This window comes from Sphingopyxis terrae subsp. terrae NBRC 15098, assembly GCF_001598815.1.
Classification (GTDB): Bacteria; Pseudomonadota; Alphaproteobacteria; order Sphingomonadales; family Sphingomonadaceae; genus Sphingopyxis; species Sphingopyxis terrae.
The window spans coordinates 1-57,671 of the sequence record NZ_BCZQ01000004.1 but is presented as its reverse complement, the minus strand read 5'-3'; the positions used below and the strand labels follow the sequence as shown (position 1 = coordinate 57,671).

General features: G+C 64.2%; 46 protein-coding genes and 1 tRNA gene (1 of these 47 running past the window's edge). 16 read left to right on the top strand and 31 right to left on the bottom strand.

Annotated features, from left to right (window positions below; all coding sequences use genetic code 11):
* Positions 1 to 504: the 3' portion of a helix-turn-helix domain-containing protein gene (locus tag STE01S_RS03005; RefSeq protein WP_062764729.1), read on the top strand. 282 nt of this gene lie to the left of the window's left edge; 504 of the gene's 786 nt are visible here — the last part of the coding sequence; its start codon lies off the left edge, out of view; its stop codon occupies positions 502 to 504.
* Positions 505 to 620: 116 nt separating this feature from the next.
* On the opposite strand, the gene STE01S_RS03000 is transcribed toward STE01S_RS03005, so the two are convergent.
* The 5 genes from STE01S_RS03000 to STE01S_RS02980 form a co-directional block, all read right to left on the bottom strand.
* Complete coding sequence (locus STE01S_RS03000) at positions 621 to 2,930, bottom strand: ribonuclease R family protein (protein WP_062764728.1); 2,310 nt, start codon at positions 2,928 to 2,930, stop codon at positions 621 to 623.
* Positions 2,931 to 4,457 carry a proline--tRNA ligase gene (proS, locus tag STE01S_RS02995; protein WP_062764727.1) on the bottom strand — a complete coding sequence of 509 codons (1,527 nt, stop codon included), beginning with the start codon at positions 4,455 to 4,457 and terminating at the stop codon, positions 2,931 to 2,933.
* Positions 4,458 to 4,500: 43 nt separating this feature from the next.
* Positions 4,501 to 5,040 (bottom strand): polyhydroxyalkanoate synthesis repressor PhaR, encoded by a 540-nt coding sequence (gene phaR, locus STE01S_RS02990; protein WP_003051252.1) that lies wholly within the window; start codon positions 5,038 to 5,040, stop codon positions 4,501 to 4,503.
* A 182-nt stretch (positions 5,041 to 5,222) separates the two neighbouring features.
* A complete protein-coding gene (gene alr / locus STE01S_RS02985) occupies positions 5,223 to 6,269 on the bottom strand; it encodes an alanine racemase (protein ID WP_062764725.1) in 1,047 nt (348 codons plus the stop codon).
* 42 nt (positions 6,270 to 6,311) lie between these two features.
* Entirely contained in the window at positions 6,312 to 7,946 is a 1,635-nt protein-coding gene (locus STE01S_RS02980; protein ID WP_062764723.1) for an MFS transporter, read from the bottom strand.
* 107 nt (positions 7,947 to 8,053) lie between these two features.
* Here STE01S_RS02980 and STE01S_RS02975 point away from each other — a divergent pair, with 107 nt between their 5' ends.
* From STE01S_RS02975 to STE01S_RS02965, 3 genes are read left to right on the top strand one after another with little or no spacing between them, the layout of a single operon-like run.
* Positions 8,054 to 8,842, top strand: a complete 789-nt coding sequence (locus tag STE01S_RS02975; protein ID WP_003051242.1) for a cyclase family protein — start codon at positions 8,054 to 8,056, stop codon at positions 8,840 to 8,842.
* A 31-nt stretch (positions 8,843 to 8,873) separates the two neighbouring features.
* Positions 8,874 to 9,716, top strand: coding sequence for a TauD/TfdA dioxygenase family protein (locus STE01S_RS02970; protein ID WP_062764721.1), 843 nt, complete (start codon positions 8,874 to 8,876; stop codon positions 9,714 to 9,716).
* Positions 9,717 to 9,766: 50 nt separating this feature from the next.
* Positions 9,767 to 10,291 (top strand): hypothetical protein, encoded by a 525-nt coding sequence (locus tag STE01S_RS02965; RefSeq protein WP_003051236.1) that lies wholly within the window; start codon positions 9,767 to 9,769, stop codon positions 10,289 to 10,291.
* Positions 10,292 to 10,304: 13 nt separating this feature from the next.
* On the opposite strand, the gene STE01S_RS02960 is transcribed toward STE01S_RS02965, so the two are convergent.
* The gene (locus STE01S_RS02960; RefSeq protein WP_062764718.1) at positions 10,305 to 10,973 is read right to left on the bottom strand and encodes a lysoplasmalogenase; all 669 of its coding nucleotides are present in this window, start codon (positions 10,971 to 10,973) and stop codon (positions 10,305 to 10,307) included.
* 73 nt (positions 10,974 to 11,046) lie between these two features.
* On the opposite strand from STE01S_RS02960, the gene trmFO reads away from it, so the two are divergent.
* Complete coding sequence (trmFO, locus tag STE01S_RS02955) at positions 11,047 to 12,396, top strand: methylenetetrahydrofolate--tRNA-(uracil(54)-C(5))-methyltransferase (FADH(2)-oxidizing) TrmFO (protein WP_120694136.1); 1,350 nt, start codon at positions 11,047 to 11,049, stop codon at positions 12,394 to 12,396.
* Positions 12,397 to 12,415: 19 nt separating this feature from the next.
* Here trmFO and STE01S_RS02950 read toward each other — a convergent pair whose 3' ends face one another.
* The gene (locus tag STE01S_RS02950; protein WP_062764712.1) at positions 12,416 to 13,114 is read right to left on the bottom strand and encodes an aspartate/glutamate racemase family protein; all 699 of its coding nucleotides are present in this window, start codon (positions 13,112 to 13,114) and stop codon (positions 12,416 to 12,418) included.
* A gap of 198 nt (positions 13,115 to 13,312) precedes the next feature.
* On the opposite strand from STE01S_RS02950, the gene STE01S_RS02945 reads away from it, so the two are divergent.
* Positions 13,313 to 13,666: a hypothetical protein gene (locus STE01S_RS02945; protein ID WP_062764708.1), complete on the top strand. Its 354-nt coding sequence runs from the start codon at positions 13,313 to 13,315 to the stop codon at positions 13,664 to 13,666.
* Here STE01S_RS02945 and STE01S_RS02940 read toward each other — a convergent pair.
* From STE01S_RS02940 to STE01S_RS02920, 5 genes are all read right to left on the bottom strand, one after another.
* Positions 13,638 to 15,110, bottom strand: a complete 1,473-nt coding sequence (locus tag STE01S_RS02940; RefSeq protein ID WP_062764705.1) for an NAD(P)(+) transhydrogenase (Re/Si-specific) subunit beta — start codon at positions 15,108 to 15,110, stop codon at positions 13,638 to 13,640. The two genes, STE01S_RS02945 and STE01S_RS02940, sit on opposite strands and share 29 nt — an antisense overlap.
* Before the next feature lie 113 nt (positions 15,111 to 15,223).
* On the bottom strand, positions 15,224 to 15,505 hold the full coding sequence (locus STE01S_RS02935) for a proton-translocating transhydrogenase family protein (protein WP_058811742.1): 282 nt from the start codon (positions 15,503 to 15,505) through the stop codon (positions 15,224 to 15,226).
* Between the two features lie 149 nt (positions 15,506 to 15,654).
* On the bottom strand, positions 15,655 to 16,269 hold the full coding sequence (locus tag STE01S_RS02930) for a fasciclin domain-containing protein (protein ID WP_058811744.1): 615 nt from the start codon (positions 16,267 to 16,269) through the stop codon (positions 15,655 to 15,657).
* Positions 16,270 to 16,394: 125 nt separating this feature from the next.
* Positions 16,395 to 17,516 carry an NAD(P) transhydrogenase subunit alpha gene (locus STE01S_RS02925; RefSeq protein ID WP_058811746.1) on the bottom strand — a complete coding sequence of 374 codons (1,122 nt, stop codon included), beginning with the start codon at positions 17,514 to 17,516 and terminating at the stop codon, positions 16,395 to 16,397.
* Between the two features lie 12 nt (positions 17,517 to 17,528).
* Positions 17,529 to 17,651: an aa3-type cytochrome c oxidase subunit IV gene (locus STE01S_RS02920; RefSeq protein WP_062764703.1), complete on the bottom strand. Its 123-nt coding sequence runs from the start codon at positions 17,649 to 17,651 to the stop codon at positions 17,529 to 17,531.
* Positions 17,652 to 17,920: 269 nt separating this feature from the next.
* Between STE01S_RS02920 and STE01S_RS02915 the strand changes: the two genes are divergently transcribed.
* The gene (locus STE01S_RS02915) at positions 17,921 to 19,351 is read left to right on the top strand and encodes a sigma-54-dependent transcriptional regulator (RefSeq protein WP_003051207.1); all 1,431 of its coding nucleotides are present in this window, start codon (positions 17,921 to 17,923) and stop codon (positions 19,349 to 19,351) included.
* Here STE01S_RS02915 and STE01S_RS02910 read toward each other — a convergent pair.
* The 8 genes from STE01S_RS02910 to glmM form a co-directional block, all read right to left on the bottom strand.
* A complete protein-coding gene (locus tag STE01S_RS02910; protein WP_058811748.1) occupies positions 19,348 to 19,728 on the bottom strand; it encodes a baeRF12 domain-containing protein in 381 nt (126 codons plus the stop codon). The genes STE01S_RS02915 and STE01S_RS02910 overlap by 4 nt on opposite strands.
* Positions 19,729 to 19,825: 97 nt before the next feature.
* Positions 19,826 to 20,956, bottom strand: a complete 1,131-nt coding sequence (folP, locus tag STE01S_RS02905) for a dihydropteroate synthase (protein ID WP_062764700.1) — start codon at positions 20,954 to 20,956, stop codon at positions 19,826 to 19,828.
* Between the two features lie 108 nt (positions 20,957 to 21,064).
* Positions 21,065 to 22,204: a site-specific DNA-methyltransferase gene (locus STE01S_RS02900; RefSeq protein ID WP_062764697.1), complete on the bottom strand. Its 1,140-nt coding sequence runs from the start codon at positions 22,202 to 22,204 to the stop codon at positions 21,065 to 21,067.
* A 237-nt stretch (positions 22,205 to 22,441) separates the two neighbouring features.
* Complete coding sequence (locus STE01S_RS02895; RefSeq protein ID WP_062764694.1) at positions 22,442 to 23,335, bottom strand: oxidoreductase; 894 nt, start codon at positions 23,333 to 23,335, stop codon at positions 22,442 to 22,444.
* 16 nt (positions 23,336 to 23,351) lie between these two features.
* Positions 23,352 to 23,909 carry a ribonuclease HII gene (locus tag STE01S_RS02890; RefSeq protein WP_062764691.1) on the bottom strand — a complete coding sequence of 186 codons (558 nt, stop codon included), beginning with the start codon at positions 23,907 to 23,909 and terminating at the stop codon, positions 23,352 to 23,354.
* Positions 23,906 to 25,048, bottom strand: a complete 1,143-nt coding sequence (gene thiD, locus STE01S_RS02885) for a bifunctional hydroxymethylpyrimidine kinase/phosphomethylpyrimidine kinase (RefSeq protein ID WP_062764689.1) — start codon at positions 25,046 to 25,048, stop codon at positions 23,906 to 23,908. Before thiD ends, STE01S_RS02890 begins: the two co-directional genes overlap by 4 nt.
* Complete coding sequence (locus tag STE01S_RS02880) at positions 25,045 to 25,269, bottom strand: DUF1272 domain-containing protein (RefSeq protein ID WP_003051183.1); 225 nt, start codon at positions 25,267 to 25,269, stop codon at positions 25,045 to 25,047. The genes thiD and STE01S_RS02880 overlap by 4 nt, the downstream gene beginning before the upstream one ends.
* 127 nt (positions 25,270 to 25,396) lie before the next feature.
* Complete coding sequence (glmM, locus tag STE01S_RS02875) at positions 25,397 to 26,737, bottom strand: phosphoglucosamine mutase (protein WP_062764686.1); 1,341 nt, start codon at positions 26,735 to 26,737, stop codon at positions 25,397 to 25,399.
* 107 nt (positions 26,738 to 26,844) lie between these two features.
* On the opposite strand from glmM, the gene STE01S_RS02870 reads away from it, so the two are divergent.
* The 3 genes from STE01S_RS02870 to STE01S_RS02860 all read left to right on the top strand — a co-directional run bounded on the left by STE01S_RS02870 (position 26,845) and on the right by STE01S_RS02860 (position 29,527).
* Positions 26,845 to 28,092, top strand: coding sequence for a dicarboxylate/amino acid:cation symporter (locus STE01S_RS02870; RefSeq protein WP_003051177.1), 1,248 nt, complete (start codon positions 26,845 to 26,847; stop codon positions 28,090 to 28,092).
* Entirely contained in the window at positions 28,089 to 29,084 is a 996-nt protein-coding gene (locus tag STE01S_RS02865; protein ID WP_062764683.1) for an aldo/keto reductase, read from the top strand. Before STE01S_RS02870 ends, STE01S_RS02865 begins: the two co-directional genes overlap by 4 nt.
* 230 nt (positions 29,085 to 29,314) lie before the next feature.
* A complete protein-coding gene (locus STE01S_RS02860) occupies positions 29,315 to 29,527 on the top strand; it encodes a hypothetical protein (RefSeq protein ID WP_062764680.1) in 213 nt (70 codons plus the stop codon).
* A 59-nt stretch (positions 29,528 to 29,586) separates the two neighbouring features.
* On the opposite strand, the gene STE01S_RS02855 is transcribed toward STE01S_RS02860, so the two are convergent.
* The 5 genes from STE01S_RS02855 to STE01S_RS02835 are packed head-to-tail and all read right to left on the bottom strand — an operon-like array spanning position 29,587 to position 35,237.
* Positions 29,587 to 30,123: a DUF1003 domain-containing protein gene (locus STE01S_RS02855; RefSeq protein WP_062764677.1), complete on the bottom strand. Its 537-nt coding sequence runs from the start codon at positions 30,121 to 30,123 to the stop codon at positions 29,587 to 29,589.
* Between the two features lie 5 nt (positions 30,124 to 30,128).
* Positions 30,129 to 30,830 carry an NnrU family protein gene (locus STE01S_RS02850; protein WP_058811595.1) on the bottom strand — a complete coding sequence of 234 codons (702 nt, stop codon included), beginning with the start codon at positions 30,828 to 30,830 and terminating at the stop codon, positions 30,129 to 30,131.
* Between the two features lie 45 nt (positions 30,831 to 30,875).
* Positions 30,876 to 32,177 carry an amidohydrolase family protein gene (locus tag STE01S_RS02845; protein ID WP_174531822.1) on the bottom strand — a complete coding sequence of 434 codons (1,302 nt, stop codon included), beginning with the start codon at positions 32,175 to 32,177 and terminating at the stop codon, positions 30,876 to 30,878.
* On the bottom strand, positions 32,174 to 33,586 hold the full coding sequence (locus STE01S_RS02840; RefSeq protein ID WP_003043523.1) for an amidohydrolase: 1,413 nt from the start codon (positions 33,584 to 33,586) through the stop codon (positions 32,174 to 32,176). The genes STE01S_RS02845 and STE01S_RS02840 overlap by 4 nt, the downstream gene beginning before the upstream one ends.
* Before the next feature lie 4 nt (positions 33,587 to 33,590).
* Positions 33,591 to 35,237 carry a peptide MFS transporter gene (locus tag STE01S_RS02835; protein ID WP_003043526.1) on the bottom strand — a complete coding sequence of 549 codons (1,647 nt, stop codon included), beginning with the start codon at positions 35,235 to 35,237 and terminating at the stop codon, positions 33,591 to 33,593.
* 166 nt (positions 35,238 to 35,403) lie between these two features.
* Between STE01S_RS02835 and STE01S_RS02830 the strand changes: the two genes are divergently transcribed.
* From STE01S_RS02830 to STE01S_RS02820, 3 genes are all read left to right on the top strand, one after another.
* A complete protein-coding gene (locus tag STE01S_RS02830; RefSeq protein WP_062764674.1) occupies positions 35,404 to 35,985 on the top strand; it encodes a nitroreductase family protein in 582 nt (193 codons plus the stop codon).
* A gap of 71 nt (positions 35,986 to 36,056) precedes the next feature.
* Positions 36,057 to 36,404 (top strand): GntR family transcriptional regulator, encoded by a 348-nt coding sequence (locus STE01S_RS02825; RefSeq protein WP_003043532.1) that lies wholly within the window; start codon positions 36,057 to 36,059, stop codon positions 36,402 to 36,404.
* 110 nt (positions 36,405 to 36,514) lie between these two features.
* Positions 36,515 to 38,110, top strand: coding sequence for a peptide chain release factor 3 (locus STE01S_RS02820; RefSeq protein WP_062764671.1), 1,596 nt, complete (start codon positions 36,515 to 36,517; stop codon positions 38,108 to 38,110).
* A 35-nt stretch (positions 38,111 to 38,145) separates the two neighbouring features.
* Here the strand turns inward: STE01S_RS02820 and dinB are convergent, their stop codons facing one another.
* On the bottom strand, positions 38,146 to 39,270 hold the full coding sequence (gene dinB / locus STE01S_RS02815) for a DNA polymerase IV (protein WP_062764668.1): 1,125 nt from the start codon (positions 39,268 to 39,270) through the stop codon (positions 38,146 to 38,148).
* Positions 39,271 to 39,370: 100 nt separating this feature from the next.
* Between dinB and STE01S_RS02810 the strand changes: the two genes are divergently transcribed.
* From STE01S_RS02810 to STE01S_RS20245, 3 genes are all read left to right on the top strand, one after another.
* Positions 39,371 to 39,444, top strand: a tRNA-Gly gene (locus tag STE01S_RS02810).
* 318 nt (positions 39,445 to 39,762) lie between these two features.
* A complete protein-coding gene (locus STE01S_RS02805; protein WP_162928189.1) occupies positions 39,763 to 41,673 on the top strand; it encodes a site-specific integrase in 1,911 nt (636 codons plus the stop codon).
* A gap of 228 nt (positions 41,674 to 41,901) precedes the next feature.
* Positions 41,902 to 42,384 (top strand): hypothetical protein, encoded by a 483-nt coding sequence (locus tag STE01S_RS20245; protein ID WP_162928188.1) that lies wholly within the window; start codon positions 41,902 to 41,904, stop codon positions 42,382 to 42,384.
* A gap of 556 nt (positions 42,385 to 42,940) precedes the next feature.
* On the opposite strand, the gene STE01S_RS02795 is transcribed toward STE01S_RS20245, so the two are convergent.
* The 5 genes from STE01S_RS02795 to STE01S_RS02775 form a co-directional block, all read right to left on the bottom strand.
* The gene (locus STE01S_RS02795) at positions 42,941 to 43,717 is read right to left on the bottom strand and encodes an HNH endonuclease (protein WP_062764659.1); all 777 of its coding nucleotides are present in this window, start codon (positions 43,715 to 43,717) and stop codon (positions 42,941 to 42,943) included.
* 3 nt (positions 43,718 to 43,720) lie between these two features.
* Positions 43,721 to 45,544, bottom strand: a complete 1,824-nt coding sequence (locus STE01S_RS02790; RefSeq protein WP_162928187.1) for a hypothetical protein — start codon at positions 45,542 to 45,544, stop codon at positions 43,721 to 43,723.
* An 88-nt stretch (positions 45,545 to 45,632) separates the two neighbouring features.
* The gene (locus STE01S_RS02785) at positions 45,633 to 50,063 is read right to left on the bottom strand and encodes an Eco57I restriction-modification methylase domain-containing protein (protein ID WP_062764654.1); all 4,431 of its coding nucleotides are present in this window, start codon (positions 50,061 to 50,063) and stop codon (positions 45,633 to 45,635) included.
* Complete coding sequence (locus STE01S_RS02780) at positions 50,063 to 52,825, bottom strand: DEAD/DEAH box helicase (RefSeq protein ID WP_062764651.1); 2,763 nt, start codon at positions 52,823 to 52,825, stop codon at positions 50,063 to 50,065. The genes STE01S_RS02785 and STE01S_RS02780 overlap by 1 nt, the downstream gene beginning before the upstream one ends.
* Positions 52,822 to 57,630, bottom strand: coding sequence for a DEAD/DEAH box helicase (locus STE01S_RS02775; protein ID WP_322787068.1), 4,809 nt, complete (start codon positions 57,628 to 57,630; stop codon positions 52,822 to 52,824). Before STE01S_RS02775 ends, STE01S_RS02780 begins: the two co-directional genes overlap by 4 nt.
* Positions 57,631 to 57,671: the final 41 nt, after the last annotated feature.

Genomic DNA, 57,671 nt, shown 5'->3' with positions numbered 1-57,671 from the left:
GACCATGTGCTGAAAGGGCACGCGCCCTATCCCGCGCTCGCAGTCGACCGGCACTGGAACATGGTCGCCGCAAACGATGCCATCGCGATCCTGACCGCGGCCGTGTCCCCTGCCCTGCTCGAGCCGCCGGCCAACGTGCTACGCATCGCGCTCCATCCGGAAGGGCTGGCGCCGCAGATCGTCAACCATGCCGAATGGCGCGCGCATATCCTGCACCGCCTGGATCAGCAGATCGAGGCGAGCGCCGATTCCGGGCTCGCCGCGCTGCGCGACGAAATCGCCGGCTACCCCGCGCGGCCGGGCGATCAGCCCGCCCCGCCCGCAAGCAGCATCGCGGTCCCGCTGATCGTCGACACCGCCGCCGGGCGGATCGGCTTCGTCTCGACCGTGACGATCTTTGGAACGCCCGTCGACATCACCCTGTCCGAACTGGCGATCGAGGCCTTTTTTCCGGCAGACGCAGAGAGCGCGGCGTTGCTGCAGCGACTGGCGGCGGTGCCATAAGGTTCGTCGGCGCAAGGAGCCGAAGGCAAGGAGGCAATCTCCGGCGTTCCGCGTTGCGGAAGATTGCAGGCTGGAGAATGCTTCGTCGCTGCGCTCCTCGCAATGACGAGCGACGATTATCGGCGCTTGCCTTGATGGCGGATATTGCCGGGCCGTCCGCGTTTACCGACCGCATGCTTGCCCGCCTTCTTCACACCGTCGCGGCGCGGCGGTCGATTGCGGAAGCCGCCTTCGGGCGCGTCGGGCAATTCGAAACGCAGCGCGCCGCTCACCGGGTTCGCCTCCATCAGCCTGAGGTCGAGCCGCTGGCCGACGCTATAGCTGACCCGGCCATGCTCGCTGTCGAGAGTCCGCGCGGCTTCGTCGTAGAAAAACCGCTCGCTGCCGAGCATCGAGACCGGCACCAGCCCGTCGCCGCCGAGGCCATCGACGGTCGCGAAGAAGCCGAACGGCTGCACTCCCGTTATCCGCGCCGGGACGATTTCACCGACCTTGCCGGCGAGATAAGCGGCGACATAGCGGTCGACCGTCTCGCGCTCGGCCTCCATCGCGCGGCGTTCGAGCCCGCTGATCGCCTCGCCGATGCGCGAAAAGCCCTTTTGGTCGGCCTCGCCGAGCCCGCTGCGCTCGGGCAGGCCCTTGGGCTTGCCGGGCACTTCGAGACGATAGCTGTCGACCAGCGCCCGGTGGACGAGCAGATCGGCATAACGGCGGATCGGTGAGGTAAAATGCGCGTAGCTGCCAAGCGCGAGGCCGAAATGACCCGCATTGGCGGGGCCATAATAGGCCTGCGTCTGGCTGCGCAGGATCGCCTCCATGATTTCCGGCAATCGGTCGTCGCCCGAAAAGCCGTCGATCAGGCGGTTGAACACCGCCGGCGTAATGACCTGTCCCAGCGCGAAGCTTTGTTCGAAGCTTTCGAGATATTCCTTCAGGCTGACGAGCTTTTCGCGGCTCGGCGGTTCGTGGATGCGATACATCACCGGCGATTTCTTCGCCTCGAGCGCCTTCGCCGCCGCGACATTGGCCGCGATCATATAATCCTCGATCAACCGGTGCGCGTCGAGCCGTTCGCGCACGCGTATTTCGGCGATATTGCCCTGCGCGTCGAGAATCACCTGCCGTTCGGGCAGATCGAGGTCGAGCGGCGAGCGCGCCGCGCGCGCCTTGGCGAGCAAGGTCCAGCAGCCCCAGAGGTGGCGGAGCGCCGGCATCACGTCGGCGTCCCAGCCCTTGTCGGGCGCGTCCGCATCATAGGCCGCCTGCGCGCGTTCATAGGCAATGTTGGCGCGCAGCCGCACCAGCGCGCGGGTGAAACGCCATGACGTCACCTTGCCATGCTTGTCGACGGTCAGGTGGCACGCCATCGCCGCGCGGTCCTGCCCTGCTTTCAGCGAGCAGACGCCCGCCGACAGTGTTTCGGGCAGCATCGGAACGACGCGGTCGGGGAAATAGACGCTGTTGCCGCGGCGCCGCGCCTCGCGGTCGAGCGCACCGTCGGGGCGGACATAATAGCTGACGTCGGCGATCGCGACGATCGCCTTCCACCCGCCCTTGTTGCCGGGGTCTTCATCGGGGACCGCCCACACCGCATCGTCATGGTCGCGCGCATCGGCGGGGTCGATCGCGACGATCGGCAGATCGCGCAGATCCTCGCGCCCTTCGGGCGTCAGCGGCAGCGTCGCGGCGCGCTCGGCCTCGGCGAGCGTCTCGTCGCCGAACACATGCGGGATATCGTGCTTCGCAATCGCGATCATGCTGAGCGAGCGCGGGGCGAAAGGGTCGCCGATGCGGTCGATCACGCGGGCCTTGGTCGCGGGACCGCGTCCCGACAGTTCGGCCCTGACCAGGTCGCCGATTGCCGCATCTCCCATGTCAGCCACGGCGAAGTCGAACCGCGCGCGCTTGTCGGCGGGGCGCAGCCAGGTCATCGGCTTGCCGCCGGGGCCGGTATCGGCAACGAGCACGCCGATCACGCTTTCACCGCCGGACTGGAGCTTTTTCATGGGATGCGCAACATGGCCGCTGCCGCGCTCCTCGGTGCGGGCAAGGATACGGTCGCCGACGCCGAGCGCACTCTTGCGGCCCTTTTCCATCACGCGCAGGCGCGGCGCCGGGCCGCTGCCTTCCCAGCGGTCGGGTACCGCCCAGACCGTATCGCCCTCGACCGCTGCGACGCGCAGCACGGTGACTTTGGGAAGGCCGCCATGCTTGTGGAACGCCCGCCCCGGGGCCATGTCGACGACGCCTTCGTCGGTCATGTCCTTGAGCAGCGCCTTCAGCGCGATCTTGTCGGCACCGCGCAGCGCGAAATGCTTGGCAATCTCGCGCTTGCCGACCGCACCGGGGCTGTCCTGAATGAAGCGCAGGATCTGCTCGCGCGAGGGGAGACCCGCCGGCTGCGGCCGCTTCGGCGCCTTTGCCAATTAATAGGTCCGCCCGATGAGCACGCGTTCGACCGCGGGCTCGCCGGTGAAGAAGCAGGCGCCGTCGGCGGGCGCGGCGTCGAGGGGAGTGTTACGCATCGTCAGCTTCAACGCTTTCAACTGCTCAACGATCCCTTCGAGCGCGGCGCCCGTCGGGCGCGACCATTGCACCTCGGCCCAGCCGACGAATTTGTCGTCACCGCCGAAATGCGCCGCAAGGTCGGTGACGTCCCGGCGGATGTTGGCGTCGAGGCGCGCCTTCGCGTCGGCATAAAGCCCCTGCTGGATCGCCTGAAGAATGGTCGCGGCTTCGGCGACGAAGGCGTCTTTCGCGACGAAGGCGGTGTCGAGCTTGCCGCTCTCCTGATACAATCGGTCGCGGCGGATGACCGCGACATTGCCGCCCGCAACGTCGCGCGGGCCGACCTCGACGATGATCGGCGCGCCCTTCTTGACCCAGCCCCAGCGCTTGGTCTGCGCCTTGTTCGCGCCGGTGTCGAGCAGCACGCGAACCGGTTCGCGGAACGCGTCGAGCGCCTTCAGCTTCATCTCGAGGTCGCGGCAATAATCGAGGATCGAGGCGTCCTCGTCATTGTCGCGCAGCATCGGCACGATGACGATCTGGTGCGGCGCGATGCGCGGCGGACAGCGGAGGCCATCGTCGTCGCCATGCGTCATGATGACGCCGCCGATCATGCGCGTCGACACGCCCCAGCTCGTCGTGTGGCAAAGGCTGTGGCCGCCATCCTTGTCCTGATAGCGGATATTTGCCGCCTCGGCGAAGCCGGTGCCGAGATAGTGCGAGGTGCCGGCCTGCAGCGCCTTGCCGTCCTGCATCATCGCCTCGATAGAATAGGTCGCGACGGCGCCCGGAAAACGCTCGTTTTCAGGCTTTTCACCGGCGACCACCGGCATGGCGAGGACGTCCTCGGCAAAACTGCGGTACATTTCGAGCGCACGCAGCGTCTCGGTCATCGCATCGCCCTCGTCGGCGTGCGCCGTATGGCCTTCCTGCCACAGAAATTCGCTGGTGCGCAGGAACATGCGCGTGCGCATTTCCCAGCGCACGACGTTCGCCCACTGATTGACTTTGAGCGGCAGATCGCGCCAGCTCTGCACCCAGCGGCTCATCGCGGCGCCGATCACGGTTTCCGAAGTCGGGCGGACGATCAGCGGCTCCTCGAGCTTCGCCTCGGGATCGGGGATCAGCTTGCCCTTGCCGTCACCGATCAGTCGGTGATGCGTGACGACCGCCATTTCCTTCGCGAAACCATCGACATGATCGGCTTCCTTCTCAAAGAAGCTCAAGGGAATGAAGAGCGGGAAATAGCAGTTCTGAACCCCCGCGTCCTTGATCGCGGCGTCCATCACCGTCTGAATCCGTTCCCAGATGCCATAGCCCCACGGCTTGATGACCATGCAGCCGCGCACCCCCGATTCCTCGGCAAGATCGGCTTCGGCAATGACATCCTGATACCAGGCCGCGAAGTCGGCCTGACGGGTTACGCTGAGCGCATGCTTGATCATCTGTCCTGTTTTCTGTGCTGGGGGCGGGAGAGGCCCCGATGTGTCATTTCTTTTTGGCGAGCTCGGCCTTGAGGTCGGCGATTTCGGCCTTGAGCGCGGCAATTTCGGCATCCCTGGCCTTGCCGCCGCCGACACCCGGGATGAAGGCGCCCGCCGCCTGCTGGAACATTTCCATGTTGCGGCGCGTCAGTTCGGCGAGCGGGTTCGATCCCAGCGCGCCCTCGAACGCGGCACGCACATCCTGCTGGTTCTTGCGGAACGCGGTCATCGACGCTTCCAGATATTGCGGCACCATCGACTGCATCTTGTCGCCGTACATGCCGATCAGGTGGCGCAGGAAATTGACCGGCAGCAGCGTTTCGCCGCGCGTTTCGGTATCCATGATGATCTGGGTAAGCACATTATGCGTGATATCGTCGCCGCTTTTGGCATCGACGACCCGAAATTCGCGCCCCTCGCGCACCATGGCGCCCAGATCGTCGAGCGTGATGTAACAGCTGCGTTCGGTGTCATAGAGCCGCCGGTTCGCATATTTCTTGATCGTAACGACGTCGCCCTCGGCGGTCGTCTTGGACTTGGCCATGCTGCGGCGGCTCCTCTTCCGGCGCGGCGCGCGATCGCTTGCCGCGGCGCCGATGTGACAAAGTCCGGCATTAGCATCAATCCATGACGCGCCGCAACATAAGTAGGGTGCGGCGGCGAATTTGCCGACAAGCGCTGACGCGGACGATGCTGATCTGCCGAAAGCGCAGCCTTTTGGCCGGCTCAGCACCATTCGCGCGCAAACCGCGCGCCCAGCCCCGTCAGCAGTTCATATTGCGACAGTCCGCTCGCGGCGGCGGTTGCCGGCAGGTCATAGTCAAGCGCCAGCCAGTCGCCCTCGCCTATGCCTTCGGCGGCGCTTGCGCCGAAGGCGGTGAGATCCATCGAGACGCGGCCGATCAGTGGCAGGGCGCGGCCCTCCCATGTCGCGCCGCCGGTACCGGCGTGGCAGCGCAGATAGCCGTCGGCATAGCCGAGGTTCGCGACTGCCACCCGCGTGGACCGCGGGGCGGTCCAGGTGGCGCCATAGCCCACCGTTTTGCCCGCCGGGACAGTCCGCACCTGCAGCACGCGCGTTTCGGGATAAGCGACCTGCCGGATTTGCCCCGCCGCCTCGCCGCGCGGTAAGCCGCCATAGAGCGCAAGCCCGGGACGGGTCAGGTCGAAGGCATAGTCGGGGCCGAGGCAGATGCCGGCGCTGTTCGCGAGGCTGTAACGCTGCGCCGGGATCTCGCTGCGCACCGCGCGGAAAGCAGCAAGCTGCGCCGCATTTTGCGCGCTGTCCTCATCCGCCGAAGCCAGATGGCTGAGCAGATTGACGATGCCGAGCCCGTCGAGCGCCCCGCCCAGCGCCTCTTCGACACGCAGGCCGAGCCGGTTCATGCCCGTGTCGACCATCACGTCGCACGGACGGCCTTCGCCTGCCGCGCGCCAGCGCGCCACCTGTTCGACGCTCGCGAGCACAGGACGCGCGGGCAGCGTGCGCGCGGCGACCATGTCGGTCGCGCCTACGCCGTGCAGCACCGATAGCGACACGCCCGCAGGCAAGGGCATCAGCGCCGCCGCTTCGGCCCAGGTCGCGACGAAGAAATGCCGGCATCCCGCCGCCGCAAGATGGCGCACGATGGCGCCGGCGCCGAGGCCATAGCCGTCGGCCTTCACCGCCGCGCCGCACGCCGCGGGGCCGCTGCGTTCGGCCAGCCAGCGCCAGTTATGGACGAGCGCGGCGGAATCGAGACGGAGCCGGAGCGGCGAAGCAATGTCGATCATCGCTTCGCCCTAGCCGGGAACGAACCCGCCGCCAATGGCCGTTCAGGCGTCGGCGGCGCGCTTGTCCCATTCGCCGGGCACGGGCTCCTTGAGCATCAAGGCGGCGACCAGGAAAGCGACGAGCACGACGCCCCATGTGTACCACAGGCCCGCATAGGCATTGCCCGTCACCGCGGCGATCAGGCTGGCGATGAACGGGAGGAAGCCCCCGAAATAGCCGGTGCCGATATGATAGGGGATCGACAGCGAGGAATAGCGTACGTGCGGCGGAAACATCTCGGCGAGCAAGGCGGCGACGGGGCCATAGGTGAAGCCCGACAGCGCGCTGAGGCCGAGCAGCGCGAGCAGGATTACCGCAAGGCTGGCGACCCCCGGCACCTGCTTGTCGAAGCCATAGCCCATCGCCTCGAGCGCGGGCTTCAGCAGCGCCGGATCTTCGCTGGCGACCTCGCGGCCGCCGATATGGATTTTCACGCTGTCCAAGCCGCTTCCCGACGGCTGCACCTTATAGGGCACGCCCAGCTTGGTGAGTTCGGCAATCGTGCGGCCGCAAGCCGTCGTCTGCTGCTTCTGTTCGAAGGGATTGTAGGAACATTGGCTGCCGGTCACGACGACCGGCGCCTTTGCCGCCGCCTCCTTGAGCGCAGGATTGGCAACTGCGCCCATCATCCAGAAGAGCGGAAAGAGGACAACCAGCGTCACCGCATAGCCCCAGACGATCGGCTTCTTGCGCCCGATCCGGTCCGACAATTTGCCCGCCCAGATGAAAAATCCCATGCCGAGCGCCGCGGCGAGGCCCACGATGACCTCGGCCGCGGTATCGTCGACCTTCATCGGGCCTTTCAGGAAAGCGAGGCCCGAGAACATCGCGGTGTACCAGATGACCGTCAACCCCGCCGCAATCCCGAACAGCGCAACGAAGATGCGCTTGGGGTTGCCGGGATAGGTAAAGCTTTCCTTCAGCGGATTCTTGGCGATCTCCCCCTCTTCCTTCATCGCCTGAAACACCGGGCTTTCGGAGAGTTTGAGCCGCATCCACAGCGAAATCGCGAGCAGCAGCAGCGACAGCAGGAATGGCACGCGCCAGCCCCAGCTTTCCCAGACATCGGCGGGCATCGCCGCCTTGCACGACAGCACGACGATCAGGCTGAGGACAAAGCCGCCGACGACGCTCGCCTGGATGAAGCTGGTATAGAAACCGCGCCGTTCGGGCGGCGAATGTTCGGCAACATAGACCGCGGCGCCGCCATATTCACCGCCGAGCGCCAGCCCCTGCAATATGCGCAGCAGGATGACGATGATCGGCGCCGCGATGCCGATCGTCGCGGCCGAGGGGATCATGCCGACCCCGGCGGTGGCGATCCCCATCAGGGTGACGGTGACGAGGAAGGTATATTTGCGCCCCAGCCGGTCGCCGAGAAAGCCGAACAGCACCGCGCCGAGCGGCCGGAAACCGAAGCCGACGGCAAAGCCGGCCCATACCAGCAGCACCTCCAGCGTCGCGTTGTCGCTCGGGAAAAAGGCTTTGCCGATGATCGCGGCTAGCGTGCCGTAGATGAAGAAATCATACCATTCGAAGATGGTGCCCGCCGACGAGGCGGCGATGACCATGCGAATATCCTTCGCGGTCGGTTCATAGACCGCGCCATGGTCGGCGACGGCGGCTGCGTCGGTCATATACTCTCCCCTGCCCCGGTTCGGGCTTGTCACCGTTTCTAGCGGGCGCCGAACCGCGCGCAAGCCTTCGCTTGGCGCCGCGGCCTATCGGTGGCAGATTGCGGGCCATGCAGTTCATCGACCTTTCGATCCCGATCACCAACGACGTCGTCTCCGACCCGCCGGTGATGCGCCCGCAAATCAGCTACATGACCCACGAAACGACGTGGGAACAGATTGCGATGTTCTTTCCGGGACTCGCGAAGGATGACCTTCCCGACGGCGAAGGCTGGGCGGTCGAAAGCCTGACGTTGAGCACGCACAACGGCACGCATATGGACGCGCCCTGGCATTTCCATTCGACCACCGATGCGGGCGCAACGCCTGCGCCCAGCATCGACGAGGCGCCGCTCGACCTCTTTTTCCGGCCCGGCGTCAAACTCGACTTTTCGGATCGTCCCGCCGGCCATGTCGTCAGCGCGGCCGAGGTGGAGGCCGAACTGGCGCGGATCGGCCACACCCTCCAGCCGTTCGACATCGTGCTCGTCCAGTCGGGCGCGATCTACGGCACCGACAATTTCACCGATCAGGGCTGCGGCATGGGGGCCGAGGCGACGCTTTATCTGACGGAACGCGGCGTGAAGGTCGTCGGCACCGACGCATGGAGTTGGGACGCCCCGTTCAGCCACACCGCGAAACGCTGGGCCGAAACGCGCGATCCTTCGATCATCTGGGAAGGCCATAAGGCAGGGCGGATCCGGCCCTATTACCAGATCGAGAAGCTGACGGGGCTCGCTGCGCTGCCCCCGACCGGCTGGACGCTGTCCTGCTTCCCGGTGAAGATCGAGCGCGCGAGCGCCGGCTGGATCCGCGCGGTGGCGTTGATCGATGGCGCACCGGTTTCGCACACCGATTGACGGCGGCGGGCGAACGGCGCAGCATCGCGCCATGGCTTTCACGATCACCCCCAGCGGTCAGGCGTGCGGCGCCGCGATCACCGGCATCGACCTGACGCAGCCGCTTTCGGCCGACGTCGTGGCCGACATCCGCGCGGCGTGGCTCGACCATCATGTCCTCGCCTTTCCCGGCCAGTCGCTGGGTGACGATGATCTGGAGCGGTTCACGCAATATTTCGGCGGCTTCGGCGACGATCCCTTCATCGCACCGATTGCGGGCCGCCGCCATGTCATCGCGGTCAAGCGCCGCGCCGACGAAACCGCGCCGCTATTTGCCGAAAACTGGCACAGCGACTGGAGCTTTCAGGCGCGGCCACCGGCCGGAACCTGTCTTTACGGCATCACCATCCCGCCCGTTGGCGGCAACACCGAATTTGCGAACCAGCATGCGGCGCTCGCCGCCATGCCGGACGCGCTGCGCGCCCGGATCGAGGGGCGCCGCGCGATCCACAGCGCGCGCGGCGGCTATGCCCCCTCGGGCATGTATGGCGCCAACGACAAGGGCCGCAGCATGGACATCCGCCCCGGCGAAGCGGCGATGGCCACGCAGGCGCACCCGATCATCCGCCGGCACCCCGAAACGGGCCGCGAGGGCCTGTTCGGCTGCGCGGGCTATATCGTCGGGATCGAGGATATGGACGATGCCGAAGCGCTGCCGCTGATCGTCGAGTTGTTGCACTGGCAGGGGCGCGAGGAATTTCGTTACAGCCACAAATGGGACGCGGGAACGCTGCTGATGTGGGACAATCGCTCGGTCCTCCACCGCGCGACCGGCGGCTATGACGGCTATGACCGCCTGCTCCACCGCACGACGATCGCCGCGTGGGACGGCTGACGGCCGCACAAAGCGCCACCTATTTCGCACCATCTCCGGAAAGCTCTCCCATGCGTCTCCTCGCCCTTGCCCTGCTTCCCTTTGCCGCTTTGCTCACCGGAGGCGCCGCGCCGGAGCGCCCGCGCGCGCCGTTCGATGGGGCGTGGATGTCCTGCGAAACCTATCGCGGCGCGCAAATCTGTTCATACAAGCTGATGCGGCAAAGTGGCGCGCGCGTGTGCGGCGTTCAGCAATATTTCGCCACCAATGCCTATTATGTGCAGCGTTTTATCGCGAAGGCCGACGGTAACAGCGCGCATGTCGAACGCATTTGCGGCGATCCCGGCTCCGAAACGTCCAGCTATTGCCCCGGACGGGCCCCCTCTGGAGCCGCCAAGGTCGGATGGGAACCAACCGATCGGGTACTCCATGCCTGCGGTAAACGATTGTACGCAACCGCTCCCGGCCAGAGCTTCAGCTGCGCGAGCGCGCGCCCCGATACGGGCGTGCCGAAGGTTCGCTCGCTCGCCGGAAACGGCCCCGCACCGGAGGATGCCGTATGGCTGGCCTCGTGCATCGAGGGCAACGACGACTAGCGGACGCCCGGCGCTAGGCTCGGTCCCTCTCGCGGCTCAGTGTCGATACGACGCCCCAGGCGATCAGCGTCTGCCCCGCAAAGTAGAGCGGCCAGACGAGCCACAGGGTGACGTCCTTCGAAAGCGCACCGCCTTCCCCGGCGAAGATGAAGAGGTCGCTCGCCAGGAACAGCATCGCGCCGATCCCGGTGCGATAGCGCGGAAAACGGCTCGTCCACGCCGAAGCTGCCATCGCGGCGACGAGCGCGGTATAGCCGACCGCCGCCGCGCCGTCGGGCGCACCGCGCGTCAGCCCCCACGCGATGACGAGCGCCGCCGGAACGGTCAGCCAGCCGAGCCAGCGCTGCGGGGCCGACAGTGCCGGGCGCCGGTTACGCCAGTAAAGGATGATCGCGGTGACATGCCCAGCCGCAAAAGCCAGCGCGCCGACGATCAGCCCCCTGGCGTCGAGCAGATAGTCGCCGAGCGCCCCGAAACCGAGCGCCAGCGCGATCAGGCGGCCATCGGTGCCGCGCGCATTCGCGGCGGCCCACAAGGCGAGCAGCGCAGCCCCGCTCGTCTTCCACGCCCAGATCGCGGGGCCGTGCCAATGCTGATGAACCGCGACGAAAAAGCTGACACCGCCGACCAGCGCGAGCCACCAAAGCCACCGCGCGCGATCCCAACCCCGTTCATCGCTCATCGCCCACCCCTTTGCATCTTGCTCACAAGGCGCCTACTGCGCGGCGGATCGGGTACAAGTCAACGGATAGCGTATAGTGGCTCACGACATTCATATCATCGGCGGCGGCCTCGCAGGATCGGAGGCGGCATGGCAGCTTGCCGAGGCGGGCTACCGCGTGCGCCTGTCCGAAATGCGCGGGGGCGGCGACATGACCCCGGCGCATCAGGGCGACACGCTCGCCGAAATGGTGTGTTCGAACAGCTTTCGCAGCGATGACGGCGACAGCAACGCCGTCGGTCTGCTCCACCGCGAGATGCGCAGCCTCGGCTCGATCATCATGCGCGAAGCCGATGCCACAAAAGTTCCCGCCGGGTCGGCGCTCGCGGTCGACCGCGATCTCTTTTCGGGCGGCGTCACCAAAGCGCTTGCCGAGCATCCCAATGTCACGATCGTGCGCGAACGCGTCGACACGCTGCCGACCGAGGGCATGACGATCGTCGCGACGGGACCGCTCACCGCCGCCAGCCTCGCGGAGAGCATCGGCGTCGCAACGGGCAAGGACGCGCTTGCCTTTTTCGACGCGATCGCGCCCATCGTTTACCGCGACAGTATCGACATGGACATCGCCTGGATGGCGAGCCGCTGGGACAAGGTCGGGCCGATCGGCGACGGCAAGGATTATATCAACTGCCCGATGGACAAGGATCAATATTACGCCTTCGTCCAGGGGCTGATCGACGGCGACAAGACCGAATTCAAGGACTGGGAAAAGGACACGCCCTATTTCGAGGGCTGTATGCCGATCGAGGTGATGGCCGAACGCGGCGTCGAAACGCTGCGCTTCGGGCCGATGAAGGGCGTCGGGCTGGACAATCCGCGCACCGGGCGCTGGCCCTATGCCGTCGTCCAGCTCCGCCAGGACAATGCGCTCGGCACATTGTGGAACATGGTCGGCTTCCAGACCAAGCTGAAGCATGGCGCGCAGGTCGAGCTGTTCCGCACCATTCCGGGGCTCGAAAAGGCCGAGTTCGCGCGGCTAGGCGGTCTTCACCGCAACAGCTTCATCCGGTCGCCCGAACTGCTCGACGGCCAGCTTCGCCTGAAATCGGCGCCGCATATCCGCTTTGCGGGTCAGATCACCGGCTGCGAAGGCTATGTCGAAAGCGCCGCGATCGGCCTTGTCGCCGCGCGCTTCGCGATCGCCGAGCTCAGCGGTCGTTCGCTACCGCCGCCGCCGCCCGAAACCGCGCTCGGCGCGCTGCTCGGCCATATCACCGGCGGCGCCGACGCCGCATCCTATCAGCCGATGAACGTCAATTTCGGGCTGTTCCCGCCGGTTGCGGAGGATGTCCGCAAGAAGGACCGCAAGCTCGCCTATACGCAACGCGCGAGCGCGGCGCTGGCCGAGTGGATGAAAGTGGCGGAAGGCGTCGCCGCGTAACGGCGCGCGCCTCCGGCAATCAGGGTGCGTCACCCAATATCCAGTCGATACCTGCGGCGACATGGATGCGCGCCGTATCATACACCGGCAGCACGTTTGCGTCGGGATCGACAAGCATCACCAGTTCGGTGCAGGCCAGAACAAGCGCCTGAATATCCTGCTTGGCGATGTCGGTGATGAAGGTACGCATCGTCCGGCGCGAATCCTCAGTCACCTTGCCCTGCATCAATTCGTCATAGATGATGCGGTCGATCTCCTCGGCGCGGCTCGCGTCATAGGGGGCGAGCGTCAGGCCGTGGCGCACGAGCCGCTGGCGGAACCAGGGTTCGGTCATGACGTTGCGGGTGCCGATCACTGCCGCCGCCTTCACGCCGTCGGCGCGCATCTTTTCGCCCGTTTCGTCGACGATATGAAGCAGCGGGATCGAAATCGCCGCAGCGACGTCGTCCGCCACCTTGTGCATCGAATTGGCCGCGATCATCAGCGCCGTCGCCCCCGCCGCCTCGAGCCGCTGCGCCGATGCGATCAGCACCTCCTTCGCGTGATCCCATTGCTCGGGGGTCGAGAGCCGCGACAGGTCGCAATAATTCAGGCTTTCCATCAGGATCGGCGCCGAACAGCCGGTGCCGACCCGCTTTTGCAGCCCCTTGTTGAGATGCCGATAATAAAGCTCGGTCGATGCCCAGCTCATTCCTCCGATCAAACCGATTTTGCGCATGGATGACGTCTATCCCTTCATCGTCACCCCGGCGAAGGCCGGGGTCTCGCCGTCCATTTCCGACGCGAGGTTGAGATCCCGGCCTTCGCCGGGATGACGATTCGGGTCAATGCCCCTCAGTCCGGAGGCGGCGGGCCCGTCGGGGCATCGCATCCGCTTTTCTTTGACGCGGCTCGCCGCGCGCGGCAGACTGGGACAATGGACGCGATCCGGCACTATTTTCTGGCCCAGCTCGCCGAGCAGGAAGCCGAAGCGGCCCGGCACCTTGGCGACGGCTATTGGACCGACAGCCGCACCAGACGCAACGTCGGGCTGGACGAGCTGCAGGCGATCGGCGCGATGAAAACCATCGCGCTCGACCCGCGCCCCGGCGAGGAAGATGCGCACATCTATTTGAGCCGCCTGCTCGCTGATCTCGATGATGTCGCGAACCGCTTTCGCGCGGCCGCGTCCGATCCCGACGGTTATGGTATCGCGACGATCGGCACCGTCGCGCGCCGGCTTGCCGCGTTCGACTCGGACCCTAGTGTCCGCTTCCGCTCAGCGCCTTGACGATGTCGTCGGCCATCTTCTTGGCATCGCCGAGCAGCATCATCGTCTGGTCCATGTAGAAGACGTCGTTGTCGACGCCAGCATAGCCGACGCCGCCCATCGAGCGCTTCACGAACAGCACGGTCTTTGCCTTTTCGACGTCGAGCACCGGCATGCCATAGATCGGCGACGACTTGTCGGTCTTGGCGGCCGGGTTGGTCACGTCATTGGCGCCAATCACAAAGGCGACGTCGCATTGCGCGAATTCGCCGTTGATGTCCTCAAGCTCGAACACTTCGTCATAGGGAACATTCGCTTCGGCGAGCAGCACGTTCATATGGCCGGGCATGCGGCCCGCGACCGGATGGATCGCATATTTGACGTTCACGCCCTCTTTCTTGAGCATGTCCGACATTTCGCGCAGCGCGTGCTGCGCCTGCGCCACCGCCATGCCGTAGCCGGGAACGATGATGACATTTTCCGCCTGGCTCATCAGGAAGGCCGCGTCCTCGGCGCTGCCAGGCTTCCACGGGCGCTGTTCCTTCGAACCGCCCGCACCGCCGCCCGAATCGTCGGCGCCGAAGCCGCCGGCGATGACGCTGATGAAGCTGCGGTTCATCGCGCGGCACATGATGTACGAAAGGATCGCGCCCGACGAACCGACGAGCGCGCCGGTGATGATCATCGCGGTGTTGCCGAGCGTGAAGCCCATCGCCGCCGCGGCCCAGCCCGAATAGCTGTTGAGCATCGACACCACGACCGGCATGTCGGCGCCGCCGATCGGGATGATCAGCAGGAAACCGATCAGGAAGCTCAATGCGGTGATCGTCCAGAAAACCCACGGCGACTGGTCGGTCAGGAAATAGGCGACCAAGCCGATGATCGCGGCGAGCGTGCCGAGGTTGATGACGTGCCGCGCGGGCAGCATGATCGGCGCGCCCGACATATTGCCGTTGAGCTTCAGAAAGGCGATGACCGAGCCCGAAAAGGTGATCGCGCCGATCGCGATGCCAAGGCCCATTTCGATCCGGCTGACCGCAAAAATCTGCCCAATCTCGTCGGCGATATGGAAGGCGCCGGGATTGAGGTAGGCCGCCGCCGCCACCGCAACCGCCGCAAGCCCGACGAGGCTGTGAAACGCCGCGACGAGCTGCGGCATCGCGGTCATAGCGATCCGGCGCGCCATGACGATGCCGATGATGGCGCCGATCGCGATCGCGCCCAATATCTCCGCCATCGCCGTGACATCGATCCCGACGTAACTGTTCGCCGCATCGCCGCTTTTCCAGGGGGCGTGGGTAATCAGCGTGGTGACGACCGCGATCGTCATGCCGATCATGCCGAAACGGTTGCCGCGCCGCGACGAAGCCGGGCTCGACAGGCCGCGCAGCGCGAGGATGAACAGGATGCCCGAGGCGAGATAGGCCAGCGCCACCCAGGGATTGATCGGTGCTACTTCGTGCATGGTAAGGCTTGTCCCCCTGCCGTCATCCCGGCCAAAGCCGGGATCTCATCCTTGCGTCAGGCTTTGACGTGGAGACCCCGGCGTTCGCCGGGGTGACGATTGATTTCCGACGGTTAACGCTCTTTTTTCTTGTACATTGCGAGCATGCGCTCGGTGACCGCAAAGCCGCCGAAAATATTGATGCTCGCCATCACGACCGCGGCAAGGCCGAGCCATTTCGAGCTTGCCGAGCCCGCCGCCGCGCTGGCGATCAGCGCGCCGACGATGATGACCGACGAAATCGCGTTGGTCACGCTCATCAGCGGCGTGTGCAGCGCCGGCGTCACCGACCAGACGACGAAATAGCCGACGAAACAGGCCAGGACGAAAATCGAAAAGATGGAAATGAAATCCACGGCGCGCTCCCCTGCTGATTCCGCGTCGGCACCTCTTGCCGTGGGAGCGCAGGCCTGTCGACTCCAAAGCTGTCAAAAAGTCACGCCCGCGCATCTCCGGGCAGGAAATGGCGGGCGGTTTGAGAAATATAATTACGTGTCAGGACAATTTACATCTTGGGGAGCAGCACCGCGTCGACGACATGGACGATACCGTTCGCCTGTCCCACGTCCGCCTGCGTCACCGCAGCCTTGTTGCCGCTCGCACTCGTCAGGATGATCGCATCGCCCGATTTGGTCGCGGTCAGATCCTGGCCATCGAGCGTCTTGAGCACCGCCTTGCCGCCGCCCGCATCGATCTTCGCCGCCAGATCGGCGGCGGTCAGCCTGCCCGGCACGACATGATATTTGAGCACGCCGGCCAGCACGACTTTCTGCGCGGGACGCGCCCAGCCGTCGCGCGTGACCGCCGGAACCTGCGCAAAGGCGGCGTCATTGGGCGCAAACAGCGTGAAAGGCCCCGGCCCCGACAGCGTATCGGCCAGCCCGGCCTGATTCACCGCGGCGGTCAGCTGGCTCAATATCGGCGAGGCAGCCGCATTGGCGAGGATCGTCTTGTCAGGCGCCATCGCGGCACCGCCGACCTGCGGATTGGCGCTTGCGGTGACGACGTCGTTCATCGCGCCGCTTTCTGTTTCGGCTTTGGGCGGCTCGGGCGTCTTGTTGCAGCCGCCGAGCGCCAACGCCGCCACCATGGCACTCATGAACAAGCCGGATTTCGTCACCTCTGATCTCCTTGCTGAAACGGCCCGAACGGCCCCGTGCCACATCGCGCGGCACCGCGATTCGCAACGCCATTGGCGCGCGAAAGTTTCAGAAGAAAGTCAGCCGGACGCGCCCAGCGGAACGCCTACCCCAGCAGCCGCTCGTTCACGACCTTGCCGCCCTGCGTCAGCCGCACGGCATTGCCGATTTCCTCGTCGAGCACCGGCTTGCCCGCTTCCTTGTCCCAGAAGGCCGACAGGAAATTGAACAGGTTGCGGCTGAACAGCGCGCTGGTGTCGGCGGGCATCAGTGCCGCGATATTCTTTGCGCCGATCACGGTGACACCGTGGATCTGCTTCGTTTCGCCGGCCACCGAGCCTTCGACATTGCCGCCGCTTTCGGCCGCCATGTCGACGATCACGCTGCCCGTGCGCATCGTCGCGAGCTGCGCGTCCGAAATCAGCCGCGGCGCGGGGCGCCCCGGGATCAGCGCGGTGGTGATGACGATATCCTGCTTGGCGATATGCCCCGACACCAGCTCAGCCTGGGCTTTCTGATATTCGTCGGACATTTCGGTGGCATAGCCGCCCGCACCTTCGCCCTCGATCCCCGCGACGCTTTCGACGAAGATCGGCTTCGCGCCGAGGCTGAGGATCTGTTCCTTGGTCGCCGAGCGCACGTCGGTCGCGCTGACCTGCGCCCCCAGGCGCCGCGCGGTCGCGATCGCCTGGAGCCCGGCGACGCCGACGCCCATGATGAACGCCTTGGCCGCGCTGACGGTGCCAGCAGCGGTCATCATCATCGGAAAGGCGCGGCCATAGGCGTTTGCCGCCATCAGCACCGCCTTGTAGCCCGCGAGATTCGCTTGGCTGGACAGGATATCCATCGACTGCGCGCGCGTGATACGCGGCATGAATTCCATCGCCAGCGCCTCGATGCCGAGCTTGGCATAGTCGTCGACCCGCGCGCGCTCGCCAAACGGGTTGAGCCCCGCCGCCAGCCACGCCCCGTCGGCAAATCCCGACAGGCTCTTGGGATCGGGGCCCTGAATGCCGAGGATGATATTCGCACCCTTCAGCACATCGGCGCGGCTGCTAACGCTCGCCCCTGCAGCGGTGTAATCGGCGTCGGCGATCGAGGCCGTAACCCCCGCGCCACTTTCGACGGCGACTTCAGCGCCCAGGCCGATGAATTTCTTCACCGTTTCCGGGGTCGCAGCGACACGGGTCTCGCCCGCGGCGAGTTCCTTCAGCACGGCGATGCGCATGACCGGCGCCGCTTAGGAAGAGATCAGAAGGACGACGACCACGGCGGCGATCACGGTTGCGATCGTGCCGACCTTCAAAAGGCCCAGAAAGCCTTCATAGGTCTGGTTCGCCGTTTTCATATCCTGTTCCGCCATGGCCATTCCCCTTTGCCTTGTACCCGCTTGATACGTGGTATCCGCTTGTTTCCTGCCCGCCGGCGCTGCGCCGGGCGCCCGCCAGAATCGGATATCGCGCCGGTCTTAGCCATGCGCCCCCCGATGCTCAATAGCCCGTTTTGCGCCGCGGCGCACCGCGGGCAAAAGCCTGGTGGCCTTAATCCGGCCTTTACCCATCCCGGTTACACATGGCGGCTACCGCGGACACCGGCACCCTGCGTGCCGACAAAAGGGGCAATTGGGAAGCGATGGCGAACGCGCGCGACACGCGAATGGTGATGATCGTCGACAGCGAACCGGCGCAGCAGCGATTCCTTTCGGCGCTGGTGTCGCGGGGCGGCTGGCGCAGCGTCGTCGCCGCCGACACCGACACCGCGCTCGCGAAGCTCGGTACCCAGGAAGGCATGGCGCTCGACGCCGTGCTCGTCGATCAGGGCGCGCCGGGTGTGCCGATCCCCGAATTCATCGCCGAACTGCGCCGCTGGCGCCCGGCGCTGCCGCTTATCGTCATCACCATGCGCAACGGCGTCGAAGTCGCGGTTGCCGCGATGCGCGCAGGCGCGAGCGATTTCGTGCAAAAGCCGATCGCGCCGGACCGGCTGCTCGGCGCGCTCGACCGCATCGTGTCGCAAACCGGTCCGCAGGGCGAATTGCGCCCGCTCACCGAAAAGCTGCGCGCGCCGCTCGCCTTCGAAGAAATCATCGGTTCGTCGCCCAATTTCCGCAGCGCGCTCGCGATTGCCGCCAAGGCCGCGCGCGCGCGCGTGCCGGTGATGATCAACGGCAAGCCGGGCACCGGCAAGGAAGTCTTTGCCCGCGCGATCCACAGCGCCAGTCCGCGTGCGCGCGGCCCGCTGGTGATGGTCGATTGTTCGGCGGTATCGCCGGGGCTTATCGGATCGGGGCTGTTCGGCCACGAACGCGGCGCCTTTCCCGGCGCCTTCGACCGGCAGGTCGGCCGGCTGGTGCAGGCCGATGGCGGCAGCATCATCATCGACCATGTCGAATGTATCCCTCTCGACACGCAGGCGAAACTCGTCGAATTTCTGAACGGCGGCGAAGTGCAGATGATCGGCGGCTCGATCCGCCAGACCGTCGACGTCCGCATCATCGCAACGAGCGCCAGCCCGCTCGACAAGCTGATCGAGGCGGGACATTTCCGCGAAGACCTGTTCTACGCGCTGTCGACCGCGCAATTCACCCTGCCCTCGCTTTCCGAACGGCGCGGCGATGTCGGGCCGCTCGCCCGCCATCTGCTCACGCGCATCGGCGGCCTGCCCGGCATGGGCCCGATCGGCATCACCGACGATGCGCTACGCCTGCTCGCCGCCTATGCCTGGCCGGGCAATGTCCGTCAGTTGCAGGACGTGCTCTTCCGTGCCGCGGTCGAAAGCAAGACCGACGTGCTGACGAGTGCCGACTTCAAGGCGATCGAAGCCGCCCTGGGCGGCAGCGTGAGCGGAGACGCCAATGTCGCGATCAACGGCGAGGCGATCGGCATCACCCTCTACCTCCCCGACGGCAATCTTCGTCCGCTCGAGGATATCGAAGCCGATGTCATCCGCCTCGCCATCGGCCATTACCGCGGCCGCATGAGCGAAGTCGCCCGCCGGCTCGGGATCGGGCGCTCGACGCTGTATCGCAAGCTTAGCGATCTGGGGATCGACACCGCGGCCTAAGCCGCGCCGATCGCCTGCTCGATCTGCGCCGTGTCGGCGTTGGTCAGCGTCTTGGCGAGTTCGCCGACCAGCCGCTTTTCCAGTTCGCGATGATAATGGCCGCGCATCACGCCGAGCGTGTGCGGATCGGCAATCACGAGCAGTTTTTCGATTTCGTTGTCGAGGATTCGCTTGTTGAGAAGCGCGGCGACGCCAGCGGCGTGTCCCCGCTCGTCAAGGTCGCGGGGTTCGGGCTTCGCGCCGCCGCGGTTTCCGGCGTCGACCTCCGGGCTGGCCGCATCGACAAGGTTGATAAGGTCGGCATCGCCATCGTTGCGAAACAGAACGAAGCGGTTGCCGTCGGCAACGGCGACATGGGCGCCATGGGGAAGTTGCATGGAAGTCTCCTTCGGAGCCCGCAATCGGAGCGGGCCTTCAGGAAGGGGACGCATGACAGTGCTGCAGGGTTTCCTCTCCCGCGACCGATGGAGGAACTCAGGCGGTCAGCGCCGCATCCCGCAGCCCGCGCCACACCCGCAACGCCTGCCGGTTTTCGGCCACATCATGCACCCGCAGCAACTGTGCGCCCTGCGTCGCAGCCTGATAATGAAGCGCGACCGTGCCGCCAAGGCGCTGGTCTGCAGAGGCTTCGTTGTCCAGTGCCCCGATCAGGCGCTTGCGGCTCGCCCCGAAGAGCAGCGGGCAGCCGAGGGTGTGGAAGAGCGCAAGGCCATTGATCAGCGCCAGATTGTCGGCGACCCCCTTGCCGAAGCCGATGCCCGGATCGACGATGATCTTTGCGGGGTCGATGCCCGCCGCGATGCAGTCCGCGACACGCTCGGCGAGCATGTCGTAAACATCGAACAGGACATGCGCGTAGGTGCCGCCTTCGTGCGGATCGCTCTTTGCCGACGGCGCGTGCATCAGCACGACGGCGCAGCCCGCGCGCGCCACGACCTCCATCGCACGGTCGTCGTAGCGCAGCGCCGAAATATCGTTGACGATCGTCGCCCCGGCGGCGAGCGCCGCCTCCATGACCGCCGCCTTGCGCGTGTCGATCGACACCGCGGTTCCCCCGCGCGCAAGCGCCGCGACGACATTTTCGACGCGCTTGACCTCATCGCCTTCCCAGACCAGCGGCGCGCCGGGCCGGGTCGATTCCCCCCCGACATCGACGATCGCCGCCCCTGCCGAGGCCATGGCGAAACCGGCCTCGATCGCCGCTGCCTCGTCGACCGTCTTGCCGCCGTCGGAAAAGCTGTCGGGCGTGACGTTGAGGATGCCCATGATCTGCGGCTCGCCGAGCCGTACCGTGCGCGCGCCCAGCGTGAGCGCGCCGCGCGGTCGTTGGGTCGCGGCCCGCTGCGCGCGCGCTGCCTCGGCGAGCCGGCTGGGCATCGCGGCAATCCAGTCGTCGAGTTCGGCCACCGGCACCACCGCCGAGCGGATTATGTCATTGTCGCGCAGGCTGACATGCCAAGCGCCGAACCAGATCATCGCGTCGGCGAGGCGCAGACAATGGCCGTCGAGTTCGTGCGGCCGATCGACGAAGCAGGTCGGGCAGAGGTAAACGCGCGCATCCTCCCATGTCGTGCCGAAGTCCGGCTTGGTGAGTGGAACGAACATGCAATCCCTTTCCCCTCGCCCCCGCGGAAGCGGGGGCCGTAGTCGGCTTGTCGCGGCGCGGCAGTGCGATCTAGCCCACGGCCCCCGCCTTCGCGGCGACGACCAGGCTTATGCCTCGTTCGCGAGCAACCAGTCCTGCCGCACCGTGTCGATCACGCGCAATTCCTTGCCCGTATCGACGTGCCAAAATGTCCAGCCGTTGCAGCTCGGCGCGCCCTGCACGCCCGCGCCGACCTTGTGGATCGACCCCGCGGGTTGCCCCTCGCATTCCAGACTGCCGTCGACACGCACCATCGCCTTCCAGCGGCGCTTCGTATCGGTGAGCGTCGTTCCCGGTGCAATCATGCCGCATTCGACCAGCGTGCCGAAGGCGACGCGCGTTGCGGCCTTGGGCGCCATCATCGTCCGCACCGTGCTTTCGTCGAGCGGCAGTGCCATTTCGATGCGCTCCTTTGCCGCTTCGATATAGCCGTCCTCGCGTTCGATGCCGATGAAGCGGCGGCCGAGGCGCTTGGCGACCGCGCCGGTGGTTCCAGTGCCGAAAAACGGGTCGAGGATCACGTCGCCGGGGTTCGAGCAGGCGAGCAGGATGCGATACAACAGCGCCTCGGGCTTCTGCGTCGGGTGCACTTTCGTGCCGCCCTTCTTGAGCCGTTCCTGACCGCCGCAGATGGGGATCAGCCAGTCGGAGCGCATCTGAAGTTCGTCGTTGAGCGTCTTCATCGCGCGATAATTGAAGGTGTAGCGCGACTTTTCGCCCATCGAGGCCCAGATCAGCGTCTCGTGCGCATTGGTAAAGCGCGTGCCCTTGAAATTGGGCATCGGGTTCGCCTTGCGCCACACGATATCGTTCAGGATCCAATAGCCATTGTCCTGAAGCGCGGTGCCGACGCGGAAGATGTTGTGATAGCTGCCGATCACCCAGATGCTGCCATTGGGTTTGAGGATGCGCTTCGCTTCCTTGAGCCACGCATGGGTGAAACGGTCATAAGCCGCGAGACTGTCGAACTTGTCCCAATCATCGTCGACGGCGTCGACCTGGCTGCCGTCGGGACGATGCAGATCGCCGCCGAGCTGGAGGTTATAGGGCGGGTCGGCGAAGATCATGGCGACCGATGCCGCCGGCAGGCTGCGCATCATGGCGATGCAGTCGCCTTGCAGGATGGTGTCCAGCGGCAGATCGAGCGGGGCCGCTTTCGGCGTCCGCTGTTTTGCGGCCGGCGCCTTGACCCGTTCCATAACACCCATGTTTCGCTCCTGCCCTTGTCCGAAAGAAGCCCCTGATGAGTCCGGCGGAGTCCGCCGTCAAGCGCAGGATTCTAGGGATTCCGCCTCTCGAAATGGTTAACGCGTCGAGAACGAAAGGAGTCTGCCACGACATATGGAGTCTCGCGCGACTCGGGGACTCAACCACTGGTGGTGTGGCCGTCAGGACTCAGCGGCGAATTTTTTTCGATTTGGCGCCCAACCAAGTGCCATTCGGGTTCAAATTCCCGGATCGACCCCGGTGAGGTCGACCGAACGCTCCCACAATTCGCGCCCCAGCTTCGGGTCGCGCGCCGCCTTGGTCGCGCGCGCGGGTCCCGACGCGCCGCTGATCTCGCCCAACCCCTGCGGTCCCAGATAGTCGCCGCCCTGCACATGGGCGCCCGTTGCCGCCTGCAAGGTCGGCCAGGCGCCCTGCGCCGCGCTGTTGAAAAACGGCGTGGCCAGCGGCGTCATCGACCGCAGCGGCCACGGCAGATGGCGTGTCAGCTCGGTGAGCGCGACACCCGGATGCGCGCCGATCGCCTGTGTCGCCCGCCCCGCCGCGCCCAGCCGGCGATCGAGCTCGAACATATAGGACAGATTGGCGAGCTTGCTCGCCTGATAGCGCGACCAGCCATGATAGCCGCGCCGGGCATCGAGATCGCTGAAGTCGATCGTTCCGCTCTTGTGCGCCAGGCTGGCCGTGACGACGATCCGGTCGTCGACATGACCATGTATCAAGCCGGTAAAGGCAAAGGTGCCGAGGTGATTGACCGCGAACTGCAATTCGAAGCCCTGCGCGGTCAGCGACCGCGGCGGGATCATGACGCCCGCATTGTTGACGAGGACGTCGATGCGCGGCCCGGCGCGTACCGCGGCCGCCGCCTCGCGAACCTGATCGAGATCGGCGAGATCGAGCCGCACGAAGGACAGGTCGGCGCCCGGAACATCGTCCGCGATGCGCGCCATTGCCGCCTCGGCGCGCGCTGCGTCCCGGCAGGCAAGTACCACCGCCGCCCCGCGCGCCGCCAGGATGCGCGCGACTTCAAAACCGATGCCGGCATTGGCGCCGGTGACGAGGAAGCGGCGACCGGTCTGCGCGGATACATGCTCTGCCGTAAATCCGCTCATCGCCCTCTCCCGTTCGTCAGATCAGCGTCAGCTGTGCGACCGGCGCAAAGCTCGCGCGGTGGAGCGGTGTCGGCCCCAATTGCCGCAGCGCCGCCAGATGCTGCGCGGTGCCATAGCCCATATTCGTCTCCCAGCCAAAACCGGGAAAGCGGCGCGCCGCATCAGCCATAAAGCGGTCGCGATGCTCCTTGGCGATGATGCTCGCCGCCGAAATACAAGGGTGCAGCGCATCGCCGTCGACGATCGCCTGCGCGCGCCAGCGCCATCTGGGCAGGCGATTGCCGTCGACCAGCACCTCGCCGGGCTCGACCCCCAGCGCCTCGATCGCGCGCGTCATCGCAAGGAAAGTCGCCTGCAAAATGTTGATGCTGTCGATCTCGGTCACGCTCGCTTCGCCGACGCCCCAGCGGCAACGCGCCTTGATTTCTACCTCCAGCGCGGCACGGCGCTTCGCGCTCAATTTCTTGCTGTCGTCGAGACCGTCGATCCCGTCGTCGCACAGGATCACCGCGGCCGCGACCACCGGACCCGCGAGCGGTCCGCGCCCCGCCTCGTCGACGCCGACGACGATCATATCCGCCACGGCGGATAACGCCGGTATTCACCCGCCTGATAGAGGCACAGACGATTGCCCGCGGGATCGGTCAACCGCGCCTCGCGCCAGCCCCATTCCTCGTCGCGCGGCATCTGGTCGAAGCGCACCCCGCGCCGCGCGAGATAGGCGACCCAGGCGTCGAGCGCGCCGCTTTCCAGATAGGTGGTCGTTCCGCCCGCGTCGCCGTCGCCGACATGAATCGAGAGGGTGACGCCGTTCGCCGCCTCGAAGCGGGCATAGCCGTTTGCGCCGCTATCGACGATCTGCGTCAGCCCCATCTGTTTGTAGAAAGCCACCGACGCCGCATAATCCGTCGCGAGCAAGGTGAGCTGGTTGAGTGCGGGGCCGGTAAACAGCCCGTCGTTCCGCACCCCCTGCTGCCCCATCGGGCCATGCCCCTCGCCCAATCCAGGCGCATCCATCAGCGCCAACCGCACGAAGTCGCGTGCGCGCGCCACCGCGGGCTCGAGCGGCATACCCTGCGCCAGCCCGGTCGCGATCGCGCTGGCAAGCGTGCAGCCGGTACCGTGGGTGTTCATCGTCGGGATACGCGGGGCTTCCCAGCGCGCCACTTCGCCCGCATCGGCTTCGATCAGCCGGTCGACCACGGTGTCGCCTTCGCCATGCCCGCCCTTGGCGAGCAGCGCGCAGCCATGCGCCAGCACCGCCGCCTCGCCGCCGAGCGCCGCCAGTTCGCCAAGATTGGGCGTCGCCACCGCCGCCCGGTCCAGCAGCGTCTCGAACGCGCGGATCGTGTCGGCGTCCGCGAGCACCGATCCGCTGGTGGCGACCATGACCGGGTCGAACACCACCGCGGCCCCGGCCATGTCGGGCCGGCGAAGCCGTTCGGCGACCGCCGCTGCGGTTGCCGCGCTGCCGATCATGCCGATCTTCACCGCGTCGACGCCGATGTCGGCGACGACGCTGTCGATCTGCATCAGCACCGCCTCGGCCGGGACCGCGTGGACGCCCTGGACGCCCATCGTATTTTGCGCCGTAATCGCCGTGATCGCGGTCATCGCATGGCCGCCGAGCATGGTGACGGTCTTGATATCCGCCTGAATGCCCGCACCGCCGCCGCTATCGGAGCCGGCGATAATCAGAACGCGTGCGGTCAACGCTTGAACTTTCGCTCCGTCGAAGCGGGGAATTTCGCCAGCGCGGCGCCTTCGCGCAGCGGACGGTCGAGCAGGTCGCCGCCGCAATTGGGGCAGCGTTCGTCGAGCTTGTCGGCGCAGGTCGCGCAAAAGGTGCATTCGAACGAGCAGATGAAGGCGCCGTGGATGTCCGCGGGCAAATCGCGGCCGCAGCGTTCGCAATCGGGTCGCATTTCAAGCATGAATATATTCCTTAAAAACCGTTCGCCCCAAGCTTGTCGAAAGGGGGCCCTTCTCCTGCTCCGCTCATAGAGAAGAGAATGGTGCTTCGACAAGCTCGGCACGAACGGGGATGAGACTATTCGGTTCTCAATTCGCCGCCGCCGCGCGCACCGCGTCGCAGATCATGTCGACGACCTGTTCAACCTCGCCCGCATCGTCGCCTTCGGCCATGACGCGGATGACGGGTTCGGTGCCCGAGGCCCGGATGACAAGGCGGCCGCGGCCGTCGAGCATGGTTTCGCCCTCGGCGATCGCCGCCTGCACCGCCGGGGCGTCGAGCGGTTTGCCGCCGGCGAAGCGCACATTCTTCAAAAGCTGCGGGACCGGGTCGAATTGGTGGAGCAGTTCGCTCGCCGGTCGTCCGGCGCGGACGAGTTCGGCAAGCAATTGAAGCGCGGCGAGCGTCCCGTCGCCCGTCGTCGCATGATCGGACAGGATCATGTGCCCCGACTGCTCGCCGCCGACGTTGAAACCGCCCGCCTTCATGCGTTCGAGGACATAACGGTCGCCGACCTTGGTCCGCTCGAGCCGCAGCCCCTCGCCCTCCAGAAAGCGTTCGAGGCCAAGGTTCGACATCACCGTCGCGACGACGCCGCCGCCTTTCAGCCGTCCCTGCCGCGCCCAGCTCGCCCCGATCAGCGCCATGATCTGGTCGCCGTCGACGATGCTGCCCTTTTCGTCGACGACGATCAGCCGGTCGGCGTCGCCGTCGAGCGCCACGCCGATGTCGGCGCCGCTCGCCACCACCGTTTCCTGAAGCAGCGCCGGCGCGGTCGATCCGCAACGGTCGTTGATGTTGGTGCCATTGGGTTCGACGCCGATCGCGATCACGTCGGCGCCCAGTTCCCAGAATACGGTCGGCGCGCTGTTGTAGGCGGCGCCATTGGCGCAATCGAGTACCAGCTTCAGCCCGTCGAGGCGCACCGAGCCGGGTAGGCTCTGCTTTACCGCGTGAATATAGCGCCCGCGCGCGTCTTCAATCCGTTTGGCGCGCCCGATATGCGCGGGTTCGGCAAGCGCCGGCGCCGCTTCGAGCAACGCCTCGATCTGCATTTCGTCGGCATCGGACAGCTTGTAGCCATCGGGACCGAACAGCTTGATTCCATTGTCGTGAAAGGGATTGTGGCTGGCGGAGATCATCACGCCCAGATCGGCGCGCATCGACTGCGTCAGCATCGCCACTGCAGGCGTCGGCATCGGGCCGACCTGCACCACGTCCATGCCAACGCTGGTGAACCCCGCGACCAGCGCATTTTCGAGCATATAGCCCGACAAGCGCGTATCCTTGCCGATCACGACGCGATGTTTGTGCCCGCCGCGCAGGAAATGCGCGCCCGCCGCCATGCCGACGCGCATCGCCACTTCGGCGGTCATCGGCACCTTGTTGGTCAGGCCCCGGATCCCGTCGGTTCCGAAAAACTTGCGCATGCCGTCTCCGCTTCCTAATCCTCGGGGTTCACGCTCGCCCACCCCGGCAGTCCGGACGGCACTAAGTCACCCATATTTGCTTGGCAAGCAGGCCGGAGGTTTTGAACTTGAAATCGGCATGGATCATCCTGTCATCGCTGATTGCAGGCATGCTGCTCGGCATCCTGCTCGACATGGCCGCCCCGGCGGCGGGCACCGCGTCGCTTCCCTATGTCGAAACCGTCGGTCTGTTGTGGCTGAAGGCGCTGACGATGACGATCATCCCGCTGATCGTCGCGCTGCTTATCACCGGCATCACTGCGACCGCCGACGCCGCGCGCGCGGGAACGCTTGCGGCGCGGTCGGTCGGCATCTTCATGGTGTCGATCTTCCTCACCGGCCTGATGTCGCTGCTCGTCACGCCGCTGTTGCTCCGCCTGTTTCCGCTGTCGCAGGGCGCCGCGGCGGCGCTGCGCGGCGGGCTCGGCGGCGCGACCGAAGCGCCGCCCTCCCCGACATTTTCGGATTTCATCCTCGGCCTGATCCCCGCCAACCCGATCGCCGCGGCGGCGGAGACGACGGTCCTGCCGCTGATCGTCTTTACCACCATCTTCGCTTTCGCAATGACGCGCATCGCCCCCGACGCACGCGCCAGCCTGTCGGGACTGTTCAAGGCATTGGGCGACACGATGCTCGTCGTCATCGGCTGGGTGCTCGCGCTCGCCCCGATCGGGGTGTTCGCGCTCGGCTATGCGCTGGCGATCAAGGCCGGGCTCGCGGCGTTCGGCGGTCTCCTCCACTATGTGCTGATCGTCTCCGGCGTTGGCGTCTGCTGTATCCTGCTTGGCCTCGCGCTCGCCTGGCTGGTCGTCGGCGTCGCGCCGGCGCGCTTCGTCCGGGCGATGGTGCCGACACTCGCGGTCGCGCTGTCGACGCAAAGCTCGCTCGCCAGCCTGCCCGCGATGCTCCGCGCGACCGAGGATCTGGGTGTCGATCCCAAAAAGGCCGATATCGTGCTTCCACTTGCGGTCGCGCTTTTCCGCTTCACCAGCCCGGCGATGAACCTGGCGGTGGTCGTCTATATCGCCTGGCTGTTCGGCCTGACGCTGTCGCCCTGGACGATGGCGGTCGGCCTTGCCGTCGCGATGGCCGCGGCGCTGAGTTCGGTCAGCCTGCCCGGATCGATCAGCTATGTGACCTCGATTGCGCCGATCGCGGTGTCGATGGGGGTGCCCGTCGCGCCGCTGGGGCTGCTCGTCGCGGTCGAGACCTTTCCCGACATATTCCGGACATTGGGCAATGTTATCGCCGACGTCGCCGCGACCAAATATGCCGCCGACGGCGTTCGCGACGAACCAGAAGGAGAAGCAGCATGAAATATCGCAAGCTCGGCCACGGCCTCGAAGTCTCGGCGATCGGCGTCGGCTGTATGCCGATGATCAAGGGCGGCAATATCCTCTATGGCGAAGCCGCCGATATGGACGAGGCGACGCGAACGATCCACCGCGCGATCGACATGGGTGTCACCTTCTTCGACACCGCGCAAATCTATGGCCCGTTCACCAATGAGGAACTGCTCGGCGAAGCCATCAAGGGCAAGCGCGACGGTCTTGTCATCGCGACCAAGTTCGGCTTCCGCTTCGACGGCAAGCAGATCGTCGGCGTGGACGGCAGCCCCGACAACGCGCGGCGCGCCTGCGAAGGCTCGCTCCAGCGCCTCGGTATCGAGACGATCGATCTCTTCTACCAGCACCGCGTCGACCCCTCGGTGCCGATCGAGGAAACCGTCGGCGGGATGATGGAGCTGGTCAAGGAAGGCAAGGTGCGCCACATCGCGCTATCCGAAGCCGGTCCCGAGACGCTGCGCCGCGCCGCCAAGGCCGCGCCGATCACCGCCTTGCAGAGCGAATATTCGATCTGGGAGCGCGACGTGGAGGATGAAATCCTGCCGGTCTGCCGCGAATTCGGCATCGGCTTCGTCCCCTATTCGCCGCTCGGCCGCGGGTTCCTTGCGGGCGCGGTGCGCAGCCGCGACGAGCTGCCCGAGCATGACTGGCGCCGCAACGACCCGCGCTATTCGGAGGAAAATCTGCCCGCCAACCTGCGCATCGTCGATGCGATCGGCGCAGTCGCCGACCGGCACGGCGTGTCGAAGGCGCAGGTCGCACTCGCGTGGCTGCTCGCGCAGGGCGACGACATCGTCCCCATTCCCGGCACCAAGCGCCGCGCCACGATGGAAGACAGCATGGCCGCCGCCGACCTGACCCTCAGCGCCGACGATATTGCGGCGATCGACGCCGCCGCGCCGAAGGGCAGCACCAGCGGCCCGCGCTACGGCGAACAGGGAATGCGGATGGTGCGGCTTTAGGGTTCGGGTTTCGGCCGGAACGAGTCCCGTCGCCCCCCGCGAAGGCGGGGGCCGCTGTCGGTTTATGCAGCGCCGCAGAGAAAAGGCCTATTGCGGCCCCCGCCTGCGCGGGGGCGACGTTCTGAAGCAACGTCCGCTAACGACCGATTGCGGACGTTTTGCGATTACTGCATTATCGAACGATGATTGGACACCTTCGCCACGTAACACCGACCTACGGATGGGGATGGGTGAGCGCCGATGGCGTTGGCCGTGGAACCCCCGAACCCTTCCGGTTCGGCTGCGACGGCGCTAATGGAACCGAAGGCATCATACTCGGCGACCATGAGCTTGCTGGCGCGACTGTTCGCCTGTCGCCGCGTCACACGACGCGGGAGGGCCATTTCAACGTTGAGATCCGGCGCGACGGTTTGATGCTCGCGCAAGGCTACGCAGAAGCTTAACCAAAGAGCCGTTGGCTCCCTAAAAGAATGTCCGCTTCCCACCCCAAAGCCGCCGTCCCCTACTCGCTCCGATCCAGCCGTTGGCTCAAATCTTCGACCTTCTCGACCAGTTCGGCGATGCGCATACGGTCGATTTTTTCGTGCAGGCGCATGATTTCCAGTTCGGCGCGCAGGTTGATTTCATAGTCGAGCCGGGCCGACAGCCGGTCCTTCGCCGCCTGCCGGTTCTGGCTCATCATGATCACCGGCGCCTGGATCGCCGCGAGCATCGAGAGCATCAGGTTGAGGAAGATATAGGGATAGGGATCGAAGACGAGCCCCGCCCGCGCGAGGACGCTCGAATTGAGCAGCATCCACGCGACGAGCACGACGCCGAAGGCGATGATGAAACCCCACGAACCGCCAACGGCCGCCACCCGGTCGGCCAGCCGGTCGCCGAAGCTCGCTTCTTCATCGTCGATCTCGCCCGCGTTGCGGCTGGTCGGTGCGCGTTCGGCGATGGCGCAGATGACGCGCTGTTCCTGTTCGTCGAGTTCGTCGAACGCGCGCCCGAGCAGGCGCAGCGCCATGTCCGCGATCCGGGCTTCGTCATTCATGGCGATCAGCCGATCCAGCGCCAGATGCCCGCGGCCATATAGCCAAGCGCGCCATGCCCCCAGGTCGCCGCGAGCCACAGCAGGATGCCGCCGAACAGCGCATGGCCGCGCGGGATCGCATCGCCCCACGGCGCCGCCCCCGCAACCTGGCGCCCGAACGGCACGAAGCTCGTCCGCGCCGCCCAGTGGCGCCACGCATCGCCCATCAACCGCGCCTTCTTGGCGTCCTGCCCCGCCGATCCGACGAGCGCGAGGAAGGCGATCGTCGCCGACAGCAGCAACTGCGCGCCCGTCGGCATGACGAGCGCGTGGGCGAACGCCCACAGCGCAAAGCCCCACATCATCGGATGACGGGTAATCGCGAAAACCCCGCGAGGCGCCCCCTGGGCGGCGAACGCCGCCTTGGGCGACGGCAGCGCCGGATTGCCGATCAATGACCCCATGAACAGGATGCTCGCAAAGAGCACGATCAGCGTCGCCAGCGCCCACAATGGATCGTCGACCGTCCACAGCGGCGGTTCGGGCGGCATCGCGCGCCACGCCTGGACGAGCGGAATGAACGTAGCGAAGGCGACGATCGAATAGACGATCTGGAACCCCCGTTCGCCGAGCCGACTTGCCAGCCCGTCGCGCAGCGGGTGCGACAGGAGGAGGTGCGAGCCGACAAACAGCACCGCGGTTGCGATCAACAACGACATCGGGTTCATCGGCTCGCCTCCTTCATCTCGTGGCGCGCTCAGTCTGTCTGGCGCTTACCGGTCATAGGCCTTGGGCAATGCGCCTTCTTGCGGCGTCGCATAGCGATCGCGCAAGCGGTCTTGTCGCGTCACGAGCGATTGGCGCTTGCCGTCGATCCACACCGCAGTCGGCCGGCTGCCGAGTTCAAGCGGGTCATTGTCCCAGATCACGACATCGCCGACGCGCCCGGCGCGCAGCGATCCGATCGTGCCGTCCATGCCGACGGCGCGCGCGGGGGCGCTGGTGATCGCGGCGAACGCCTGATCCCAGTTCAGCCCGCTGGCGCCCGGCAGCTTGGTCAGCGCGACCAGATTGCCGGCATATTGCGTGGTATATCCCATCTTGTGCGCGTCATCGTCGTCGAACACGCCGACCGAAACATCGACGCCCGCGGCTTCGAGCCGCCCGGCGTTCGATTGCGTCGCGCCCAGCCGTTCGAAACTTGCGGGCAGATCACTCAACGGCGAGACCAGCACCGGCACCTTCGCCGCTGCGATGTCCCGAGCGACAAGCCAGCCCTCGGTCGCGCCGACGAGCACCAGCTTCAGCGCCGGAAATTCGCCCTTGAGCTTCAGCACGTTCAATATGTCGGCGGCGCGATCGACGCGCACGAACAGCGGGGTCGTGCCGTTGATCACGCGAACCAGTGCGTCGGCGTCGGCGCGCTGGATCAGCGCGTCGCTGCCCCATTCGGCAAGCGTCGCGGGATTGCGGGCATAGCTGCGCGCCGCGAGCAATTGTTCGCGGAACATCAGGAAGGTCGCCGCGCGGCTTCCCCCCGCGTTCGATGATCCGCCTTCACCGAATTCGATGAATTGCAGCGCGCGCGGGCGCGTCACCATGTCATTGTCGTCGCCCAGATCGACGACCGCCCCCTGGCCGGCGAACAGCCCGCTGCTGTCGCCCGGCGCGACGATCGCGCGGGTGACGCCGGCGGCGCGGTTGACCGCGACGGGCGAGCCCATCGGGTTGAGCGCGGGCGCGATGTCGATACCGGCCGAAAAGCGCGAACGGCGAGCCGAACGGTCGTTGCTGCCCTGCACGGCATCGACCTCGACCAGTCCGACGCGGCTGAACGCCGCGACGATGCCGGGCGTTACCCAATGGCCGCCGGCATCGACGCGCTCGATCCCCGCAGGGACCGCGACGCCCGCGCCCGCGGCGACGACCTTGCCGCCGCGCACGACGACGGTGCCGCCCTCGATCGGGGCGCTGCCGTCGCCGATGACGAGCCGCGCGTTGGTGATCGCAACATCCTGTGCCGCGACCGGGGCCGCGATCAGCGCGGCGGCGGAAAGCAGAAGCGCGCGCATCATTTCACATCTCCCTCGCCGGGCTGACCCAGCTCGAAATCGCTCACCGGTCGACGTTTGGGGTCAGTCGCGTCAAACATCAGCGCGCCGTCGATCCAGACCTTTTCGGGCCGCGTATAGACGCTGAACGGGTTGCCGTTCCACAGCACGACGTCGGCCATCTTGCCCGGCTTCAGACTGCCGGTCTTGTCGGCGATGCCCAGCGCCTTGGCGGGATTGTACGACAGCCAGGTCCATGCCTGTTCGTCGCTGATCTGCATCCCCATGCGCCGCCCCGCGGCAAGCCCCTTCGCCGCTTCCTGATTCAGGCGCTGAATCTGGTTCTCGTCGTCCGAATGAACGATCGTGCAGGCGCCCGCCTTGTAAACGAGCGCGATATTTTCGGGCACCGAGTCATAAGCTTCCATCTTGAAGCCCCACCAGTCGGCCCAGATGGCGGCACAAATGCCTTCCTTCGCGAGCACGTCGGCGATCTTGTAGGCTTCGACCGCATGGTGAAAAGCCGAAACCTTATATCCGAACTCGTGGCTCATATCGATGACCTGCGCCATTTCATCGGCGCGGTAGCAATGGTTCTGCACCAGGATTTCGCCCGACAGCACGCCCGCGAGCGTTTCCATCGCGAGATCGCGATCGACCGGCTTTCCTTCGTCGAGCTTCTTCTTATAGGCTGCGGCCTTGGCCCAGGTCGCGCGATCGACCGCGAAATTGCCCATGCGGGTCGAGGGCATGCGCCCCTTGCTGCCATAGACGCGCTTCGGATTCTCGCCGCACGCCATCTTCATGCCATAGGGGGCACCGGGGAATTTCATCCCCTGCACCGTGCGCGCCGGAACATTTTTGAGCACGACCGAGCGGCCGCCGATCAGATTGGCGCTGCCCGGCAGAATCTGGAGGCTCGTCACCCCGCCATTGGCGAGCGCGCGGCTGAAACCCGGATCCTGCGGCCAGACGCTATGTTCGGCCCAGACTTCGGGCGTCGTCGGGCTGGTCGCCTCGTTCCCGTCCGAATGCGCATCGACCGACGGGCTCGGATAGACGCCGAGGTGGCTGTGGATGTCGATCACGCCGGGGGTGAGATATTTGCCGGTGCCGTCGACGACGTCATAGCCCGCGGGGATCGCCGTATCGGGGCCGCCGATGCTCACCACCTTGCCGTCGGCAAACAGCGCGACGCCATTGTCGATGCGTCCGCCTTCGCCGTCGAAGATCGTCACGCCGCGCACCGCCGTCGGGCGGCCTGCATAGGCGTGATAGGTCGACGGATAAGGATCCTTGTTGAACTTCACAGGCTTTTCGGCGCTCGCGGCCGGCTTGTCGCCCGCCGACTGCGCCGAGGTGCCCGACGCCGCGCAACCCGCGAACGCCAGCGAAACGGCAGCCAGCAGACTGCCCTTCACGCCCCTGATCATATGCTTATGCCCCCTTCGGTTCGGGATGCGTCCCCGCCGCTTGCGGTTCGGCAAGTTCGCCAGCTCCGGCAACGCTGTCGTCGCGGTCGCGCAGCGTGTCGAGGTGCATCCACTTCTTCACGATAGGCGACAGCGCCAGCACGACGACGCTGACGCCGATCGTGATGAGGCCGATTTCCTGATAGATGGCGAGCGTCGCCTCCTTGGTCATGTCGCCGCTTTCGCCGCCGGTCGCTTCCCCGATCTTGCCGGCGACGAAATTGCCGACCGCGGTCATGTAGAACCAGGCGCCCATGATGAGCGACGCCATGAACGACGGCGCGAGGCGATTCATCGCGCTCAGCCCCACCGGCGACAGGCACAGCTCGCCGGTCGTGTGGAGAAGATAGAGCAGGAAGACGAAGAGGACGGGCGTCGCGACCTCGGGTCCGACGCTGCTCGCGCCCCACACGAAGACGAGGAAGCCCGCCCCGACCTGCGCGAGCGCCAGCGCGAATTTCGCCGGCGCCGAGGGTTCGAGCCCGCGCTTGCCCAGCCACTGCCACAGCGCCGCAAAGACCGGCGCGAAGAGGATGATGTAGATGGGGTTGATCGACTGGAACACCGACGCGGGCACGCCGCCCTTGTCGACATAGCGGTCGGTGTAGAGGTTGAAGCTGCCGCCGGCCTGTTCGAACAGACCCCAGAACAGCGGGTTGAGCGCGATCAGGAACAGAATGGCGAAAATGCGTTCGCGCGGTTCCTTCTCGAGCTTGAAGGCCTGGAACAGCACCCAGCCGAGCAGACCGAGGCCCGAAATGACGAGCAACGTCTGGATCACATCCTGATACTGGACGAGCGCCCACATCACGCCGACGGCGACAAGGCCGACGCCATAGATGCTCCACTCCTTGGATTTCGCGAGCGGTGCGGGTGCCTCGCCGGCGCCGAGCAGGACATTCTTGCCGAGCACGAAGACGATCAGGCCGGCGACCATGCCGATGCCGGCAAGGCCGAAGCCATAGGCCCAGCCGATCTTCTGGCCGAGATAGCCGACGAGGATCGTGCCGAGCGCCGCGCCGACGTTAATGCCCATGTAGAAGATGGTGTAGGCCGCGTCGCGGCGCATGTCGGTCAGGCGATAGAGCTGGCCGACCATCACCGAGATATTGGCCTTGAGGAAGCCCGAGCCGACGATGATGAGCGCGAGCGCGAGCCAGAAGATGTTGATCGCTGGATCGGCCTGCTTCGTCGCGGCATCGGTGATGCCGTGATCGCCCTCGAAGGCCATGAACAAATGGCCGAACGCGAGGAGCACACCGCCGAACAGCACCGCCTTGCGCTGCCCCAGATAGCGGTCGGCGAGATAGCCGCCGAGCACGGGGGTGATATAGACGAGCGCGGTATAGGCGCCGTAGATCAGGTTCGATTTGCCGTCCGAAAACAGCCAGTGCTGCGTCAGGTAGAAGATCAGCAGCGCGCGCATGCCGTAGTAGGAGAAGCGTTCCCACATCTCGGCAAAGAACAGCATGTAGAGGCCCTTGGGATGGCCGGCGAATTCAGGTTTCTTGCTGGCGGCGACCAAAGCGCCGATGCTCAAAAAGACCCCCAGGATGACCAGCGCAATAACCGCGATCCAGTCCCCCTCGTCCCATAAGGCCATATCTTTCATCTATATGCGTCCCTTTTCCCGGATGGTTTTGCCGCGGACTTCTGCCGCGCGAATGGGGCAACCTAGCGCGAAAATTGCGTATGGGAAGAATCTAATTGCGCATGAAACCAAAGCGCCCGGCGCGGCGGGGTTGCGCGGATGCGGGCGAGACGCCACATGGCGCGCGATGTTCAACGACACCTCTTCGCTGAAAAGCCACCTCGCCACGCGCCGCTCGGGCAAAGCTCGCGACATGGTCGCCCCCGGGCCCGACGCGGACGAATTGCGCGCGATCATCGAACTCGCGCTGCGCACGCCCGATCATGGCAAGCTCGCCCCCTGGCGCATCATCACGATCGCGCCCGAACAGCGCGATGCCTTTGCCGCGCTGCTCAAGCAGGCATGGGTTGCCGAAAATCCTGGCGCGGCCGGCATGGATCTCTCTGCGCTCGACCAGTTTGCGCAGCAGGCGCCGACGCTGCTGCTCCTCGTCTCGGCGCCCGTCGCGGGCAGCAAGATCCCGCTGTGGGAACAGCAGATGTCGGCGGGAGCAGTCGGCATGAACCTGCTCCACGCCGCGCACGCCCACGGCTATGTCGGCAGCTGGCTCACCGGCTGGGCGGCGTTCAGCCCGAACGTCGGCGCCGCGTTCGGGCTGCGCGAAGGCGACGCGATCGTCGGCTATTTCTTTATCGGCACCCCCGGCGCCGACCTGTCGGAACGCCCGCGTCCAGATTATGACGAAATCGTCAGTGCTTGGGACATTTAGTGTCGCCTAATATCAGTAGAAACTAATTTTCTTCAATTGACTGTGCTGCTGTCTTATGGCATTAAGGCGGCATGCTCGATCAGACCAAACCCGTTTATCAACGGCTTCGTGACGTGATCGCCAATGCGATTCTCGACGGCACCTTTCGCGATGGCGACATGCTCCCGTCGGTCCGGTCGCTCGCTGCCGAGGAAGGCGCCAACCCGCTGACCGTCGCCAAAGCCTATCAGACCTTTCAGGACGAAGGTCTGGTCACGGTGAAGCGCGGGGTCGGCATGTTCGTCGCCGAGGGTGCGACCGATCGCCTGCGCACGCTGATGCGCGAAGATTTCCTGACCAACGTCTGGCCGCCGGTCGCCGAGCAGATGCGCCGCATCGGCCTCGACGCGCGGACGCTGCTCGACCTCACCGACGCCTGATCGTCATTCCCGAACGCGACGAGCGGGGCCGCTGCGCCGCCGCTGCGCGAAGACACGATGCTGCGTCAGCCCTTTCCACTGACGCCGCCACCTGCTAGGCGCCCGGCGCCATGTCCCAGAACCACCCCGACCGCCGCACCTTCGCCATCATCTCGCACCCCGACGCGGGCAAGACGACGCTGACCGAAAAGCTGCTCGTTGCGGGCGGCGCCATCCATATGGCGGGCGAGGTCAAGGCACGCGGACAGGCGCGGCGCGCCCGCTCCGACTGGATGAAGATCGAACAACAGCGCGGCATTTCGGTGACCTCGTCGGTGATGACCTTCGAACATCAGGGCCTTGTCTTCAACCTGCTCGACACGCCGGGACACGAGGATTTCAGCGAGGACACCTATCGCACGCTCACCGCGGTCGACAGCGCGGTGATGGTGATCGACGCCGCCAAGGGGATCGAACCGCAGACGCTCAAGCTGTTCGAGGTGTGCCGCCTGCGCTCGGTGCCGATCATCACCTTCATCAACAAGGTCGATCGCGAAGGCCAGTCGCCCTTCGAACTGCTCGACGAGGTCGCCGACCGGCTGGCGCTCGACGTCTGTCCCATGAACTGGCCGGTCGGGATGGGTGGCACCTTCTCGGGCCTCTATGATCTGGTCGAACCGTCGCTCGCGGTCCCCGGCAAGGAAGCCTCGCGGGCGTTCGAGGGCGAACGGATCGCGCTCACCGGCCATGACGATCCGAAGCTCGCGGCGGCGGTCGATTCGCGTGCGCTCGATCAGTTCAACGAAGAAATCGAGCTCGCCTCCGCGGGCTATGCGTCCTTCGACGTCGACGCCTATCGGAACGGCGACCTCACCCCCGTCTATTTCGGCTCCGCGCTCAAGGAATTCGGCGTCGTCGATCTGCTCGCCGGGCTCGCGGCGCATGCGCCGGGGCCGCAGCCGCAGCCTGCCGAACCCGCGCCGGTACGGCCCGACGACGATGCCGTCACCGGCTTCGTCTTCAAGGTGCAAGCGAATATGAACCCCGCGCACCGCGACCGCATCGCCTTCATGCGCCTGTGTTCGGGCAAGTTCGAACGCGGGATGCGGCTGACGCAGGGCGGCACCGGCAAGGCCATCGCGATCAGCCGCCCGATGCTCTTCCTCGCGCAGGACCGCGAAATGGCCGAAGAAGCCTGGCCCGGCGACATCATCGGCATCCCCAACCACGGGACGCTGCGCGTCGGCGACACCCTTTCCGAGCGCAGCGACGTGATGATCACCGGCCTGCCGAACTTCGCTCCCGAAATCCTGCGCCGCGTCGCGCTCGTCGATCCGACCAAGACCAAACAGCTCCGCAAGGCGCTCGACGACATGGCCGAAGAAGGGATCATCCAGGTCTTCTATCCGGAGATCGGCGCCAACATGATCGTCGGCGTCGTCGGCCAGCTCCAGCTCGACGTGCTGATCAGTCGGCTCGAGGCCGAATATAAGGTCGAGGCAAAACTCGAGGCCAGCCCGTGGGATACCGCGCGCTGGATCGCCAGCGATGACGCCGCCGCGCTCAAGCAGTTCCAGGCCGACAATCGCGGCGCCGCCGCCACCGACCGTGACGGCGCTCCGGTCTTCATGGCCAAGGATGCGTGGGAAGTCGGCTATGTGACGCAGCGCAACCCGTCAATCCGCTTCACCGCGACCAAGGAACGGGTGTTCGCACCGGCCCAATAATCTCGCCGCCCCCGCGAAGGCTGGGGCGACCTACATCAGAGCAGGCTCAGCAAATCTGCGGGCGCAGCGGCCGTGTCGCTCTCCTCTTCTTCGCCCTCGAACTTGCTCAGCGTCACGCCGAGCAGCCGGATCCCCTGCTCGACCGGCAGCAAGGGGGCGAGGATCGCCTCCCCCGCCGCGAGCAGCGCCGCCCCGTCGGCGATCGGCGCCGCCACCGACTTCGCGCGCGTGATCGTGCGGAAGTCGGCATAGCGCAGCTTCAGCGTCACCGTCCGTCCGCGCGCGCCCTTCTTCGCCGCCCGGTCCCATACCACGGTGCAGACATGGGCGAGCGCCTCGCGAATTTCGGTGTCGCTGACCAGGTCGTTGAAAAAGGTCCGCTCGCCGCCGAGGGACTTGAGCGGCCGATTCGACCGGACGCGGCGATGGTCCACCCCGCGCGCCAGATTATAGAGCCATTCGGCGCTATTGCCGAAATGCGCCGCCAGCCACGCGCGGTCCTGCGCCGCCAGATCGGCGCCCGAAAAGATGCCGAGCCCCTCCATCTTCGCGGCGGTCACGGGGCCGATGCCATGGAACCGCCGGATCGACAGCGTCTGGACGAACGCCGCGCCTTTCCCCGGCGGAATCACCGTCATCCCGTCGGGCTTGTTCTGATCAGACGCCAGCTTGGCGATGAACTTGTTGTACGACACGCCGGCCGAAGCAGTCAGGCCGGTTTCGGCGCGGATGCGTTGCCGGATCAGCCGCGCGGTCGCCGTCGCGCTGCCCAGTTCCGCCTTGTCGCGCGTCACGTCGAGATAGGCTTCGTCGAGCGACAGCGGTTCGACATCGTCGGCGTAGTCGTGAAAGATTGCGCGGATCTGATGCGATATCGCGCGATAGGCGTCGAACCGCGGCGGCACGAAAATCAGCTCGGGACACTGGCGCTTCGCGGTGATGCTCGGCATCGCCGACCGGACGCCGAATTTGCGCGCTTCATAGGATGCGGCGGCGACCACCCCGCGCCGTGAAGACCCGCCAACCGCGACGGGTTTGCCGCGCAGCGCCGGGTCGTCGCGCTGCTCGACCGAGGCGTAAAAGGCGTCCATGTCGACATGGATGATTTTGCGAACCGGCACCTCGCCGCCGTCCGCTTCGCTGTCGCCGGTCTCGCTCACACGCCGATTCCTAGCATGTTGCCACGATGTTCTCAATCGCCGCTGCGTGTTCCGCTTGACGACCCCGCCCCAAACTGGCAATCGCGCGCACCTTGGCGAAGCGGGTATAGCATAGTGGTAATGCTCTAGCCTTCCAAGCTAGCTAGGCGGGTTCGATTCCCGCTACCCGCTCCAGTCCTCTCCGAAACCCGCAGAAAGCCGCCATTCGGAGGCGGCAATGCGGATTCCCTCACCTATAGCGTTACACACAGCATCCCACATATTTCTAGCGGAGCTTGGCCACGATCGGTCCGCACCTTGGAAGGGGGTCGCGCGATGACTCGCCAGACATACCTCCTGCGCAAGACGGGCCGATATCATTTTCGCCGTAGATTCGCATTCTTGGGAGCTTCCGGACGTTCTATAATGGTCGCTTTGAGAACAGCGGACCCGGTAGACGCCAGAAACTTGGCACGCCGACTCGCCGCGCGATGGGATAAAGTGACGCTAGCCATGGAAGAAACCTTTGAGCGCGGGACTCTGACATTGTCCGAACAGCAAAGCCTCATGCGCAAGGCTCTTGAAGACGAACTTGCAGATGCCACGCGCGCCAAACGCGGAAGCTTGCATGCCGACATCGCCTCCCCAGCGCAGCGCAAGGTGTTGATCGCCGCCTACCGAATTGTTGGCGCCATGCCTCACGACACTGGCGCCGTCGGGCAAGCCCAGATGGACGAGGTAATCGACGAAAGCTGGACCGCCGAGGAACGGGCGCTGCTTGGAAAGACCCTTCGTCTTTTTGTGACGTCGAATACGATCACTCGGACCCAAGTCGACGGCGCCCTTGCCGCGCTTGGCACTCCAGTGAACGAGAGCACCCGCGCGGAAGCGCGTTGGATGATGTTCAGGGGCCGCATTGAGGCGCAGGAGCGCGCGGCCCTCATCGAGCACCCGCTTTTCGCGGACAGCGTCGTTCCGGGCGTGGATCTCTTAGATGATGCAAAGGTGGAGCAAGCAAGGAGGGTGGTGCATGCTCCCGTCCTTCACGAGATTACTAAGCCGGATCCGGGCGTCGCGAGCCGTCAATGCACCCCAACCGCCGAGCATTGGTTGTTCGCCAAGACATCGACGGTGCGTTTTAGCGAACAGATCGACGAGCTGGAAAGGCGGATGTTCCGGGTGAACGAATGGCAGCCGGACAATGGGAGGACGCGGCAAATGCTTGAAGCGTTTGCCTGGCTTACAGGCGACAAAATCATGTCGGATTATGAGCCCTCGGATATCGAGACATACGTATCTCGCTTGTCCTGCATCAGGAAAGATTTCGCGTGGGGCAGGCTATATGAGAAGGGGGAAATGGCGGTTCCCTACGACCCAGGAAAATTCCCGGAGGAACTGAAAGACGTTCCGCCCGAACAGCAACGCAGTAGCAGGACCGTAAACTCGCACATAAGCAAGCTGCAGGCTGCAAGCCGGGTCCTCTCGAAGAACTACTGGCTGCCAAAAGCCGGTGCCGGCAACGTTATGATCTTCGACGAAGCAAGGAGGTTGGTAGTCATAGAAGACGCCGTTCGAATGCCATGGACGCCGGAGCATCTGCGCACGATGTATTCGCTTCCGCTTTGGCAAGGAGGGGGTGGGCAGCATGCCCGAGTCAAGTTTGCGGGTCGTTCGACAGTGTATCAGGACGCCGCCTATTGGGCACCGCTTATCGCCACCTACACGGGCATGTCCCGTGAGGAGATTTGCGGTCTCGAGTGCCTCGACTTTGACTTTGCGAGCGAAATCCCATTCCTTTTGGTTCAGAAAAATATGACGAAATCCAAGGATGGGGTGAAGCCCGCAGGTCTAAAACGTCTCTCCCGGCACAGAGTGATGCCACTGCATCCCGAACTCATTGAATTGGGGCTGCAGGACTATGTGCGCAACATCGAGGCCGAAGGCCACAAAATGATTTTTCCCGAGCTTTATCTCGCGGACGCCAAGTATGGCGGCGGGGGCGAGAAAGTCCCCGCTTTCGGTGGCCGCCGCTTCTACGCAATCGCTTGGCGTTTCATCATGGACGCCACGCATGCCAAGCATCCGTTGCCAGAAACCGCAGGCGGCAAGAAGTCCGATTTTCAGTCTCAGCGAACCTTCAATATGTCGGTCCTCGCCGCGCCCGGCGTAAGCGAAACGCTAATCGCAGACCACATGGGCCATGCTCGCAAAGGGACTGGTCCGCGAAATTATGATCGGCGTGCACTAACACTGGGACAAAAGCGCGAGTTGTCCGAGCGCCTTGAGGTATTGGTGCGCGAGACGCCGGTCGTAACGAATCATGTGCCGCGGCAGTCAATCGTCACTCTGCTTCCGCTGAACCAACGGTCCCGAGTTGGTTCGGCAGAAGGCCGAAACGCCGCAGAAAGATTTTGCGCTGATTAGATTGAACATTCAGTTCGCGGGGAAAACTCGTGACGTTTAGCTGATCTGCAATGGCCAAAGTGGCGCAGGAGGGCGCAATGTTGCGTTTATCGTGCTCGCCCTTACGTGACCCGTGTCGCCACCAAGCCGAGGACCAGCGTTACTTGCTCGCTGGAAGCAATTTTAGTTCATCTGCATTCCTTTGGTGAGCTATGCTAATTGCCCAGGCTGGTTGGCAAGGATGGGGCAATGAGAAAAGGATTGGCTATTATGATTGGTGGAGCGATAGTCCTGTCCACAGCTGGGGCGCTATGGTTGCCGACGGCTGCTGCAGCCGACGAACTTATCGGACTTGTTTGCGATGGACAGACAACCTGGCCGGCTTCCATTCCCGACACTGTCTCACAGGAACACTTTATCGTCGATCGCCATGGCGGAAAAATCATCCATCGTGGTTCCCGGCCCTCCGATGTGTTGGCGGAATATGCATTGACCATCGATCGGGATCGATACCGCGGAGAACGTCAGGAGGAAGGACGGACCAATGGCGGGTATCCTATCCATCGTTTCGAGACAGTGTCCCTTTCGCGAGACGACGGGGCCATAGAATCTGTGTCGCATGCCACGACCTCGTTTCCCGATGGCCCCATCACCCAAACGACACGGTTTGAGGGGCGGTGCGAAATCGAGGCTGCCAATTCGATCGTCGAGAGCAGGCCACCCAAATTCTAACTCGCGAGGACAAATTTAACTAGTTGCTTGGGGGTGCTGTGTTCACACAATCTTGTAAAACAGTCCGGCTCAAAGTCTCCGACGTCGCTCTGCGAGACGTTTTTTCGGACGTTGTCAGAGTTCACATGATTCACCGCGCCTTTGCCAGAGCTGGCGAAATTATCCGCATCGAATGCGACGGGAAGGTCGCCTACGCCGTAGCAAGGGGCCCCGCTGGCGTCGGAGAGACCGGGATCGCGATGGACTTGGCGCTTCGTAGTCGGCTCAAGGTTGCGCCGGGGCAAGATCGAGACTTCCTGTTCAGGAAGGCTGGTCCGTGGGGGCAGCTATGTTGGGCATGGCGGGCAACTGACGCCATGCCGCGGATCGCCGCACGCCTCGGCGTCCTATCTGTGATGCTTGGTCTCATCGGATTTGGGTTGGGCGTTATTTCCCTCATTGGAAGTAGCACGCCTGTGTCCGTATCAGTGCAGCTGTCGCTATAGTCGATGTGCTCGTAGAGGTAGCATGCTGGCAACTGCGGGTGGCAATGTTGCTGCGCGATCCGGGTTAGCGTTCATGTAACGTGAAACCCATATCGCTGGCGATGCCGAGCCAATTTCAATTGGTGCACCTCAGTCAGAGACAAGGCGCGCGGCGTGCCGAGCACGCAGCGCGCATGTTCACTCAGCGAAGGGGCAAAGATGACCTGCCCATCGTCGCGGAAGCTGATCAATCCCGCATCGAATGCCGCGTCCCAGTGCGCAGCCAACAACAGGCCGTTATGAACGTCTAGACGCTCTGCGTCGCTTTCACATTCGGCCCACGGGACGATATGGCTAGCGCGGAGCAAAGCCGGATCCTCTATGCCGGTCAGAGGACACCGTGCGTTCCAATAGCCCATAAGCGCGCGGCGGAAATGATCCTGACCTATGCGCACTCGGGTCAGGCGTTCCGCCTCGGTATTGCCAAGTCCCGCCACTGCAGCTTCGAACTCGTGCAACGGAAGCGTCGGCAATGTGCTGGCAAGAACGTAAGCTCGGTGTAGGGCCGCCCGAAGATCGCCTTGCTCGGCGAAGGCGAATGCGGCCCGCATTCCTTGCGGAACAGGTTCGGCTGCGGGCGCGCCGAGTTCTCCCGCGACGCCAGCATGGCCTACGGACAAAAACCAGGCCGCTCCATGCTCAGCAACCGCAAGGCCGATTTCTCCGGGGACGTTTATGTCGGAACGAAAATAGACCCAGCCGTCAGCCTCTCCATTTTCCTGACGATAACCGTGGTTGTAGGCCGCTTCCTTCAATTCGGAGCGAAGCGCAGCCGAGATGTCGCGAACGCGGGCTTGAGTTGACAGCACGTGCTAGAGGTCCCTTCTGAACAATCGGGATTCCTGCGGTGCGCTGCTCAGCTGCAGCACGGTCCAAGGTTTCTCTCGCAGTTTTTCGGGGGGAGCCGTCGTGGTGGTGATGATGTATTGAAACTGTGGCTCGTCCGTCTGACTCTCAACCCAGAGCGCCAGTTCGAATATCCGATGATAGATCCCAAGACCCAAGTCTGCCTCGCGGGGACTGTCATGTAGCCAGAATCCGGGCAGTTCCGTCTTGCCTTCCATCGTCAATAATAGGGCTGCCAGGTCGAATGCGACGACCTTTAGCGAGTCGACGGCTGCGGTCGTCAAATCGCCGTGGAGCGAAATCACCGGCTGGATGCCATTTTCATTAAGCTGCACGCTGCCTTGGGCGCCCTCCGGGACAAGAAAACGTATCGTCATGCCGAACAAGGAAGACAGCCGCTCTACGATCCCTTGTGCCTCTTGGCGGATAGATGCGGCCCAGCTTCGTTCTCTGGCCTCGGCGGCGGTTTCGCTCTGAAACTCGACCTCGTGCTTGGTGATTTCAGCAAGATATTCCGGGTATCGTTTCGTCAGCGTAACATAACCGCTCGCCGATGCGAGCGCTTCTCTGGACTTTGTCGCGGCGTCCTCCAACGCCTTATACGCTGCCTTCGCCTGCTCAAAACGCTGCCGTGCGAGCGCGGCATCCGGTTTCAATGCTTGTTGCTCTTTAAAAAGCTTGCTTCTCCGTTCAACCGCCTTGCCATGGTCCTCACGCAGCCGTGTCAGTAGCGCAACCTGTTCATCGAAAAACTGCTGTGCTCGGGGCGGCATCGGCTCACCACAGGTCGGACACAGCGGATCGGATGCGTCTTGAGCGTCAGCTGCCGCGCGAGGCACCTGCACATCGAGCGCTCGAATAGTCGCATCAATTTCGGGTATGGTCGCGTCGATCTCCGTTAGGCGGTCTTCTATTGTTCGAAGCTCGCCTTTCTTGTCCTCGACGAGCTTCGCCGCCTCCTGCAACTTCTGGTCGATCTGCGGGTCGGCGCGCAATTGTTCGGCGCTGGCTGCTGCGGTTGCCTTTCCGATCCATAAGTCGAATGTGGTATTTTCTCCCGGGTCGCCACCGAACATATCTTGCAGGTTTTGGGCGACGTCATCGCGAACCCATTCAACCCGCTGTTTACGCCGCGCTGCCTCCTCCGCCTTCCGCTTGTGTCCCTGCGCCCGCCTCAATGCGTCGATCTCGTCTTGCTGGAGCGCCTTCAGCAGCAGTCGGATCACCCGGACACGATCAGGCTTGGACATATTTCGAGAGGGAGAGCGCGACTGGGTTTCTGGTGCGCGCCAGTCAAGGATATCGAGCAGGCGGCATTCCTGATCGCGCGTCAGCCAAGCGAGCGCCAATTCCCAAGCGTCATCAAGGCTGCTTCCGATCGGCATGTGTTGTGCGGCCGACGGCATCACTTTGCTCGCGATCGCCTGCCGTAGTGGGCTGACGGTCGAGTTGGGAATTTCTCCCCTCGCCAAGACGTCCAGCGATCCGCCTTTCTGCGCATAGTGCCTGCCGCTTCCGGCACCTGCGCCTATTGGACGGATGACATTCCACAATTCGCCATCGAGCATGATTTCGGCGCCCACATGGGCGTCAGGTATCGCATCAGCGATCCGCTGGCGTTGCGCGTCGGTGCCATAGCTGTCCTCTCCGAGGCAATAGCGGATCAAGCGGCAGAAGCTGGTCTTGCCGCCGCCGTGGCCCATGTGGCCAGCCTCTCCCTGAGCATCGGGGGACCAGACGATGTTAAGACCGGGGCGCAGCGGGACATCCTGGATTGGCGGCTTCGCCATCGCGCTCCAGATTACAAGCCGCCTGATCCAAAGACGCGGGCCATCGCCGTGGATCGGCTGAAAGCCGTCGAGCGACGTGGCGAAAAGGTCAGGCAGCGGCGGCTTGGGCAACGAAAGTCTGCTCCATTGGGCTCAACGTGGCGGTGGCCGCATTGAGGTCGATCGAACGCAGCGCATGCCAGACGAAGTCGGCGCGGCCTTCCGCCCATGGCGGCAGCGGATTGTCATATATTGCGGCTCCGCGATCAACGGTTCCGGTTTCGACGTCGTAGCGCCATGCTCGTCTTGCCGCGAGTTGAGCCTGCGCCGATGCGAAATGCACGAGCCGAGAAGCCGAGAAGGATGGCACACCAGCCGAAATGGGCAGTGCCGAGGCGTCGCCGACAAGCCGCTGCCATTCCGCTGCCGAGGCGACAGGTAAGTGCGGCATCAGCAGATGGGGCTGCGCCGCGTAGAGGAAGGCGAACGTCACCTCGCGTAGCGGACGGGGCTGTCGCATCCGCTTTACGATGGCGGAAAGGAGCATGCGCACGTCGACCTCATCGTTGATCGCGCCCTGCCACTGACCGTTCGCGAGCGATGCCGTATTGGGGGCCGCCGCGACTTGCGCGTCATAGGCGGCAAGGACCAGGCGCTGAGTGCGGTATTCGCCATATTTGGCGATCTCGTTCTTCTGGAGGACGCGGAAGGTTTCGGACGGATAGTCGGCGCCCATCAAGTCCTTGGGATCGAGCACGTAGCGCAGCTCGTCGCGGGTCAGGCCATAGGCGAGCGCATACCAAGCATCGAGCTCGGAGCGCAGCTGTGCGCGCCTATCCTCGTCCCAGGCGAAGGGCGCGCCCTCATAACCCAGATCGCGCGCGAAGGGGGCCATGGCATGGCTGGTATAGCTCAGCTCCAACACGCGCGGGACGATGAAGGCGAGGTCGGCTTCGGTATAGACTGTGGGTGGAAGTATGGGGAGTTGTTCGATCAAGAAAAATGTGATGTTAACACCACTAGTTTTGTTTCGGACAACAAAGTCATTTGATAGTGATGCAAAGTTCGCGATCATGCAAGCATATAGGGCAGGGCTTTTCTGGGAAAAAACATATAGTATGCTATCTCCTCCCGCTGCCAGGTAGTGTGGAAGAACGATCATGGTTCGTTCGTTTCCGACGCCCATAACTTTATTGGAAAACATGCAGAATGAGGATTGGCTTCTGCTCGAGATCCTCGCTTTCAGCTCATGGTCTGGTAGCCAATAAAACGGGTCGGGTTCAAAATTTGGATCCGACAGTTGTTGTAGAGTCGAGTCCGGTAGCACCCGGTGGCCGCGATCCTCACGATCACCGTATGACGTCCGCCTGTGATCAAAAAAGCCGAACATCTTAGACTCGAGCAGTGGCACATATCGATCCGATGCTTCGCTGTGCGTCCAGTCAGTTCCAGCTTTTGTCCACCCCGCTGCGGCTAATTGCGCTGCGGTTCGAAATAGAGCGCTGTCGTTCGACATATCGAACATTCGCATGAAGCTGATGCCCCAAGGGTTGCCTTCCTCGCCTTTAATTTCTTCGATTAGCACAGGAACCCGATCATAGATTGCGGCAATCAGTCGAGCGTCCTCCCGCGCACGAAAGACAGGGGCTGTCTTTGTGTTCGGGTTGATCCGCGCGATCTCGTCGGGCGACAGGGTAAATCGGCGGCGACGATCTTCTAGTTGCGACGGATCGGTGAGGAAGAAGGCAAACTCGGCCTCGCGAACGTCGCTCCCGATCACAAGCAGGCTAAATTTGGCGCTGCGGTGAACGCCGGAGAACAGCGGCCGGCTGTTTTCGAAGTCCATTAGGCGAATTAGACGCCGCTCGCTCACCAGATGCCCGAAGAATGGCGCGGTGGTCGCGTCAGTGGCAATTCCGGTCGGCACGATCACTCCTGCGCGGCCACCCTCCCGCGTCAGGTTAAGGAAATGCTCGGCGAACAGGGCATAGGTGTTGACGTCGCCAGTGCCGGTATAGGCGTAGCGCCCGCCTTCATCACCTGAAACGCGGGCAAAGGCGCTGGTCGCCTCGGCGACGCGCTTGGCGGTCTGGAAGGCGTCGAACAGCGCGCGGTCGGGGGTGCCCGGCTCGGCGCGGCGGAGCGCGTCGATCATCTTCGTGCGTGCCGCCGCGTTGGGTGCATCGGCGATGGCGGTGCCGGCGAAGAACTCCTGCTCCTGCAGCTTAATCCGCTCCCACGGCGGATTGCCCAGCACCACGTCGAACCCGCTGCGTTCGATCATCACATCGGGGAAGGCGAGCGGCCAGTGGAGCACGCGTGCCGCCTCCGCCGCGTCGACCGCAGCGCCCTCCATCGGCCCATAGACCTGCCCGCCGCCGAGCTTCGCGTGCACCTCGGAGGTCGTCGGCACCATGTTGCGCCCGGGATTGAGCGGCACTTCAGTCTTGGACATCAGAAAGGCGGCGACATAGAGGTCGCAGGCGACCCGCGTCGCATAGCGTGCAGGATCACGCCGCCACGCTTCGAACGCCTCGCGCTTCTTCTCTACCTGTCCGACCGTATCCTCAGGCATTCGGCGAATGGTGGAAAGGTTCGCGGCCAGCCGCGGGGGCGGCATCGAACCCGTGCTGCCCGCCCAGTCGAACTGGCCTTGGCCCTTCTTCGACGCTTTGTTCTGCTGGGCGTAGTATCTAGCAGCGTTCTTGTCGTCGCCTGTCAGTGGCTTGTATGCGGCGTCGGGCACCCCCTCCTCCAGCGCGTCGAGGCTGAATACTCCCAGCAGCGCATCGCCGCAGCGTATATTCGCGTCGAGGAACCCCAACGGCTGCCCTGGGGAAACACTCTCGATCCACAGCGCCACTTTGGCGAGTTCGACCGCCATTGGGTTGCGATCGACGCCATGAATGCAACGACCGACGACATCGCGCAGCGCCGCCTGCTCGTCGGGCGCGTCGGGATCGCGCAGTTCTGCGACTTTACCCGCCATCCGCCGCGCCGCGCCGAGCAGGAAGTGGCCGGAACCGCAGGCGGGGTCGATCACCTTGAGATCAAGTATGGCGTCGACGCCGCCATTCGCCTCGGCCTTCTCCAGCACCGGGTTGAGCGCGCTGTCGAGCAGCGTCTCGACTAGGCTGTCAGGCGTGTAATAGCTGCCGCTGGTCTTGCGAGCATTGCCTTTGGCCGCGGCCAACGAGAACTCGCCTGCCTGGGTGAGGGCGGGACGTAGTTCGAGCAGGCTTTCGTAGACGCTGCCCAGTTCTTCCGTGCGCATGTCGCGCCAGTTGATACGCGTGCGCATGCTGTCGACTTCGATGAAGCCAAGGCTCCAGATCGCGCGCAGGAAACGGCGATTGGGAATGCGCGCGGCGTTCATCGTGGGCGTGCCGCCACGCGCGAACAACCCGCCCAACGCGGGAAGTCCTAGAAGTGGCTGCCCCTGTTCGAGTGCCGCAAGCGTGACCTGCATCCCCTCCCATCCATCGTGGTGAGCGTCATAGGCTGCGCGGCGAGCGGAACGTTCGCGCCAGAAGGCGAAGCTGTAGCTCCCCTCATAGAGTGCGCGCGCCTCGCGGCCCGTAGTGCGCGGGTGGAGCAGGTCGCGATCCTCCGCCACCGCAAGGAAGATCAGGCGATAGACGGTGCGCAGGAGCTCTTCGAACAAGAGCATGGTAGCCGCTGGATCGCTGGCGATTTGGTCCCGAACGGCGGGGTTCGCTTCGATCAGTCCCTGGCCCAGCTCGATCAACGCGGCCTCGACGCCCTCGCGCAATCGTTCGCGCGCGGCGGTGCCCTGTTTCAGTCCCCCCTCGCGGGCCTGCTCGAGCGGGGCATTGCTGGGCGATGCGCCGGCGGGTCCGAAGCGGCTGGCATGGGTGAGCAACCACCAGGCGGTAAAATCCGCGAACATCTCATCGCGAAACATCGCGCCCAGATCGGCCTCGATCCATGCGGCGCGGGTAAGGCTGGCGTTATCACGCATCAGCCGCACGCGATCGCCCGCGAAGACCAGGCCCCAATAGAATGCTGGGTTAGCGTTGAGCCAGTCCTGCAACAGCACTATCGGGCTGCGTCGCGGGCGGCCTTCGACGCCGTCGCCGAATTCAGACAATGCTCGGGTGAAGCCGATCGGGCGGCCGCGTTCGTCCTGCGCCGGCGGCGCGACGACCACCGGAACACGGCCGTCCCGGTTCTCAAGTGCGATGCGATAGCGGCGGGTGCCATCTTGATGTTCAACCGGACCCTTCAGGTCGTCGAAGCCGAAGACCTTGCTCAGCAACTCGCGCGCGAAGGCGGCGGTCTGCGTCGTTGTGGGCGCATCGATCTTGGCGTAATCACGCCAGATGCCCTGACCGATCCGGAAATAGCGAGAGATTTCGTCAGCCAGCGTCAGCCCCTTGGGCACCTCATAGCTGGCGGCTAGTTTCGCGTCGCGCGTCGCCCCAGCGATAGCGGCGACCTGTTCGGGCGCAATCAGCCCGCCTTCGATGGTGATCGCTTCCAGGCCGAGCTCGGCCGCCTTGCGCAAGTGCCGGGCCATCAATTGGCCTCCGGCACGAGGACGTAAAGGCCGATGACATCGGCAGGCAACACCGGCGACACTTCGGTGGTCACGCCGGCTCCGGCGGTGGCTGTCTTCACCCGGTCGTGATCTTCGCTCAGAGCCGTAGCGCGAGCCTTGGCATAGGCTTCGATCGCGCCCTGATAGCCCTCGATCCGCGAGCCCGCTGCCTCGACCTGCCGTGCAATCACCGTAGAATCGAGATTACCTGACGCCACCGCTTCGAGCAGCGCCAGCGCCTCCGCACCGTTTGCAAGTTCGCCGTCGGGGCTGAACGCGAGTGCCGTTGCCTCCTCAGCAAGCAGGGTGCGCCGCCCGCTCGTTACCAGCGTGAAGCGAAGCCGAAGGAGCAGCACAGTTGTCAACTTGGCGACGCTACGCGTGCGCCAAGCACCCGCGCGACCGAGCGCCACCCGACCTTCTACTCCACCGGGATCTAGCGCGCCCTCCGCCATCGTTTCGGCCAGCAGTGCCACCAACGGATGCACACGTCCGATATAACTGACATCAGGCGGCGGATCGTCCCGGAAGCTAACGGGGCGAGTGCCCGTTAAGCCCCGCGCGGCGAGTCTTTCATGCAGGCGTTGCGGCAGGCGATCATAGTTGATCCGCCACTGGTTGCCTTGTTCGCCGATCCCGCCCTGCGTGATCCGACCGAGCGCACGGCGCGTGAACCGTTCGACCTCAGCTGGCCCGCCGTTGAGAGCGCGCAGTCGCTGCCATTCGGGCAGCACTTCGGCAGGATCAAGCGTGTTTTGCGCATAGATCGCGCGGCTCTTCTTCATATTTTCCTCGGCATCGCGCCAAACTGACTCGACTGAGGGCGCGCCGCTGCCGAAGTCGAACGCCCCTTGTGCACGCGGATTGCTCGATCGGAGCAGCATCGCCTGCATCAGCGCGCTGGTGACGCTGGCACTGTCTTCCGGCACAGGAACCGTGACCCCGGTCGCCTGGCGGATACTCTCGGCCTTGCGGGTGATCACTTTGAGGACGGCGCCATCGATCATCGAATTCTCGCCAAACATCATCAGTGACCACACCGTCGGTGACTGTTGGCCGAAACGGTCGACCCGCCCCTCGCGCTGCTGGTGGCGGGTTGGGTTCCAATTAAGATCGTAATGGACAACGGCGTCGAACAGCATCTGCAGATTGATGCCCTCTGACAGGCAATCAGTGGCGACCAGAATGCGCTGCGGATTATCCTTCATAGCATCAACCCGTCCGCGACGCTCGTCCGGGGTAAGGCGGCCCGTCACGACCTGGACGTCGAATTTCTTGAACGTGTCGCGTAGCGCCTGGCCTACCGCCTCGGCAGTGGAAATGAAGCGGCAGAATACGACCGGTCGCGCGCCTTTGGCGATCAACTTTTTGAGTTCGCGGATAAGAGCGCGCAGCTTGGGATCGTCATCCGTTCGCGCGGCAAGTGCATCCGCTTGCGCGATCAGCTCATCAAGCGTGGTCCGTTCCTCCGCATCAATCGCCGTGGCTGGCTCGACATCGGAATCGCTGAACGTCCCTTCGTGTTCGTCCGTGAGTATCGGCTCCAGCGACGCCTCTTCGGCAATGCCGGCCAATCGATTCCTGAGCGCACTCGCTGCCGCTGCCGGTGAGGACCCGACGCAGCGCATCAGCGCCAGCGTCCCCCAAAATGCCAGCCGCCGCGCTCGCTCGCCGTCAGCACGTGTCGCGACACCAATACAATAATCGAGCACATCTTCCTGGAATGTCAGGAATGCATCAACCAGCTGATAGGCGAGTTCGCCGGTCTCCGCCTTAGCGAATGCCCGCGCTTCGCCCCATTTGTCTTGAATGTCGGGGCGCCGACGTTGCACCAAGTGCCGCGCCAGCCGCCTTCGCCAAGTTTCGCTATTATCTGGCACGGTCAGCGAGGGGTCGAGCAGGCCTAGCAGCCGCTGAAACGCATCCTGGTCACCGCTATGCGGTGTTGCCGTTAACAGGATCAAATGGCGGGTAGACGTGTCCGCTAGTTCGCGAAGTAGGGCATAACGCTGATGTGAGCTGCCTTCTCCACCACCGACGCACGTATGCGCTTCGTCGACGATTACGAACGGCGGACAGGCGCGCGCGAACTCGGCGCGCCGCCCCTCTGTCTTAATGTAGTCGAGACTGACGACAGTCGCCGGATAGGCGGTGAAGATGCTTTCGGACAGTGCAAGCCCACGCTCGAGTGATCGTGCGCGTGCCGACGTTACCGCGACGGCATCGATGTCGAACTTCGTCGCAAGTTCCTCGACCCATTGCTCGACTAGATGCGGCGGGCAAAGCACAGTGAACCTATCAACCTCGCCGCGATCCATCATCTCCCGCAGAATCATGCCTGCTTCGATTGTCTTTCCGATACCTACGTCGTCGGCGATCAGGAGCCGCTTCACATCCTGGCGCAGAGCCATCAAGAGCGGCACAAGTTGATAAGCGCGAGGCTCGACGCCGAGGTGAGCCGCGCTTCGGAAGGGTCCAGCTCCGCGTCGCAGCGAAAGGCGCAAGGCATCGGCGAGAAGCTGTGCTGCTTCCTGCGTATCGAGTTGATCAGGCGTGGGATGCGCAAATGCTGCGCTCCGCAATGGCTCCGATTCGAGCGCGGGGGCGAACGTAATCGCATCCTCTTCCGAGCCGGACAGCGGACGAACGCGCAGCAAGTCGTCGGCCGGTTTGCCGAGCACAATCCATTCACGCCCTCGCGCGGTGACAAGATCCCCAGTCTGTAACTGCGCGGGTGTCATGCTGTTACTCCGAGGGCGTCCGCAAGCGGCGCAGGCATTGTCGCAGTAGGAGATCCGGGCAGCTCAATCAGTTCGCGTCCCCAATCCCTGCAATGCGCTATTAATGAGGCTGGCGCTGGCGCTATCACCGCCATCACCATCCGGCTAGGCCAGCAGAGCGGATAGTTGATGCCAGCGATCGTTTCGGCCTCCGGTAGCGGCGCCTTCCAGCGCGCAAGTGCATCAAGCCAAGGCTCGTCTGCGGCGCCAACCGCAGCATCGGCGGTGCAGCGAGTCATACTATCAAGAAGCGACCTGACCAGCCCGTCGCGACGATCAATCATCAGATGATCGGGCTGGTTGTAATAAGACAATAGGCATCGGTAGCAGCCCGCGACGCACGGTTCCGCCGCTGGGTCGTCGATCAATGCGTCGTCTTGGCGATGCAGATGCATAAGTTCAATTGCAACTTCAGCAAGCCGCCGCCACCGACTGGGATCTTCCATCAATCGCTTCAGCACGCCCGCGCCGCCTTCTGATGCTTCGTAAAGTAGCAGGGCATTACGATCATCGCGGGTGGGCAGGGGTTCCCCAAGCAGTTCGCCTGCCTCAAGAACATGTTCTGCTTCAATCGCACGGACCAACGCGTGCTGGAGCGTTGCCAGCTGCTCGTTGGTTAAGCCCAAACCCGGATCAAAGCGAACCAGCAGTGCGTTTTTGGTATCCTCCACCATCGGCACAATCGTCTGGCGGCGCGTGCCTTTGACAGGATCAGCGCCTTCCTCCTCACCCTTGGCCTCGTTCTTCAGCCAGCGACCCGTCACAGTGTCGATGTCGAACCCGAACGCTTCCCTTTCTTTGCGCCGCCTAAGGCCAAGGTTGAGCCGTGAGAGCCGCGTCTGCGGCCCATAGCGGGCTGCCAATAGCGGCGCGCCGTCCGCAGCCAGTGACAGGCGTTGCTCGCCATGGCTATCTGCGCTCCAACGAAACACCGTGCGAATTTCGAATCCGCGGCGCTGGCGATCCTCGTCATTGGCTGTGATCCGTGCACCGGGCTGAGCATCGACATTTTCGATACGGAACAGCTCGGCAATTCGGCCCTCGCTGGTGAGAGTGTCGCCGCATACGGTGCACTGTTCCAGCGTGATTTCCTCATGCGCAGCCCCGCAGGTCTGACAGCAGACGAAGGTTTGAGTTGCGAGCTGCTGATCGTCATTCAGCGAACCCGCCGGCAGCTTGGCCCGATGACATCGATAGGCCTTGCCCTCGTGATATACGAGCGCGTTTGGACCAAACTCTGCGATGGCGAGGAAACGCGGTCGCTGAAGCACCGCCGATGCCTTCTCCTGATCGATAAAAGCGTAAAGTGGAAGTCGCGGAAAGTTGTAGCCAGGTAGGAAACCCTCGGTCGCGAGATACCGATAAGTGTAGAAGTCGGACCCAGAGGAACTGGTGCCCGTCTCAAGCAGCTGCACCTGCCGGTCAGCACCCAAATAGCGGCTTCGAGCTTCAGCGCGATCCTTGGCTGACAAACCGGTGCGCTGTGCGATTGCGTTTGCGGCTTGCCTCTCGATTGCGGCGGATTGGTAGAGCGTGCGCCAGCGGTCGAAGGATTCTTCAAAAGCCTTCGCCGCACCAGACCACAATTTAATAACGAACGCCTCCACATCGGAGAGCTCATCCGGCGGCTCGGCAGGCAGGGCTGACCGCACCACGGCAACAGCACGAGCAAGTGCCACCTCGTGGGCGGTCGCGGTAGCAAACGCCCGCTGCAAGCGGCTCGCTACAGGATGTGTCTCAACATCCATTTGAAGATTATCTGGGATCGCAGTGCCGATCGGCTCAGAAACGCTAGCCAGCCACTCGGCCTGAACATGGCTCGCCAGCAGATCAGGATTTACTAGATCGATGGCCGGTGCCCGCACGACACCAGCTACAAGGTCCTTGCGCCGCTCGAAATAATATTGATCGTGAGGGCTCTGCGCCGCGCAATAGGTGATTACGAGCGCTGCTTGGCCGCTCCGGCCGGCGCGCCCTGCACGCTGCGCGTAGTTCGCGGGCGTAGGTGGGGCATTGCGGAGGAACACGAGATTAAGCTGCGAAATGTCCACACCCAGTTCCATCGTGGGCGAGCAGAACAGAAGCGGTAGAAAATCGGTGCGCTCACCGCGCTCGATCATCTTGTGGCGCACTTCGCTGATCCGGTCCTTGTCCGCCCGTCCATAGCGGAACCGATCCTCGCGCCATTGCCGCACGTCAGAATCGACCTGAGCCGTATGTTCGCGACCTTCGAAAGAGAAGGGCATTCTCCCGCTCTCGCTTAGACGTTCGGAGACGTCGGCATACAGGCGCGAGAAAAAACGATTGTCTTGAACCGGGTTCGCCTTGCCATCGCCGGCGTGTAGCTGAATCGCGCCGGGCGCGAGCCGCCACCCACCGTGGCCGACTCTGCGGACAATTTGATGCGATTCTGCCGCCTCAAGCATGGCATTAATCAGCGGTTCGCGCTCCTTGGCCGGCACGCCTCCCAGCGCCTTGTCGATCATCTTGCCGATTGCACTCTGCGCCGATGCTTTGATCGTCCCCGGGTCGGTCCTGCCGTCTGGCTTGCCGACGATAAGTGTGCCTTGCCGAGCGAGGTCGCGCTCCTCTTCTTCGCGGGCGATCGACCACGGCGCCTTGATATACTCTCGCGACCGCTGCGCCACTTGCTCAAGCACGGTCCGGTCGAGCGCGTCGACCTGGATCGCCAAACCCTGACGCATCGAGTCAAAGAGATTACGGAACAGTTCCGCTCGCTTTTCGGGGAGCGCCGCAGCAAGGTGGGGATCGCGCTCGCACTCCATTTGGTCCGCGGCAAGCATTTCTGCGCCGGGGTAGCGCACTGCAATCAGCGCGAGCTGATCAAGATTTGGATTGGTATAGCGCCATCCGCGCCTGAGGTCGTTCCATAGCCGATGCGCGAGCACCTGATTGATAGCGCGCTTCGCCTCATCCAGCGCGGCGAAGCCCTTCGGATCGGGGTTCGACATCCATTCCTCGCGACGCGTGACGATCTCGGGGTCAAAACCGAGTGCACGGCGTAGAGCGTCACCGAACTGCTCATGGGAGAGACCCTCAGCGCCCGCCTGCCGCACCGCGCGCAACATCGCCGCGCGCAGCAGCGTGACGAACACAAAGTCATTGAAATGACCCGACTGCAGCGCCGCGTCCTGCCGGTTATCGGTGAAGCTGAGCAATTTCCGTCGGTAGCGATCCTCTGGTGTGGCAGCCTGCTCCATCCAGTCGAGCGCCGCGGTAGTGATCAATGTGGTTGCCGAACTGCGCCCTTCGGAAGAGAGGCTGGCGAGCTTGTTGATATCGCGCGCTTGGCTTGCTGGCTGATGGCCGCAATGTGGACAGAAGCGAAAGCGACCAGGAAAAAACCAAGCCGCAATGCCGTCGGCCGCCGCTTGCCCGTCGGGTCCAAGGACAAGGCGCTGCCCTTCATGCTTTCCGCGATGGCTCGACTTCAGACGCCGACCCTTGGCTCCTTCGTCGATCCAATCATCGGGGTAACTGTCCACGTCGCCTGCGAAATCCAGATCGCCGGCTGCATCTGGGACCAAGAATCCGTGCCGATATCCGTCATGATCGCTATCGTCCTTCGGAGTTACGTCAATAGATCGTGCCAGCACTCGTCCAGAACGGTCGATCGAAACGCTGTGCACTTCCTGCCCGCAGTGGCGGCAGAAGAAGAGTGGATACAGACGGGCATCAGGCTTTTGCCGATCGAACTGCTCGGCTGCCAGCTGAACACGCCGGATCCCAGCCCGCTCGAGAGTGGCATGGGCGTGACCCGCTCCGCCGAGAAACCGGTGGAGCTTGAACGCCATGAATGCGCCGCTGCTCGCATCAAAAGCTGTGCTCATCGCTACCAGCCGCTGACGCAGCGCAGCCGCGCACTGGTCCATGTCGAGGCCTGTCATGCTGGCGAGCTCTTCCGCCGCGTCAGTGAGGGTCCGTGGCTTGCGACGTTCAAGTGTTTCGCCCGCTGCCAAACCGATATTGAGTTCGATCCACACCGCGAGCGCATCGGTTTTCCAGTCGGTAGCGACATCCGGATCTAGCACTGCCTGTGTCAGCGCTCCCGTGAAGGCCGCCTCGCCACTATCCCATTCGGTCGCCCGGTCCAGTGTTTCAATAATGACGTCGTCCGGCAATACTTGGCTGCCGAACAATGTCGTGCCAACGCGCGCGACTGTTTCGCGCCCGCCATCCGCCTCGCCCGATGACATCGTTGCGGACGTTCCGATACAAAGCATCCTTGGCGAGCCCATACGCTCTCGGACACGTCGCACCAGCATCGCCACGTCGGCACCTTGCCGACCACGATAGGTGTGCAGTTCGTCGAGAACGAGGAATTCGAGGTCGCCCATGTTGGCGATGACCTGCCGGTCAAGATCGTCTTGTCGGGTCATCAGCAATTCGAGCATCATAAAATTGGTCAAGATTATGTCTGGCGGATTGGCGGCGACACGTTTGCGCTCTGCGTCTCCTTCTTGGCCGGTATAGCGTGCGTAGGTCGGCTTAAGGTCTTCTGGCAGTCCGCTGTCGCCAATGAACTTCTCCAGTTCCTCCAATTGTGAGTTCGCAAGAGCATTCATCGGATAGATGATGATAGCGCGTGTCCGTCGCGCTTCGCGGGCGCGCCGAGCGCGAAGGATGCAATCAATGATCGGAACAAAGAAGCACAGTGACTTTCCGGAGCCCGTCCCTGTGGTAACGATGTAGTTCTTGCTGAGCTTGGCTTTGTGAAACGCCTGCTCCTGATGGCGATGTAAGATGAGGGGCTTACGCGGTTGGCCCAGCGCAAAAACGTCTAAGT

Excerpts from the sequence above, each read along its gene's own strand:
- STE01S_RS02910 (WP_058811748.1), bottom strand. The coding sequence starts at position 19,728 with ATGCAACTTCCCCATGGCGCCCATGTCGCCGTTGCCGACGGCAACCGC.
- STE01S_RS02785 (WP_062764654.1), bottom strand. The coding sequence starts at position 50,063 with ATGGCCCGGCACTTGCGCAAGGCGGCCGAGCTCGGCCTGGAAGCGATC.
- STE01S_RS02920 (WP_062764703.1), bottom strand. The coding sequence starts at position 17,651 with ATGGCGGAACAGGATATGAAAACGGCGAACCAGACCTATGAAGGCTTT.
- STE01S_RS02915 (WP_003051207.1), top strand. The coding sequence starts at position 17,921 with ATGGCGAACGCGCGCGACACGCGAATGGTGATGATCGTCGACAGCGAA.
- STE01S_RS02880 (WP_003051183.1), bottom strand. The coding sequence starts at position 25,269 with ATGCTTGAAATGCGACCCGATTGCGAACGCTGCGGCCGCGATTTGCCC.
- STE01S_RS02975 (WP_003051242.1), top strand. The coding sequence starts at position 8,054 with ATGCAGTTCATCGACCTTTCGATCCCGATCACCAACGACGTCGTCTCC.
- STE01S_RS02945 (WP_062764708.1), top strand. The coding sequence starts at position 13,313 with ATGGACGCGATCCGGCACTATTTTCTGGCCCAGCTCGCCGAGCAGGAA.
- STE01S_RS02830 (WP_062764674.1), top strand. The coding sequence starts at position 35,404 with ATGTTCAACGACACCTCTTCGCTGAAAAGCCACCTCGCCACGCGCCGC.
- STE01S_RS02835 (WP_003043526.1), bottom strand. The coding sequence starts at position 35,237 with ATGAAAGATATGGCCTTATGGGACGAGGGGGACTGGATCGCGGTTATT.
- STE01S_RS02890 (WP_062764691.1), bottom strand. The coding sequence starts at position 23,909 with ATGATCGTCGTCGGCGTCGACGAGGCGGGGCGCGGACCGCTCGCGGGT.
- STE01S_RS02980 (WP_062764723.1), bottom strand. The coding sequence starts at position 7,946 with ATGACCGACGCAGCCGCCGTCGCCGACCATGGCGCGGTCTATGAACCG.
- STE01S_RS02940 (WP_062764705.1), bottom strand. The coding sequence starts at position 15,110 with ATGCACGAAGTAGCACCGATCAATCCCTGGGTGGCGCTGGCCTATCTC.
- STE01S_RS02925 (WP_058811746.1), bottom strand. The coding sequence starts at position 17,516 with ATGCGCATCGCCGTGCTGAAGGAACTCGCCGCGGGCGAGACCCGTGTC.
- STE01S_RS02780 (WP_062764651.1), bottom strand. The coding sequence starts at position 52,825 with ATGACACCCGCGCAGTTACAGACTGGGGATCTTGTCACCGCGCGAGGG.
- STE01S_RS02845 (WP_174531822.1), bottom strand. The coding sequence starts at position 32,177 with ATGATGCGCGCGCTTCTGCTTTCCGCCGCCGCGCTGATCGCGGCCCCG.
- STE01S_RS02900 (WP_062764697.1), bottom strand. The coding sequence starts at position 22,204 with ATGGGTGTTATGGAACGGGTCAAGGCGCCGGCCGCAAAACAGCGGACG.
- STE01S_RS02840 (WP_003043523.1), bottom strand. The coding sequence starts at position 33,586 with ATGATCAGGGGCGTGAAGGGCAGTCTGCTGGCTGCCGTTTCGCTGGCG.
- STE01S_RS02790 (WP_162928187.1), bottom strand. The coding sequence starts at position 45,544 with ATGGCGAAGCCGCCAATCCAGGATGTCCCGCTGCGCCCCGGTCTTAAC.
- STE01S_RS02825 (WP_003043532.1), top strand. The coding sequence starts at position 36,057 with ATGCTCGATCAGACCAAACCCGTTTATCAACGGCTTCGTGACGTGATC.
- STE01S_RS02950 (WP_062764712.1), bottom strand. The coding sequence starts at position 13,114 with ATGCGCAAAATCGGTTTGATCGGAGGAATGAGCTGGGCATCGACCGAG.
- STE01S_RS02960 (WP_062764718.1), bottom strand. The coding sequence starts at position 10,973 with ATGAGCGATGAACGGGGTTGGGATCGCGCGCGGTGGCTTTGGTGGCTC.
- proS (WP_062764727.1), bottom strand. The coding sequence starts at position 4,457 with ATGATCAAGCATGCGCTCAGCGTAACCCGTCAGGCCGACTTCGCGGCC.
- STE01S_RS02895 (WP_062764694.1), bottom strand. The coding sequence starts at position 23,335 with ATGAGCGGATTTACGGCAGAGCATGTATCCGCGCAGACCGGTCGCCGC.
- phaR (WP_003051252.1), bottom strand. The coding sequence starts at position 5,040 with ATGGCCAAGTCCAAGACGACCGCCGAGGGCGACGTCGTTACGATCAAG.
- STE01S_RS02820 (WP_062764671.1), top strand. The coding sequence starts at position 36,515 with ATGTCCCAGAACCACCCCGACCGCCGCACCTTCGCCATCATCTCGCAC.
- folP (WP_062764700.1), bottom strand. The coding sequence starts at position 20,956 with ATGTTCGTTCCACTCACCAAGCCGGACTTCGGCACGACATGGGAGGAT.
- STE01S_RS02970 (WP_062764721.1), top strand. The coding sequence starts at position 8,874 with ATGGCTTTCACGATCACCCCCAGCGGTCAGGCGTGCGGCGCCGCGATC.
- STE01S_RS20245 (WP_162928188.1), top strand. The coding sequence starts at position 41,902 with ATGAGAAAAGGATTGGCTATTATGATTGGTGGAGCGATAGTCCTGTCC.
- glmM (WP_062764686.1), bottom strand. The coding sequence starts at position 26,737 with ATGCGCAAGTTTTTCGGAACCGACGGGATCCGGGGCCTGACCAACAAG.
- STE01S_RS02805 (WP_162928189.1), top strand. The coding sequence starts at position 39,763 with ATGGAAGAAACCTTTGAGCGCGGGACTCTGACATTGTCCGAACAGCAA.
- STE01S_RS02965 (WP_003051236.1), top strand. The coding sequence starts at position 9,767 with ATGCGTCTCCTCGCCCTTGCCCTGCTTCCCTTTGCCGCTTTGCTCACC.
- alr (WP_062764725.1), bottom strand. The coding sequence starts at position 6,269 with ATGATCGACATTGCTTCGCCGCTCCGGCTCCGTCTCGATTCCGCCGCG.
- STE01S_RS02850 (WP_058811595.1), bottom strand. The coding sequence starts at position 30,830 with ATGAACCCGATGTCGTTGTTGATCGCAACCGCGGTGCTGTTTGTCGGC.
- STE01S_RS02855 (WP_062764677.1), bottom strand. The coding sequence starts at position 30,123 with ATGAATGACGAAGCCCGGATCGCGGACATGGCGCTGCGCCTGCTCGGG.
- STE01S_RS02865 (WP_062764683.1), top strand. The coding sequence starts at position 28,089 with ATGAAATATCGCAAGCTCGGCCACGGCCTCGAAGTCTCGGCGATCGGC.